The organism is Klenkia sesuvii (assembly GCF_037083825.1).
GTDB classification, from domain to species: Bacteria; Actinomycetota; Actinomycetes; order Mycobacteriales; family Geodermatophilaceae; genus Klenkia; species Klenkia sesuvii.
Map to the genome: position 1 here is coordinate 1 of NZ_JBAPLU010000009.1, position 54708 is coordinate 54708.

Genomic DNA, 54708 nt, shown 5'->3' on the forward strand with positions numbered 1-54708 from the left:
CTACCACCGCCGACGAAGGCAAGCCGGCCTGGGTCGGTTGACCCCCATCGAGTTCGAGTCCATCATCACCACACCGGCTACACAAGCCGCGTGACCCCGACTGTCACCTATCCGTGCAGCAGTCCCTTCGTCCTGACCAACCCCACGCTGCGACGGACCGCCACACGCATGACGTCAAGGTCGACGTCCCTCCACCGGAGCGCGAGCGCTTCACCGCGACGCATGCCGGTGAAACCAAGCACCCGCCATGCCATCGCCGCCTCCGGGTCGAACGACTCGCTCCACGCCAGAAACCGCGCCAGCTCGGCAGCCGTCCACGCGAGCATCTCCGGTGGCCGAGCTTGCGAGGGTGTAGGCGGGCTGCACCGGTCTGTCGGGTTGACGGCCAGGTGACCGTGCTTGACGGCGTCGCCGAGGGCGGACCGGAGAATGGTGAAGATGTAACGGACCGTCCGTGCGGACAGCCCGCCTTTGCCGTCTGCCCGGCCGGACGATTCGAGCCTCCGCATCCAGGCGTCGATCGACATCGCAGTCAAGCGGTCGAGCGGAGTCCGGCCGATGTGCTTGTCGACGTGGAGTCGGATGTTCTTCTCGTAGCTCGACTTCGTCGAAGGCGCCAACCGCTGAGCACCAATCCACTCGTCCAGGTATGCAGTGAGCGTCTCTTTCGACAGGTCGACCCACTCACCGGTCTCGACCTTCCGCACCTCGGTCCGCAGAGCGGCGGCAGCCTCGCGACGGGTGGTGAATCCTCGCTTCAGCACCACCTTGGTCGAGCCGTCCGGTCGCATGGCGTTGTACTTGATGAGGAACTTGGTGCCAGCCGACGTCTGGTACTCGCTGATCCCACCCTCACCTGCTTGCCGCCGCTTCGTCCTCGCCACGGTGCTCCTCACCCACTTTTCCTTGTCCCGACATGCCGTCGACCGCCAAGGACTCATGCAATGCCCTTGACCTCGACAGCAGGGGCGGAAGCCGCAAACTGGGGACGGCGCGGGCTATCCACAGGAAGAGGTGGCGGCCGGCGCGGGCGCGTGACAGAAACCGGCCAACCCTTCAGCCTCAGCACGGCGTGCGCCGGGGCAGCCGTCATCGCAAGGCCTTCGGCGGCACCTGAACAAGCAACCAACTCGCTTGCCTCAAAGCACTCGGATCGAGGCGGCGACTGGACGGCCCAGGTGAGAGGACGGCCATGCCGATGGACCTAAATGACTTGGTGCGTAGCAGCTCAGCAGTAGTGACCGTTGCCGAAGCCGCAGATCTCCTGGGGGTGGACGTCCGCACGGTCTCGCGAGCGATGAACAACGGCGACCTACCCGCCCTCCGAGTCGGACGTCGCTTGCTTATTCCGCGATTGCCGCTCATGGCATATCTCGGGGTCGAAACTGACGGGCCGGCCGGATCAGGAAGCGCTATCGCCTCATGATCGGCGCTGAGTGAGGGCAACCGGTCCCTGACCTCTTGACCCCCAGCTAGACGCGGGGTGGACGCCACCGTCCGGCCAGGTGCAGTTTCCGAAGGTCAGATGGCTGCGGCGTCCGCCGGCGTCTGCCGCCGCACGCTGCTGTCCGAACCGCCGCGTTGCTGTACCGGTTGCTGTAGTGGATGCCGCGGAGCTACCAGCTGGATGCCTGCCGGCGTTCGCCGGGCACTTAATCCGTCGATTCAATATTCAAGTACTTATTGCGCATGATCGTGGTTGGAAACCGGGCGGTGAGCTGCATGTTCAGCGCCGCGAACCAAAGTCCTCATTCCGCCACAACACTTCTCAACCGCTGAATTCTCGGTGCGCAGGGGCGCTTCCGGAACAGATCAGGATGCCGCGCCGTGTCGCACTGACCGCCGAGCCGCGTCACGCCGGATGCGTGGGGCTCACCACCGAGCCAGCCGTTTGCCCGTCCTTCGACGAGCTGGTCGTCGTCGAGTGGCTCGACGTCGTGGAGTCGGAATCGGGCCAGTTCATCCATCGCTCGGCGCGGTGTCCCGCCTGTCCTGATGCGATGAGGAGCCACGACCGTCCGACCGACACCCACACGGGCCCGGAATGACCCCAGTGCCCAGGGACCCGGGAATGCCTGGGGCAACCGAAGGACGGCGCCCGAGATCAGTGGTCCGACGGGGCGGTCGAACCCCGCCGGAGGCGCTCGACGGCTGCTCGCTCGAGCAGGACCGGGACGAAGTCCTGGATGGGCCGCTCCGCCAGACGCTGGCCCTCGGCGTCGACGATCGCCTCGATGTGCTGGATGGCGATGTCGGGGAACCGCAGGCTGAGCCTGCGGCTCAGGTCCTCGGTCTCGGCGTCCATGAACATGGAGTGTGCACCAGATGACCACCGCAGCGACCTGTTGGCCCGCTCGCTCGTCGGAGGGGTGACCCCGGAGCTGCGGCTGCGAGACCCGGGTGGCGGGCAGCACCCGGGCCGCACATGATCACGGCGTGAGTCGCGACGGAGGCCACGGCGGGGACGAGCCCGGTCTGGAGCACCTTGACCACGGCAGCATCGGTGTGGACGGGGCCGTGCTCACCTTGGGCGGTGAGGTCGACAGCCTGGTCGTGGGGGCATGGGCTCGACAGCACCCCACCATGCCGACCGCGGTGCGGGTCGTGGACGTCGCGGGCGTCAGCTTCTTCGGCAGCGCGGCGCTCGCCTACCTGGTTCGCCTCGCACGCGCCGCTTCGCCTGCCCGGCTGCAGCTGCACTCCCCAGGTCGTGTCGTTCGCCGACCATTGGAGATCACCGGGACCATCGGGATGTTCGACGTCATCGAGGCCCCGGGTCCGACCACCCCACCACCCGGCAGCTGACCCGTCCGCCGGGCACCTGAGGTGCGACGCACCGAGGCGGACGCCCCCTTCCCGGGGTGATCAGTCGGCCCTCGACGGCCGGCACGACCTCCATGGAGTTGTCCAGTCGAACGGAGGACGGACCAGGGCCGGCGGATCAGAGCGGTTGCCGGCTCCGGTCCCGGGCGTCCCCGTTCCGCTGCACCTCAGCACTCGCCGGCACCCGACGCGCGTCGATCACCGACCCGGCGCCCGTACGGAGCGGCACCTGCATCTCCTCGCCCTCCTCGGGTTGCACGTCGGCCGCCTTGGGCGCGGACCGCAGCGCGAGAACCAGCCCAGCGGTCAGGACGACGAGCACCACGGTCATGACGACGGCAGACAGCGGGTGCGGCAGCGCCGTGGTGAGGAAGAACGAGACCGCCGCGACCAGTGCTGCGGCTGGCATGGTGACCACCCAGGCAATGGTGAGCCGGCCGAAGACTCGCCAGTGCACGACCGCCCCGCGGTTGGTCGCCCCGACTCCGGTGATGGCGCCGGCCACGGTGTGGGTGGTCGACACCGGAGCGCCGAGAGCGGTGGATCCGAAGATGGCCACCGCAGCGGCGGTCTCGGCTGCGAAGCCGCTGACCGGCCGCAGGTGGGTGATGTTCGAGCCCATGGTGCGCACGAAGAGTCCTGGTCGACGGCGTCGGTCACCGCGATCACCGGCGGCGCCTACGGCCGGGCGTACCTGGGCAGTCTGCAGCTGTCGGCGATCACCGCAGTCCTGGGTGCGGTCCTGGGGCTCGCCCTCGCCGTCGCCGTCCTGCAGGCGCGCCGCGGGCAGCTGCTGCGCCGGCTCGTGTTGACCGCCTCGGGGGTGCTGGCCAACTTCGGCGGCATCCCGCTGGCCTTCGCGTTCATCGCCACCATCGGCAACGCCGGGGTCGTCACCGCGCTGCTGGGGCGCGTCGGCCTCGACGGGTTCAGCCTGTACTCGATGACCGGCCTGGCGCTGGTCTACCTGTACTTCCTCGTCCCCCTGATGGTGCTCATCATCGTGCCGGCGCTGGAGGGGCTGCGGCCGCAGTGGCGGGAGGCCTCCGACGTCCTGGGCGGCAGCGCCTGGCAGTACTGGCGCCGGGTCGGCGGCCCGGTGCTGGCCCCGCCGGTCATCGGCGCCACGATGCTGCTGTTCGCCTCCTCGTTCGCCGCCTACGCCACCGCGCGCCCTGGTCGGTTCCAGCATCCCGCTGGTGCCGCTGCAGATCGCCGACGCGCTGAGCTCCAACGTGCTGGTCGGGTCGGAGAACGTCGGGAAGGCCCTCGCGCTGGGCATGGTGGTGCTGGTCGGCCTGGTGCTGGTCTTCTACACCTGGGTGCAGCGGCGCACGCAGCGGTGGCTGCGGTGACCGCGACCCTGCCGACCACGCCGTCGGCGGAGATGGTCGCCGCGGCGGCGCCGCGGCGGCGCGGTGGTGGGTGGCGGTGGGCGGTGCTCGCCGTCCTGGGGCTGTACTTCCTGGTGCCGATCGCGGCGTCGGTGTGGTTCAGCATCCGCAGCAACGGCGAGCTGACGGCCCGGTTCTACACCGGGGTGCCCACCGCACCGGGCTTCGCCGAGGCGTTCGGCCGCTCGCTGCTGCTCGCCGCGCTGACCGTCGTCCTGTCCCTGCTGCTGATGATGCTGCCGTCGATCGCGCTGGTCGTCGGGGTGCGCAGCGTGCTGGCGTGGGCGCCGGACTACTTCTACGGCACCCCGCTGGCCGAGGCGTTCTTCGCCCTCCAGGAACCCGCGCTGCCCTGGATCCTCGTGCTGGTCTACGTGGTGCTGGCGATGCCGTTCGTGTACCGGGTCCTGGACGCCGGGATCCGGTCGGTCGACCTGCGCACCCTCACCGAGGCCGCCCGCAACCTCGGCGCCTCCTGGCCGCGGGTGCTGCTCGGCGTCGTCCTGCCGGTGCTGCGGACCGCGGTGCTCAACGCCGCGTTCCTGACCGTGGCCCTGGTGCTCGGGGAGTTCACCATCGCCTCGATCCTCGGCTTCCAGACGTTCCCCACCTGGATCGTCGAGATCTCCGGCTCCCAGCCGCAGCTGTCGGTCTCGGTCTCGGTGCTGTCCCTGCTGGTCACCTGGGGGCTGCTGCTGCTCATCTCCACCCTGGACCGCCGCCGGGCGGGGAAGGACACCCCATGACCGCCACCACCGACCACCCGGCCACCCCACCGGCCGCGGCGGACCCCGGCGACCGCGGCGGGGTCGGTGTCCGGCTGTCGGGGTTGACCCGTCGCTACGGTGACGTCCTGGCCCTCGACGGGCTGGACCTCGACATCGCCGGCGGGGAGTTCCTGGCCCTGCTCGGGCCCTCCGGGTGCGGGAAGACCACTGCCCTGCGGTCCATCGCGGGCTTCGAGCGGCCGGACGCCGGGCAGGTGCTCATCGGCGGCCGGGACGTCACCGGCACCCCACCGGCCAAGCGGGGCACGGGCATGGTGTTCCAGGCCTACAGCCTGTTCCCCAACCTCACCGCGGCGGAGAACGTCGCCTACGGCCTGCAGGTGCGCCGTCGTCCCGCGAAGGAGCGGCAGGCGCGGGCGGCCGAGCTGCTCGAGCTCGTCGGCCTCGCCGACCGGGGCGGCCGCTACCCCCACCAGCTCTCCGGCGGTCAGCAGCAGCGGGTCGCACTGGCCCGCGCCCTGGCCGTGGCGCCGCAGGTCCTGCTGCTCGACGAGCCGCTGTCCGCCCTGGACGCCCAGGTGCGGGTGCAGCTGCGCGAGGAGATCCGCCGGATCCAGCTGGAGCTGGGCACCACGACCGTCTTCGTCACCCACGACCAGGCCGAGGCGCTCTCGGTCGCCGACCGGGTCGCCGTGCTGCGGGCCGGCCGGCTGGAGCAGGTCGCCACCCCCGACGAGCTGTACTCCCGGCCCACCACCTCCTTCGTCGCCCGGTTCGTCGGCACCACCTCGGTCGTGCCGGCCACGGTCCGTGCCGACGGCGCGGTCGACCTGCTCGGCACCACCCGACCCGTGGAGGGACCGGTGCCACCCGGTGACGTGGTCGCACTGCTGCGCCCCGAGCAGGTCCTCGTCCGCGCCGACGACCACGGCACCGGCCGCGTCGTGACCCGCACCTTCTCCGGCGGCACCACCCGGATCACCGCCGTCCTGCCCGACGGCACCGAGGTGGCCGCGGACCTGGTCAGCACCGAGTCCACCCACCTCCTGCCCGGTACCGCCGTCGACGTCTCCCCCAGTGACCGGCCGGTCCTGCTCGTCGCGGCGGCCGACCTGTGACCGCCCCGCAGACCACGGCGGCGTTGGACCGCGCCCACCTGGCGCTGTCCGTGCCGCTCGTCGCCGCCTTGGGGCTGCAGCTGCTTGACCCGGCCCACCCCGAAGCCGGCGTGCGGCTGCCCGTGTCGGGGCTGACCGGGAACGGGGCGGGCAGCGCGCACGCCTCCGCACTCGTCGGCGCCCTCGAGCTGGCCGCCTACCTCGCGCTGGCACCGTCCCTGACCGCCGACGAGCACGCCGTCCCCTCCGTGGTGTCGCTGCAGCTGGTCGCGGCGGCCCCGGCCGGGATGTGGGTGGAGGCGACGGCGGACCTGGACCGCCGCGACCCACGGACCGCCGCCCTGTCCGCCGTGGCCCGCCTCGGCGACGACGTCGTCGCCCGGGCCCAGATCACCATGTCCGTGGTGCCCTGGTCCTGACCGCCGACGCCGGGAGCGGGTCGACGGTCCACCATCTCCTCGTGACCGCGGGAGCCGGAGGGCTGAGGCGGCTGTTGACCACCCGGGACGCCGTCGCGATCGGGCTGGGCTCGATGCTGGGTGCCGGGGTGTTCGCCGTCTGGGCACCGGCGGCCGCCGTCGCCGGGTGGTGGCTGCTGGCCGGGCTCGCGGTCGCCGCCGTCGTCGCCTGGTGCAACGCGACCAGCACCGCAGCGCTGGCGGTGCACCTCCCGGTCTCCGGCGGGGCCTACGCCTTCGGCCGCGACCGGCTCGGGCCGTGGCCGGGGTTCCTGGCCGGCTGGGCGTTCGTGGTCGGCAAGACCGCGTCGTGCGCGGCGATGGTCCTGACCGCGGGCGCCTACCTGTGGCCCGGCGACGCCCGGCCGGTCGCCCTCGGGGCGGTCCTGGTGCTGGTCGCGGTGGATGCTGCCGGGATCACCCGCACCGCCCGCGTGACCCGGGTGCTGCTGGCCCTCACCCTGACGGCGTTGGCGGTCGTCGCGGTGTCCGCCCTGCCGGCGGGCACGGCCCCGGGCACCGTGGCTGTCGGGCGTCCCGGTGGGGTGCTCACCGCGGCCGGGCTGCTGTTCTTCGCCTTCGCCGGCTACGCCCGGATCGCCACCCTCGCCGAGGAGGTGCGCGACCCCGGCCGCACGATCCCGCGTGCGGTGTCCCTCGCCCTCGGTCTCGCCGTCGCGCTGTACGCCGTCGTCGGGGTGGTCCTGCTCGTGGTGCTGGGCCCGGCCGACCTGTCCCGGTCGGTGGCCCCGCTGGCCGACGCCGTCCGGGCGGGGCCGGTACCTGCGGTGGCCTGGGTCGCCACCGCCGGCGCGGTGACCGCGGCGTGCGGGGCGCTGCTGGGCCTGGTCGCCGGGGTCGCCCGCACGGCGCTGACCATGGCCCGGGAGGGCGACCTGCCCTCCTCCCTGGCCCGCGTCGATCCCCGCCGCGGGACACCGGTCGTCGCACAGGCGGCCCTGGCGCTGGTGGTCGCCGTCCTGGTGCTGGTCGGTGACCTGACCGCCGTCATCGGGGCCTCGTCCTTCGGCGTGCTCCTCTACTACGCCGTCGCGAACGCCGCGGCCTGGACCCTGCCCCGCGCGGGCCGCCCGGCCCGGTGGGTGCCGGGTCTCGGCCTCGCCGGCTGCCTGGTGCTCGCCGTCTCGCTGCCCGCGGCCTCGGTCCTGACCGGGCTGGTGGTCGTCGGTGCGGGACTCGTGGGCCGTGCGGTCCTCAGGTCTGGCCGCCACCATCGCCGGTGACCTGGGCGTGCGGACGACGGAGGAGCTGCGCACACTCGCCGGGGCGCCGCATCCCCGGGCTGGACCGCCGCCGGGCGAGGGAGGACACCCCGTGCTGCTCACCGACCTGACCGCTGCGGGTGACCTGTGACCTCCCCGGCCCGGGACCGCGCCCGGTTCGTGCTGGCCGTGCCGCTGACCGCAGCCCTGGGGGTGCAGCTGCTCGACCCCGCCCACCCCGAGGCCGGTGTGCGACTGCCCGTCTCGGGTCTGGCGGACAACGGGGCCGGTGGCGCGCACGCATCGGCGCTGTCGGCCGCCATGGAGGTCGCCGCCTACCTCGCCCTGGCCCCGTCCCTGGCCCCCGACGAGCACGCGGTGTCCCACGCCGTCGCCCTGCAGCTGGTGTCCGCGGCCCCGACCGGGGTCTGGGTCCACGCCCACGCGCTCCTGGACCGCCGGGGCCGGCGGACCGCGTTCCTGACCGCCGTCGCCCAGGTCGACGACGTCGTCGTCGCCCGGGCCCAGATCACCAAGACCGTGGTGCCCTGGGCCTGACCGCGCCCCCTCCCTGCTCGACGTCCCTGACGACGCCGGGCCCGGGACGACGCGTGCGGGGCCCGGCGCGCGCGCCGGGCCCTGCGTGGTGGCTCCCCCCGCCTGGACTCGAACCAGGGACTCGATCGCAGGACGGGCGCCGGAGCACCGATCCGGCGCCCGTCCTGGTCCGGTGCGGGTCAGTCCTGCGGGTCGCCGGCACCCTCGGGCTGGTCGGGGGCATCGGCCGGGTCGTTGGCCTGGCCCGCCTGCTGGGCGAGGACGCTGCCGGTCCCGGCGTCCACGGTGACCTCGGTGACGGTGCCGTCGGCGCCGTTGATCTCGACGCTGTAGACGACGTAGCCGTTCTCGGCGTCCAGATCGGTCTCGGTCACCGAGCCGGGGACCGCGGCGAGCGCGGCCTGCTCGGCCTGGGCCTGGGTGACCGTCGCGAGGGCCTGCAGGGCGGCCTGCTCGGCGCCGTCGCTGCCTGCGGCTTCCTGCCCGTCGGGCACCTCGGTGGCGGCCGGTGCAGGGACGGTGCCGGTGAAGGTCGGGTCCGCGGCGTCCTGCTTGCTGCCGGGGCCGCCGTCGGGGCCGTCGGCGGTCTCCCCGTCGGCCTGACCGCTGTCGGCCTGGTCGGCGGCGACCTGGTCGGAGGTGGCGGTGGTCGACGAGGCTGCGGTGTCGGGGCCGCTGGCTGCGGCGATAGAGGCACCACCACCGATGGCGAGTGCGGTGGCGATGCCGGCGGCGGCGAGCTTGGCCTTGGTCAGACGGAGCTTCACGGTTCCTCCTCGGTGTGGCAGAGCGGGTCCAGCTCTGTGCCATCACCATCCGTCGCGGGTGCTGAGACGCAGCTGTGGTCGCTGTGGATCTCCTCAGCTGACGGCCGCAGGACGAGGGGGCCACGCACCTAACCTGCCGTTGTGCAGACCACCCCAGCCCAGGTGATGGACGGGGACCTGCCGTCGGGCCGGGTGGGCATGCGCGCCCGGGCCACGGCCGCTGCCGTCGCCGTGGTGGCCGTCGCTCTGGCGTTGGCGGCCGCGGTCCTCGTCGTGCTGGTGGGCCGCACCGTGCAGGACACCGTGACGGCATCGGCGAGCACGCGGGTGCAGGAGGTGGCCGCCGACCTCCGGCTGAACGGTTCGGGGAGCCTGCAGATCAGCGGCTCCGAGGACGGTGCGATGGTGCAGGTCCTCCGCGGGGACACGGTGGTGGCCGCCAGCACCGACCTGGCCGGGGTGCCGGCCCTGACCGGTCTGACCCCCGGCCCCGGGCAGCAGGAGTCGGGGCAGGTGGACGGCGCCGTGGTCGGCGAGCCCGGCGACACCTTCCGCCTCGTCGTGCTCGGGGTACCCAGCAGCAGCGGGGCGGACCGGGTGGTCGCCGTGCAGTCGCTGGCCGTCGCGGAGAACGCGCAGGCCCTGGTGGCCCGGCTGGCCGCGGTGGGGGTGCCGGTGCTGCTGGTCGTCGTCGCGCTGGCCACCTGGTGGTCGGTGGGCCGGGCACTGCGGCCGGTGGAGGTCATCCGGGCCCGGACCGCTCGGATCGGGGCCGCGGACCTGTCCGCTCGTGTGCCCCAGCCGCGGACCCGGGACGAGATCGCCGCGCTGGCCACGACGATGAACGCGATGCTGGCACGCCTGGAGACGTCGGTGGCCCGGCAGCGTGCGTTCGTCTCCGACGCCGGCCACGAGCTGCGCAGCCCGATCGCGACCATCCGTACCCAGACCGAGGTCGCCCGCCGGGTCGGCCCACCCGATCCGATGCACGACCTCGTCCTGGGCGAGGTCGCGCGGTTGGAACGGTTGGTGAGCGACATGCTGACCCTGGCCAGTGCCGACGAGGGGCATCACCGGGTGGGCCGGCGGCAGGACGTCGACCTCGACGACCTCCTCGCTGCCGAGCGTTCCCGGCTGCGGGCGCGACCGGACCTCGTCGTGACCGGCGACCTGGCAGCCGCTCGCGCCTGGGGCGACCCGGCGGCCCTGGCCCGGGTGGTGCGCAACGCCGTGGACAACGCGGTCCGGCACAGCCGGGGCCGGCTGCACCTGACGAGCGGGCCAGCCGTCGACGGGCCGGCCTGCGGTGCGTGGCTGGCCGTCGAGGACGACGGACCCGGGGTGGCCGCAGCGGACCGCGAACGGGTGTTCGGCCGGTTCGTCCGGCTCGACGAGGCCCGGGCCCGCGGCGACGGGGGATCAGGGCTCGGGTTGGCCATCGTCCAGGAGATCGTGCTGGCGCACGGCGGGCACGTGGAGTTCACCGACCCGGGCGCGCTCCCCGGCGCTCGGCTGCTCGTCCGGCTGCCTGCTCATCCACCGGAGGCCTCGAACAGGTAGCCCACACCGCGGACGGTGCGGATGCTGGTCCGGCCGAAAGGCACGTCGATCTTGCGGCGCAGGTAGCCCACGTAGATCTCGACGTTGTTGACGTCCCCGTCGAAGGCGTCGTCCCAGACCTCCTGCAGGATCGTCAGCTTGCTCAGCGCCGTGTCCGGCCGCTCCATCAGGTAGGCGAGGAGCGCGAACTCGCGAGGGGTGAGCGCGATCTCGGTGGTGCCTCGGCTCACCCGGTGCCGGGTGGGGTCCAGGACGAGGTCCCCGGCACGCAGGACGGGGGACGGGCCGGTGCGGGCCCGCCGGGCCAGTGCCCGCAGGCGGGCGGTGAGCAGGAGGAAGGAGAAGGGTTTGGTGAGGTAGTCGTCCGCGCCCAGGTCGAAGGCGTCGGCCTGGTCGTACTCGCCGTCCTTCGCGCTGAGCATCATCACCGGGGTGGTGACCCCGGAGTCGCGCAGCTCCTCCAGCACCCGGTAGCCGTGCAGTCCCGGCAGCATGATGTCCAACACCACCACGTCGTAGCCGCCCTCCTGTGCGGCGTCCCGCCCGCTGATCCCGTCGTGGGCGAGATCGACGGAGTGACCCTCGGCACGCAGCCCCCGGGCGATGGCGTGGGCGAGGCCGACCTCGTCGTCGACCAGCAGCACCTTCACCACTCCGCCCGGGGGCCGTCGGCGGGTCGACTCAACGCAGCGCGTCCGCCTCGACCGGGGGCAGCTGGTCGCGCTTGCTGACCGCCAGGTAGGCCACGACGGCGACGATGGTGGCCAGGAACAGCACGCTGGTCAGCGTCGTCCCCAGGCCGAGGCCGCCGTCGATCTTGTCCTGGGAGAACCCGTCACCCAGCGAGGCGCCCAGCGGGCGGGTGAGGACGTAGGCGATCCAGAACGTCAGGACCGCGTTGGCCTTGAAGACCAGGTGGCTGGCCGCGACGGCACCGATGAGCGCGGCGAACAGCAGCGCCGAGAGCCAGTAGCCCGCACCCAGCCGCTCGGCCGTCAGGTCACCAGCGGCGGTGCCCAGGGCGAAGGTGAACAGGATCGCCAGCCAGTAGAAGGCCTCCCGGCGGCGGGTGACGATGGAGTGGATCGACAGCGTCCGCTCGGCGGCGTACCAGCCGGCGAAGGTGAGGCCCAGGGCGACGGCGAACACCGCGGTGGTCGCCTCCAGCGGCACGCCCAGGTTGTCCGTCAGGTTGTCGGTGATCAGCGTGCCCACGACGCTGATCAGCACCACGGTCGCCCAGTACAGCGGGGGGATGTAGCGGCGGGCGCGGAACTGGAGGCCGAGGACGACGAGGAAGCCCGCGCCGATGACCAGGGTGGTGTTGGTGAGGCCGAACCCGAGGGTGTCGTTGAGGTAGTCCGCGGCGGTCTCCCCGACCGTCGTGGCCAAGATCTTGATGACCCAGAACCAGATGGTGACCTCGGGGACCTTGTTCAGCAGCGCGCGCCCCGTCGAGGGGGCCAGGGGTGTGGTCATGGCGGCAGCGTCGGGGAACGCGTCTGCACACGACCTGAACGGTTCACCGGTCGTGCGCTCCGGTCACGCATGATGGCCCGGTGAGCGAACTGCAGCCGCGCGTGCTGGTCGTCGAAGACGACCACGGCCTGCGCGACGTGCTGGCCCGCGGGCTGCGCGAGAACGACTTCACCGTGGTCACCGCCCGGGACGGCGCGGGCGCGCTGGGTGCGGTGCGCGACGCAGACGGGGACACCGGGGACGGCTTCGACGCCGTCGTGCTGGACATCGGGCTGCCGGATTCCGACGGCCGCGACGTCTGCCAGGCGCTGCGCGCACAGGGGCTGACCGCGCCGGTCCTGTTCCTGACCGCGCGGGACCAGCTGCACGACGTGCTGTCCGGGTTCGCGGCCGGCGGAGACGACTACCTGGCCAAGCCCTTCCACCTCAGCGAGCTGCTGGCTCGCCTACGCGTTGCCCTGCGGCGCTCCGCTGCCGCACGCCCGGTGAGTGCGGGACTGACCCTGGACCCGACCACCCATGCCCTGGCCGGCCCGGCCGGGGCCCAGCGGCTGACCCCGACGGAGTTCCGGGTGCTGGCCGCCCTGATGGCCCGGCCGGGCGAAGTGGTCCGCCGGCGGGACCTGCTGGCCGCCGGCTGGCCCGACGGCGCCCAGGTCGCCGACAACACCCTCGACCAGTACGTCGCCCGGCTGCGTCGCAAGGTCGACGCCGCCGGCGACCCGGGCCGGTCGATCGGCACCGCGCACGGCGTCGGATACACGTTCACGTGAGGGCCCGGGCGGCGCGGACCAGCCTGCGCAGCCGGCTGTCCTGGTCGGCCACCGTGGTCGTGGCCCTGTGGGTGCTGCTGCTGGCGGTGGGCGCCAACGAGCTCCTCGCCCGGGTTCTGGCGGGCCAGGCCGACGACGTCCTGCAGGCCCGCGCCGAGGCGGTGGCCCAGACCGTCGACGTGGCCGCCGACGGCACGGTCACGGTGCTCGACGGCCGCGACGACCAGGCCCTGGACGTCGGGACCTGGATCATCGACGGCGCCGGCCGGATCGTGGAGACCCCGTCCGGCAGCACCGCCGCACTGGACCGCCAGGCCGTCGACCTCGCCGCGCAGGGCGCCAGGACCGTCGACCTCGGGGACGACCTACGACTGCGGGCCCTGCCGATCACCGACGGCGGACAGCAGGTGGCCGCTGTGGTCACCAGCACCTCCCTGTCGCCCTACCGGCAGGTCGAGCGGACTGCGCTGCTGGGCAGCGTCGGGGTCGCGCTGCTGCTGGTCGTCGTCGTGCACCTGGTCCTGCGCGCCAACGTCACCCGCGCGCTGCGCCCGGTGCAGGACATGACCACCCAGGCCGGCCGGTGGAGCGCCGACGACACCGACCTACGGTTCGGCGACGACCCGCGCCCGGCCGAGCTCGCCGAGCTGGCCGGCACCCTGGACCAGCTGCTGGACCGGCAAGCGTCCGTCCTCCGTCACGAACAGCGCTTCACCGAGGAGCTCTCCCACGAGCTGCGTACACCCCTGGCCCGGGTGCAGGCCGAGATCGACCTGTTGCGCGCTCAGCCGCGGGACGCGCGCGCACTGGCTGACGCCCACGCCGCCATCGACCGGTCCACCCGCGCGATGGCGTCGATCCTGGAGACGATGCTCAGCGCGGCGCGGAGCGCCGAGGCGGTGACCCCGGGCCGGACCCGGCTGGTCGACGCGCTGGTGGTCCTGGCCGACCCCGACGCCCAGGACGTGCGGGTTCCCGTCACCATCGTGGGCGATCCCGACCTCGTCGTCGGGGTGGACGCCGACGTCCTCGTCCGGGCCTTGTCCCCGGTGGTCGACAACGCCGTCCGCTTCGCCACCAGCCACGTGCGCATTCAGGCCGGAGCCAGCTCCGGGCACCTGGTCGTCACGGTGCTCGACGACGGCCCGGGGATGACCGAGCAGTCCGCCAACCGGGCCTTCGACCCCGGGTACCGCGGCGACCCGGACGACGGGCACACCGGCGCAGGACTGGGCCTGGCACTGACCCGGCGGCTGGTGCTGGCCGCCGGTGGGTCGGTGACGGCGGTGGCCGGCGACCACGGCCGCATCGAGATCGTCCTGCCGCGCGGGTGAGACCCGGAGCACCGGCCACGTTCAGGCGTTGTACAGGCTCGGTGTCCGACGGTGGTCGGCATGGGCGGCTTCCTGGATCCGACGAACCTCATCAACACCTTCGGCCTCATCGGCATCATGGCCATCCTGTTCGCCGAGACCGGTCTGCTGGTCGGGTTCTTCCTGCCGGGTGACTCCCTGCTCTTCACCGCCGGACTACTCGCCGCCGGCGGGCTGATCGCCCCGTTGTGGGTGCTGCTGGTCCTGCTCCCGCTGGCCGCCACAGCCGGGAACCTGGTCGGCTACTGGATCGGCCGCACCGCCGGTCCTGCTGTCTTCAACCGCCCCGACAGTCGCCTGTTCAAGGCCGAGTACGTGGCGCGGTCCCAGGCCTTCTTCGACCGCAACGGCGCCCGGACGATCCTGCTCGCCCGGTTCGTGCCCATCGTCCGCACCTTCGCCACCGTCATGGCCGGGGCATCCCGGATGGACCTGCGCCGCTACGCCATCTACTCCGTCATCGGTGGCATCGCCTGGGCCGCCGGCGTCACCCTGCTGGGCTTCTGGCTCGGGCAGGTCGCCGTCGTGCGCGACCACGTCGAGCTCTTCGTCCTCGGCATCGTCGCCCTGTCCCTGGTCCCCGTCGCCGTCGAGGCCCTCCGGGCCCGTCGCTCGCGCCCGACGGCCTGAGCAACAGCGCGCCAGCCCCCCGGCCGCCCGGCCCGACCGCCGGTCAGCACCACGACAGACGTTCAGGTCGTCGTCAGGTGCCCGGGGCGACGGTGAGCCATGACCACCGCCGCTCCCCCGGTCCCGGCCGGCACAGCTGCACCCCCGGCCGCGACGAGCACGGGCCCTGCAGAGCGCTGGTTCCTTCCCGCCCTGCTCGCTCTGCTGGTCGGCTCCGGCTTCCTGTACACCGTCGGAGCCGCCCGCTCGGGCTGGGCGAACGCCTACTACGCGGCCGCCACCCAGGCAGGCGCGCTGGACTGGCACGCCTACCTCTTCGGTTCCTTGGACCCCTCGGGCGGCATCACCATCGACAAGCCTCCGGCCGCGATCTGGCTGACCGCCCTGTCGGCCCGGGTGTTCGGGCTGTCACCGGATTCGGTGCTGTGGCCCCAGGCGGCCTGCGCAGTGGCCGCGATCGCGTTGCTGGTCGCCACCGTGCGCCGTCATGCCGGGGACGTGGCGGGTCTGGTCGCCGGGGCCGTGCTCGCCGTGACCCCGGTCGTGACGCTGCTCGCCCGCTACGACAACCCCGACGCACTGATGGTGCTGCTCCTGGTCGGGGCCGCCTACGCGGTCACCAGGGCCGTGGACCGCACGCAGGGCGGTGGCGTGTGGGTGGTCGCGGCCGGCGCACTGGTCGGCCTTGCCTTCCTGACCAAACTGGGCCAAGCCCTCCTCGTGGTCCCCGCCCTGGCGGTGACCGTCCTCGTCGCCGCACCCGGCCCACTCCGTCGACGCCTCGGCCGGCTGGCCGCCGGCGGTGCAGCGATGGTGGTGAGCGCAGGCTGGTGGGTCCTCCTGGTCGAAGCGACCCCGGCCGGTGAGCGGCCCTACATCGGCGGATCGAACGACAACAGCGTCGTGGGACTGGCGCTGGGGTACGACGGGCTGGCGCGGGTCACCGGCACCGCCGGGCACGTGGGCAACGCGCACTGGGGTCGGTTGTTCGGCAGCGGTGGGGACCAGGCCGGGTGGCTGCTGCCGGCGGCGCTCCTGCTCCTCGGCGTGACCCCGGTGCTGATCCGCCGGCTCCCACGCACGGACCCCGCCAGGGCCGGTCTGCTGCTGTGGGGCAGCTGGCTGGTCGTGGTCGGCCTCGTGCTCAGCGGCCTGCGGGGCATCTCGCACAGCTACTACAGCGTGCAGATCGCCCCGGCGATCGCGGCGCTCTGCGCGGTGGCCGGGACCAGGCTCTGGCACCTGCGCACCCAGAAGTCCTGGGCTGGGCCCGTGCTGGCGACGGTGGTGGGCCTGTCGGCCGTGTGGGCGACCGGGCTGCTCCTGCGCGGCCTCGCCTGGCCCGCGGCGGTCATCCCGGTGGTCCTCGCTGGTGCCGGGCTGGGTGGCATCCACCTCGTGCGGTCGACCTCCCCCGGATCCAGCCCGCTGTCCCGGACCGCCCGGGCATGCATGGTCGCCGGCGTACTGGTCAGCATGCTGGCCGGGCCCACCGCCTGGTCCGTCGCCACCGCTCTGGCCGTCCACCAGGGTTCTGGGCCGGTAGCCGGACCAGGGACGACCAGCTTCTCGGCCAATCCAGGCTTCCGCCCAGGCAGTCCGGTGCCGCTCGAGGTCACCGAGCTGGTCCACCGGGGTGCACCCGGTCACCGGTGGGCGGCAGGCGTTCCCGGACGCCGTGCCGCCGACCTGCAGCTGGCCACGGGAGACCCCGTCCTCGAACTCGGCGGCTACACCGGTCACGACCCCTCGCCCACCCTCGAGCAGTTCCAGCGGTGGGTGCTGGACGGGGACATCCGCTACCTCGTGGTCGCATCCGGCTCCACTCCTGCCTCACCCGGGAGCACTCTGAGCTCGATCGAGGACTGGGCGGGACAGCACTTCCCCGTCCACCACTACTCCGGGTGGGACGTCCTGGACCTGTCGGTCTCGCCGTCCGGCGCCTCCGGGAACCCAGGATGAGCGGCCGGGGGCGGTCGGGCATCGGGGTGCGGTGGGTGCGTCGAGCACTGCTGGGCAGGGGACCGCTCAAGCGCAGAGTCGACCACGTGGAGACCGGGTTGCGGCTCCTGGCGGTCGTCGCCGTCATCTCAGCGGTCGCCCTGGGCACCGTGCTCGGGGCGTACGTCGCTGCCCGGGCCAGCGGGGTGCAGCAGGTGCAGGACAGGGCCACCACGTTCGTCGCCGCCCACGTCGACACCCCGCCGACATGGGTGCCGACCGGTCTCCTCTCCCGCTCCCCCTACGCGCGCGCGACCTGGTCGGACCCGGCGCACCCCCACCAGCTCAGGCACGAGCTCGTCCCGGTCCCGCCAACAGCCCACGAAGGCGCAACCGTCCCACTACGGGTCTCGACGGTCACCGGCGGCCCCCCGTCGGACACCGGAGCGAGCCCCGCCGTTCTCGGTCTCGGCGCCGGGCTGGCCACGGGATTCCTTCTCCTCATCCCCGTCGGCGCCCTGTCCTGGGCCTCTCGGTCGTGGTTGGGACGCATCCGGGCTCGAGCCTGGGACACCGAGTGTGCCCGGGTCGGACCGGAGTGGCGTGCACACAGATGAGCACGACGCAGGCGGTGACAGCGCCCCGATGCAGGTACTCGAAGACCTCGTGATGACCTCGCTCGCCTTCCTCGCCGAGGTGGGAGGTGTCGTGGCCCTCGCGCTGGTGCTCGGACGGGCATGGCGGAACGACGTCCCACGAGAGTTGGGCCGCGGGGACCTGGGAGGTCGCGACCGCGGCGAGGACCCCGTCGACGACGTCCACGAGGGCCCTACCTGAGTCAGGCAGCACGGTGGGCTGGTACGCCGCGGCCGATCTCGTCGTCGTGCCGTTTGGTGCTCACTCCGGTGCGGGATGTCCGATCAAGCGCTGCACCCAGGCGTGCCCGCTCCCGACCAGATCGTCGGTGGTGCGCAGGACAGCGAGCGCCACGTCCGGGTTGGCCTGGGCCACCGGCCCGAGAACGGCCATCACCAGACGCCACCCCCAGTCGCCCGTGACCGGCGAGTCGACCAGGACGGCCGTACCGCCCGGCGCCGACGTGGAGATGGGCGCGGCCACGTGCAGGGCTGGAGGGGCCGGTGCGGGAGGCGCAACCTGGGCGAGTGCTGCGGACATGTGCCGATCCTCTTCCCCCGCAGGTCAGCGCCCGGCCAGCGCGACACCTCCGCAGGGAAAACCTTTTGACGACCAGCCGGGTCAGGAGCGCCCGAGTGGGCGCTCAGCTGCCCTCGACCCCCGGTTGCGGCGGCAGCAGGAGGGTGAACACGGGCGGCAGCGGGCTGGAAACGCGCAGCCGGCCACCCTCCGCTTCGGCGAGGGTCCGGGCCAGCGCCACGCCGATGCCGTGGCCGCCGTCGCGGTGGGCGCTGCGGATGAACAGGCGGTCGACCTCCAGCCGCGTCGTCCCTTCGTCGGCGACGTCCACGGCCAGCACACCGCCGGCATCGCGGACGGAGACCGTGACGGTACCGGCTCCGTGCACGGTGGCGTTGTCGACCAGCACACCCACGACCTGGCGCACGGCGGCAGCCGAGGCGGCCGTACCGGGCAGGTCGTCCTCCGCGTGCATCGCCAGGTCGCGGTCGTGCCGAGCGAGCAGAGGACTCCAGGTCGCCTGCACGTCCGCGATCAACTGCATCGGGTCCAGCGGGGTTCCGTGGGCGCCGGTGTCGCGGGCGAGCGCGAGAAGGTCGGTGATCGTGGCCTCCAGTCGGTCGGCCGAGGCCAGCGCGCTCTCGATCGCTCCCCGGTGCGCCTCCGGGGGCAGTTCAAGAGCGGTCTCCAAGGACAGCCGCAACCCGGTCAACGGGGTGCGCAGCTGGTGCGAGGCGTCAGCGGAGAAGGCTCGCTCCCGTGTCACGAGGGCACCCAGGCGACCGGCGGTCGTGTCCAGCGCCGACCCGGCGGCGTCGATCTCGACGATCCCGCTGCGGGCGGTCCGGGAGCTGAAATCGCCCTCGCCCAACTGCTGTGCCGCCACCGCGAGCGATTCCAACGGCTGAGCGAGTCGGGCGGCCTGACGGCGGGCCAACAACCAGGTGATGCCGACGGCGACCGCAGCCAGGGCCAGCATGCCCACCCACGTGGCCGCGATGCGCCACCGCGCAGCGCTGTAGTCGGTGGCCGCGCGCACGACCCCGCGGGTGGTGTCCCCGTCGACCACGGGGACGGCCACGACGAGCTGGCCGTCGATGTCGTTCGCCGTCGACACCCGCCCATCGCCCAGGGCGTCCGCCGAGGCCGGGTCGAGTTGCCGGGGTCCGTCGCCGGCCACCAGCTGCCCGTCTGTGCCGTAGAACGCGACGAGGACGGCGCTGTCGCTGCCTTGGCCATCGCCCAGGCCGGTGGGGGTGCGGCCGGCGGCGACGTCGAAGGCGACGGAGACGGCGTCGACGTCGGCGATCCGCTCGAGCTCGCTCTGCTCGTCGCCGAGGAAGGACTGCGCGACCCCGTAACCCAGCGGTATGCCGAACAAGGTGGTGGCCACGACCGCAGCCAGCACGGCCTGGGCGACGATGCGGCCGCGCATGCTGACCCAGCGGCGACGCCGGACCGGTCGTTCGTCGTTCACGGTCGGTCCAGCCGGTACCCGTGCCCCCGCAGCGTGCTGATCTGCGGCTGGGGCACCCCGCGTCCATCGGCGACGACCGCGAGCTTGCGCCGGAGCGCGGCCACGTGCACATCCAGGGTCTTGGTGGACCCGAACCAGTGCGCGTCCCAGACGTCCTCCATCAGGCTCTGGCGGCTGACCGCCGCACCCGGTTGCGCGCCCAGCCGGGCGAGCAGGTCGAACTCCTTCGTCCGCAGCACCACCTCGGCTCCCCCGACCGTGACGCGGCGGGCAGCGAGGTCGACGACCAGGTCGCCGACGACGACCGTGGCCTGCGCGGCCGGGATGGCCGAGCTGCGCCGCAGGTGTGCCCGCACCCGGGCCAGCAGTTCGCCGAACCGGAAGGGTTTGGTCAGGTAGTCATCGGCGCCGGCTTCCAGGCCGACGACGACGTCCATCTCCTCGGCACGTGCGGTCAGCACCACGATGACGCAGCCCGGTTGCACCGCTCGGATGCGACGGCAGACCTCGACGCCGTCCAGGTCAGGCAGGCCCAGGTCCAGCAGCACCAGGTCGAACGACCGTCCGGCGACGGCGTCCAGGGCACTACGGGCGGTGCGCTGCCAGGACACCGAGTGCCCGTGGGCCCGCAGCCCGGAACCGAGGGCGCCCCCGATCGTCTCGTCGTCCTCCACCACCAGCAGGTCCGCCATGCCGGTGACGGTAGGGCCCGTCCACGGGTCGGGCGGGGCCTCCGGTGGTCCTGGGACAGGGATTTGCCTGGCGCTCACCTTGGGCCCACCGACCGCTGGCCCAGACCGCAGCAGCATCGGCGGTGTTCCCGACCGATGGAGGAGAGCCCCGTGGCCAGCCCAGCAGCCCGCACCGTCCTGGACCGTCCCGCAACCCCGACCGACGGCGTCCTGCCCGGCTCGGGTGCCCGGGTGCTCGTGGTGACCGGCAGCGTGGGCGCCGGTCACGACGGCGCAGCCCACGAACTGGCCGCCCGGTTGACCGCGGCCGGTGCGCAGGTCGAGGTCCGGGACCTCCTGGACGCGTTGCGGCCGACGCTGGCCCGCGCGTTGCGCAGCGGGTACACCGGCGGGGTCGGGCGGGCACCCGTGCTGGTCGAGCTGCTGTACCGGCGGCTGGAGCACCGCGGTCTGCTGTGGGCCATCGAGCGCCGCATCTGCCGTTCCGCCGAGATCGCCATGCGGGGCTGGGTGGACGCGATCGACCCCGATGTCGTGGTCACCACCTATCCGCTGGCCGCCCAGACCCTCGGTGAGCTGCGCGCCGCCGGGGACATCACCGTCCCTGTGCTGACCTACCTGACCGACCCGGCTGTGCACGTCAGCTGGCTGCACCCGGCCGTCGATGCCCACCTCACCGTCACCGCAGCCACCGCCGCCCAGGGCCGCCGCGACTACGACCTGGGCTTCACCGTCGGCGGACCGCTGGTGCCCACTCGCTTTGGGCAGCCGATGGACCTCGCCGAACTGGTCGCCCTGCGCGCGGAGGTCGGCGTGCGCACCGACCGGCCCGTCGCCCTGCTGGTCGCCGGGTCCCTCGGTCTGGGCGACGTCGCCGGTGCCGCGCTCGACGTGGCCGCCGCCGGGTTCACACCGGTCGTGCTGTGCGGACGCAACGCGGCACTGCGCGACCGGCTGGACCGGCTGCCCGGCGTCGTCGCGCTCGGCTGGCGCACCGATGTGCACCGGCTGATGCAGGCCGTCGACGTCCTGGTGCACAACGCCGGGGGCCTGACCTGCACCGAGGCCCTGGTCGCGGGGCTGCCCACCGTGACCTACAAGCCCATCCCCGGGCATGGTCGGGCCAACGCTGCGGTGCTGCACGAGTCCGGGCTGGGCCGGTGGGCCAGCAACCCGGTCGACCTGCGCGCCGCCCTGCTCGAGCAGCTGGGCCGGGACCGAACCCCACCGGCCATGCCGGACCCCACCGACACCGTCCTGTCCTGGGTGCCCGCCGCCCGCAAGCTGGCTCGTCCGGCCGCCCGGGCTGCGGCACTGGCGGTGGCGGCGTGAGCGCCCCGACCATGACCACCGCAGTGGCCGGGGCCGCAGCCGGGTTGTGGCACGCCGCGCCGGCGCTGACCTCGATCGGTCCGCTGCGCCGCCCGTTCCCACGGCTGTCCGGGCAGGGGCGGCCCAGCGGTATCGAGCTGACCTTCGACGACGGTCCCGACCCGCTGGGCACCCCGGCCGTGCTCGCCGAGCTGGACCGGTTGGGGTGGACGGCGACGTTCTTCATGCTGGGCAGCCAGGTCCGCGCCCACCCCGACGTGGCCCGCTCGGTCGTCGCCGCCGGCCACGAGATCGCGGTGCACGGTGACCTGCACCGCGTCCACCTCCTCCGCACGGCAGCCCAGGTCCGCGCCGACCTCGCCCGAGCCCTGGGCGACATCCGCGCGCTCACCGGCACCGACCCGCGCTGGTTCCGCCCTCCCTACGGCGTGTTCACCTCCGGGTCGCTCACCGCGGCCCGCACCCTCGGGCTGAACCCCGTGCTGTGGACCGCGTGGGGCCGGGACTGGCAGAAGGCCAACCCCGGCTGGGTGCTCAACAACGTGATGTCCGGCCTGGCCGACGGCGGCACCCTGCTGCTGCACGACTCCGACTGCACCAGCACCCCCCGTTCGTGGCGGACGACCGCCCGGACGCTGTCGCTGCTGGCCGAGCGCCTCGACGAGCAGGGACTGCAGGTCCGGCCGCTGCGCGACCACCTGACCGCGGCATGACCGCGGCCCTGCTGGCACTGGCCTCGGCGTCGGCCTACGCGGTGTCCACGGTCATCGGCCACCGGGCCGCCACGTCTGCACTCTCGGGTGACGGTTCGTGGTGGTCCCGGGCCGGCCGGCTGCTGCGCCGTCCCGGGTTCGTGCTGGGCCAGGCCCTGGGTGCTCTCGGGCTCGTCCTGCACGCCGCCGCGTTGGCGGTGGGTCTGGTCGTGGTGGTGCAGCCGATCCTGTGCGTCGGGCTCGTGCTGGCCCTGGCACTCGGCGCGCTCGTCGACCGTCGCCACCCTGACCGTCCACTGCCGGGACGCGGGCAGTGGTGGTCCGCGGGAATGGTCGTCGCCGGTCTGGTCGTCTTCCTGACCAGTGCAGCCCCCACGGCCGGCAGCGGGGCTGCCGTCAGCTGGGCGCTGCCCGCCGCGGTCGGGGGCCTCGCTGCCGCATCGGCCGCCGTCGGCTTCGCTGTGCACCGCGGCCGTCTACGTCGCCCCGCGGCGGCGCTGGCGGCCTGCTCCGGGCTGGCGTTCGGGCTGACCGGGGTGCTGCTCAAGGCCGTGCTGGCGCTGCCGGTGACCGCGTGGCCGCTCGCGTGGGCGGTCTACGCCCTGGTCGGTGTCGGGCTTGCGGGCACGGCGCTCGCGCAGTGGTCCTACGCCGCCGGTCCACTGGTGCAGTCGCAGCCGGTGGCCTCGGCGCTGGAGCCGGTGGTCGCGGTCGCCCTGGCCGGACCGGTGTTCGCCGAAGGCCTGGCCGGGGGGCCGGTCGCGCACCTGGTGCAGCTGGCCGGCCTGGTGCTGCTCGTCGCCGGGGTCGTCGGGGTGGGACGGTGCGCCATTGCTCGTGATGCCCGCCGGGGCAGCAGCGACCCGGCCGGGGACGAGGACCGCGTGCCGGTGCTCGCCTCGTACGGATGAAGCGTTCAGGTCTTCGTCAGGATCCCCCCTCCACCATCACCGCGGCCCTCCGGCCCAGGCACCACCTCACGGGCTCGACGCCGAGCTCCCCCCGCCTCGTCGTCCCCCTCTGGAGCAGCCGTGCCGCAGCACGCCCCGTCCACCCGCCCCCGGGTCCCGGTCACCACCGTCAAGGTCCCCGCCGTCACCGCGGTGTTCTGGCTGGTCAAGGTGCTCACCACCGGCACCGGCGAGGCCGCCGCCGACGGGGCGGCGGCCTGGAACCTGCCGGTCGTCGTCGCGGTGTCCGGCCTCGGCCTGGTCGCCGCCCTGTGGTGGCAGCTGCGCGCCGACCGGTGCCAGCCGGGCCGCTACTGGACCGCGGTCACGATGGTCGCGGTGTTCGGCACGATGGTCGCCGACGGCCCGCACGTCGTGCTCGGCCTGCCCTACCCGGTCACCGCCGGGCTCGCCGCGCTGGCGCTCGCCGTCGTGTTCGCGGTGTGGCACCGGCTCGAGGGCACCCTGGACGTGCACAGCATCACCACCCGACGGCGCGAGCTCCTGTACTGGGCGGCGGTGCTGACCACCTTCGCCCTGGGCACCGCCCTCGGTGACCTGGCCGCCGTGGTGTGGCACCTCGGGTTCGCCGGGTCGATCGTGCTCTTCGCCGTCGCCATCGCGGTCCCGTGGGTGGGCTGGGCCCGGTTCGGGCTGTCGCCGGTGGTCGCGTTCTGGGCCGCCTACGTGCTCACCCGCCCGCTGGGCGCCTCGGTGGCCGACTGGCTGGGCAAGCCCGCGCACCTGGCCGGCGGACTCGGCCTGGGCGACGACCCGGTCGCGGTGACCGGTCTGGTGCTCATCGCCGTGCTCGTTGCGACGACGACCCGCCGGGCGACCCGGTGAGCTGGTTCGAGGCCCTCGTCCTGGGCGTCGTGCAGGGGCTGACCGAGTTCCTGCCGGTCTCCTCCAGCGCACACCTGCGCATCGTCGGCGCCCTCGCCGGCTGGCCCGACCCGGGCGCGGCGTTCACCGCGATCATCCAGATCGGCACCGAGCTCGCCGTCCTCGTGTACTTCGCCCGCGACATCGCCCGCATCGTCACCGCCTGGGTGGGCTCCCTGCTGCACCGGGAACGCCGCGGTGACCCCGACGCCCGGATGGGCTGGCTGATCATCGTCGGCAGCATCCCCATCGTGGTGCTGGGCCTGCTGCTGCAGAAGACCATCGAGACCACCTTCCGCGACCTGCGCATCGTCGCCACCGCGCTGATCGTGTTCTCGCTGTTCCTGTTGGTCGCCGACCGGGTCGGCCGCAAGCGGCGCACGCTGGACGAGCTCACGGTCGGCCACGGCGTCGTCTTCGGGCTGGCCCAGGCCCTCGCGCTGGTCCCCGGGGTGTCCCGGTCCGGCGGCACGATCACCGCTGGCCTCTTCCTGGGCTACACACGGGAGGCGGCGGCGCGGTACTCCTTCCTGCTCGCCGTCCCGGCGGTGCTCGGGTCCGGCGCCTACCAGGCCTACGACGCCCTGCACGGCGCCACCGCGGGCACCGCCGTCGCCTGGGGCCCGACCGCGCTGGCCACGGTGGTGTCCTTCGGCGTGGGTCTGGCGGTCATCGCCTGGCTGCTCCGCTACCTGCAGCGCGGCAGCTTCGTGCCCTTCGTCGTCTACCGGGTCGCGCTCGGCGTCGTGGTGCTGGGCCTGGTCGCCGGTGGGGTGCTCGCGGCGTCCGCCTGAGAGCGTGCGGCGAGGATGACCGGCATGGGGTCCTCCGTCGTCCAGCTCGGCCCGGGCCTGCTCGTCGCGCTCGCCGCGCTGCTGGTGCTCGGCGTCCTGGTGGGCCGGGTGTCCGGGCTGGGGCAGCAGCGGCCGGTGCTGTGGGCCTGCCTGCGCGCCGCCCTGCAGCTGGCCGCGGTGTCCTCGGTGATCGTCCTCGTCGTCAGGTCGCTGTGGGCGTCGGCGGCCTTGGCCGTCATCATGCTGACGGTCGCCGCCGTCACCTCAGCCGGCCGGGTCACTGGCGGCCCGGCCTGGGGCCGCGGCGCGCCTGGTCGGGCGCTGCTGCTGGCTGCACCCATCGCTGCCGGCGTCCTCCCCGTGCTCGGGCTGGTGCTGGCCAGCGGCTCGGTCCCGCTGCGCGGGGAGGCCGTCGTCCCGGTCGCCGGCATCGTCATCGGCGGGGCCATGACCGCCACCTCGCTTGCCGGACGCCGGATGCTCGACGAGCTCGAGCAGCGACACGGCGAGGTCGAGGCCGCCCTCGCCCTGGGCTTCCTGCCCAGGGACGCCGCGATGCTCGTCGCCCAGCCGGTCGCCGCCACCGCCCTGGTCCCCGCACTCGACCAGACCCGCACCGTCGGCCTGGTCACGCTGCCCGGCGCCTACGTCGGTGTCCTCCTCGGCGGAGGGAGCGCGCTGCAGGCTGGCGCAGCACAGCTGCTGGTGCTGGTGGGTCTGCTCGCCGCCGAAGCCATCGCCGTGTGGGTCATCACCGAACAGGTCACCCGTTCCGCGGTCCGCCGCGCACGGCCGACGCAGTGATGACCGCCGGACCGACGCGGAGGTCACCACCAGACAACCCGTCGCCATCGACATGGAGTTGGTCTGCGACGAGAAGGTGCCTGAGTGCAGCACGAGTAGCGCCGGGGGGCTACTTGGTGAGCCTGCTCACCGGCCCGCGGGCTGTCGATCGGCGGTTGGGCGGGCCACTTGGATCGCGGCCCACCCCGCCACGCTTACTTGGTGGGCTCGGCGGTGTGCAAGGGGTTCAGGCCGCAGGCGCGGCGCTCGACGTCGGCGAGGCTGTAGCCCAGGGCCTGCAGATGGAGCAGGTACCGGCCGGTGGAGGGGCGCAGCTGGCGCCAGTCGTTGCGGTCGGTACGGGCCTCGTAGGCGGCCAGCACCAGCACAAGTGTTAGCAGCAGCGCCCGGCCGTCCCCGGCCTTGCCGATGAGCTCGGCCAGCGCGGTGGACCGGCCGTAGCTACCGGGGGTGACGTCGAGCAGGGTGGCGGCGAGGTGGTTGCCGCCGACGTCGGAGAGCAGGTCGGCGTCGATGGCAAGTGCGGTGGCCGTGGAGGTGGCGGTGCCCTTGGGGGCGGTCTTGCGCGCCGCCAAGGCGCGCAGCCAGTCCCGCCGCACGGTCTCGGCGCTCCCCCAGGCCTTGTTGGAGTCGATGACGTCACGGCGGCCGGTGCGTGCGGCCTCCCGCTCGCCCTCGCTCATCTCGGCGGCCGGGGTGCGGCCGGTGCCGTGGTCGGCCCAGGTGTCGACGTGGCCGTGGGCACCGGGGTCGGTGCACACCCAGCGGGGCGCGGCCCAAATGCACCATTCCCGGCGGACCCATCCCCCACCAACGGCGCCCTCGTCCTTGTCGTCCGAGTCGTCGTCTTGGTCCTGCTCGTCGTCGGTTTCGTCGTCCTGATCGGTAAGGTCGGGCAGAGGCTGGCCGTCGGCATTGACGAGCCTCCAGCCGTGCTCCCGCCCGACGTAGGCCGCATGCCCCCCGCAGCCCTGGTGGGTGTCGGCGGTGAGCCGAACGCCCTCGGCGTCGGTGAGGCGACACGCACAAGGTGTGGGGCCCGGGCCGGCACATGGCCGGCGACAACGTGTTCATGTACTTCCTGGACCCGCACGGCAACGGCCACGAGTACACCTACGGCGTCGAGACCGTCGACGAGGACACCTGGCACCCGACCGTCTACGACCTCGGCCAGCCGGAGAACCAGGACCAGTGGGGCACCGCGGAGCCGATGGACGAGCTGATCGCGAAGTCGCTGTTCAACACCCCTGACCCCGTCTTCTCGGCTCCTCCGGTCTGAGCCGATGCGGTTCGCCACCTGGGAGACCGGTGGTGCGGTGCAGTCCGGCGTCGTCTCCCACGCCGGGCTGCACCCGCTGCCGGACGGAACGACGGTGCTGGACCTGGTCCGCAGCGGACTGCCCGCCGCCCTGGCGGCAGGCACCGAGGCGCTGGCCGGTCCAGCGGTGCCGCTGGCCGGCGTCCGGTTGTTGCCGCCGCTGGCCGCGCCGACGGTGCGCGACTTCGTCGCGTTCGAGGAGCACGTCGAGGGCGTGGTCAAGAGCGTTGCCGGCGGCGGCGGGGTGGCGCCGGAGTGGTACCAGGCGCCGACGTTCTACTTCACGAACCCCTACGCCCTGGTCGGCGCGTTCGACGACGTGCCGGTACCGCCGGGCAGCGAGCGGTTCGACTTCGAGCTCGAGGTCGCGGTCGTCGTCGGCCGCGACGGCGCCTCGCTGACCCCGGAGCAGGCCCACGAGGCGATCTTCGGCTACACGGTGCTCAACGACTGGTCGGCCCGCGATCTGCAGGCCCGGGAGATGAAGGTGCAGCTCGGCCCAGCGAAGGGCAAGGACTCCGCGAGCACGCTGGGGCCGTGGCTGGTCACCGCCGACGAGCTTGAGCCCTACCGCGACGCCGACGGCTTCCTGGCCCTGGACATGCGGGTGTCGGTGAACGGCGTCGAGGTCGGCCAGGACCTGCTGAGCAACATGGGCTGGCCGGTCGAGGAGCTCATCTCCTACGCCTCCCGCGGCACGCAGGTCCGCGCCGGGGACGTGCTCGGCTCGGGCACCTGCGGCAACGGCGGCTGCCTGGGCGAGCTGTGGGGTCGCCGCGGCGAGCTGGACCCGCCCCCGCTGCGGCCCGGTGACGTGGTGGAGATGACCGTCGAGGGCATCGGCACCATCCGGAACCGCGTCGTCGACGGCCTGCAGCTGCCCCCGGTGCGCCCGGCGCGGCCGCGGCCCCGCAACCGGAAGCGGCCGCAGTGACCGTGGCCGGCAAGGTCGTCGTCGTCACCGGCGCCGGCCAGGGGCAGGGCGCCGCCGAGGCCCGGCTGCTCGCCGCCCGCGGTGCGACCGTCCACGCTCTCGACCTCGGGGAGGCGCCCGCCGAGGACCTCCCCGGGGTCGAGTACCACCGGCTCGACGTCACCGACGCCACGGGCTGGACGGCACTCGCCGCCGACCTGGCCGACCGCCACGGCCGGGTCGACGGGCTCGTCGCGAACGCCGGCATCACCTGGCGCGCCCGGCTGGCCGACCTCGACCCGGCCGACCTGGCCCGGGTCACCGACGTCAACGTGACCGGCACGCTGCTGGGCATCCAGGGGCTCACCGCGCTGATGCCCGCCGGCGGGTCGATCGTGCTCGTCGGCTCGGTCGCCGCGCTGACCGGGCACTTCCCGGCCGCCTACACGGCCAGCAAGTGGGCGCTGCGCGGACTGGCGAAGGTCGCCTGCGTGGAGCTGGGCCCGCGCGGGATCCGGGTCAACACGATCCATCCCGGCTACATCCAGACGCCGATGACCGCCTCGGCGGCACCGGCGTTCCGGGACGCCAACGTCGCCGAGACCCCGCTGGGCCGCGTCGGCACCGTCGACGAGGTCGCCCCGCTGGTCGCGTTCCTGCTCAGCGACGAGGCCTCGTTCATCTCCGGCGCGGAGATCCCCGTCGACGGCGGGATGACCGCCCACGGCGGGGTCAAGTCCATCCGCGACGCCCTGTTCACAGACACCGTGTTGGAAAGAGAAGGATGAACCGGCTGGCCGGCACGGTCGCCCTGATCACCGGCACCGCCAGCGGTCAGGGGCGCGCCACCGCCCTGCTGTTCGCCGCCGAAGGCGCCACCGTCGTCGGCACCGACATCGACCCCGACGGCGCCGCCGAGACCGTCGAGCTGGTCCGCGCCGCCGGCGGCGTCATGGACAGCACCCACCCGCTCGACCTCGGCGACGAGGCAGGCGTCCAGGCCTGGATCGACGCCGCCGCGGCCGCACACGGCGGCACCAACCTCGTCGTCGACGGCGGCTGGTCCGCCGTGCTGTCCGGCGCCAACTGAAATCCCGCGAGAGGAACCCCCGTGTTCGAGTACTTCCCCGGCAACTACGTGTGGAACCTGGGCGTCGTCGCCGCCCTGAACTCCGGCGGCCTCATCGACGAGATCGACCGCGCCTGCCGGCCGATCAAGGAGGCCGCCGCCGGTGAGGACGCCGGAACGCCGGAGTTCCTGCGCGCCTGGACCGCGCTGACCGACCAGCTCGTCGCCCAGGCCGAGGACGCGGAGAAGGCCGGACATCCCCGCACCGCCGGGCAGCTGTACTTCCGGGCCACCAACTACCTGTGCAACGCCGAGCGGATGCTCGCCAACTCCGACCCGAACCGAGTCCCCACCTATCGGCGGGTACTGGAGTTGGCGCAGAAGGCCTTCGACCTCCAGGACCCCCGTGTCTCCCGGGTCGCCATCCCCTACGAGGGCACCACCCTGCCCGGCTACTTCTCCCAGGCCCCCGCCGCCGACGACGGCCCCGCTCCGGTGATCGTCCTGGTCAACGGCCTGGACTCGACGAAGGAGCACATGTACACCTCCTCCCACTGGGCCGAGCTCGCCGCCCGCGGCATCTCCTGCCTGATGCTCGACCAGCCCGGCACCGGAGAGGCGCTGCGCCTGCAGGGCCTCAGCGCCCGCATCGACACCGAGGCCTGGGCCGGCGCCGCCGTCGACTGGCTCGAGAGCCGCGACGACATCGACGCCTCGAAGATCGGCATCGTCGGCTGGTCGCTGGGCGGCTACTACGCACCGCGAGCGGCCGCCTTCGAGAAGCGCTTCGCCCTCGTCGTCGCGTGGGGCGCCAACCACAACTGGGGCGCGGTGCAGCGCCGACGCAAGGAGCGCGAGGGCGAGCGGCCGGTACCGCACTACTGGGAGCACGTCCTGTGGGTGTGGGGCAAGGACGGCGACGAGCACCACCTCGACGCCTTCCTCGACTTCGCCGACCAGATTCACCTCGACGGCGTCGTCGAGCAGATCACCGTGCCCTTCCTCATCGCGCACGGCGCCAACGACCGGCAGATCCCACTCGAGTACGCGCACCGCTCCTACGAGCAGGCGGTCAACTCCCCGAAGCGGGAGCTGCGGGTGTTCACGGCCGAGGAGGGCGCCACCGAGCACATCGGCCTGGACCACCTGCCGCACGTGAGCACCTTCATCGCGGACTGGGTTGCCGACACCTTCGCCGAGCCGAGCGCCGCCGAGATCCGACACATCGCCTGACCTCATGGGCGGCTGGAGCCGCCTCGGCCAGCGTGCCGACCTTCGCCGCGACGACGGCGCTGTCCTATCCGCGCCGCGACCGTGCCACCGCGGGGCTTCCGGCGGCGCTGCGGGAGCAGGCCGGACCCCGCCATCAGCTCGACTGGGCCACGCTGGCCGTGACCGGTCCCGACGTCTCCCGCGACGCCCGCGGCCGCGACTGGTTCGAGTACCGCGCCGAGGTCAGCACCACCGGCCACCCCGAGCCGTGACCCAGCCGCGCTGATCTCGTCGGTCAGCGCGGCTGGGTCGGAGTGCGACCTGCTTGCGGGTCAGTGACCTGGTCCAGCAGCACTCGGATGTGCCCCCACGGCAGGTGCTCCAGCGGTGGCGCGACGGCGACGACCACCCCGACCCCCTCGTGGCTGGGGACGGACGGTGGACTGGGCTGCACGGGCCGATCACCGCGCGGCTGGATGTCGGTGTGGCACAGCCCGTTGGCCTCGATCTGCACCAGCACCTCGCCCGGCCCGGGGTCGGGCACGGCCCGGTCCTCGATCTGCAGGGCCGCACCCAGGGCGGGAACGACAGCAGCCTTGATGACGTCCTCCTCGTCGGTGGACGACGTCTCCGCAGTCCTCCTGGGCACCACGCTCCGCCGTGGTGGCATCACCCGCCCAGGGCCCAAGGTCACCCCGCGCGGGGACGAGCGAACCCGGCGCCACCTCAGCCCACGTCACGCCGCCGGAACGCCATGGCGCCGACGACCAGGAGGACGAGGGCCTCGGCCACAGCCACGGCGGCGTGCGCCCACGACAGGCCGGAGACCAGGGCGTGGGGTGCGGTGAGGTCGTGGAACGGGCTCAGCGCTCATGCGCACGACGCCCAGGCAGGACACCGGGGCCAGCAGGGACAGCACCATCGCCGCCCAGCGGGCCGTGACGAGCTCGGTGCGGTGCACCGGTGTGACGAGTGTCGCCACCAGCAGCCCGTCGCATTCTGCCCGACGCACCACCCCAGCAGTGCGCGACGGACATCGGCCAGCTGCTGACCCAGCACCTCCATCCAGGTGGCCGTCCGGCGGCCCGTCCCCGCACCGGCACGCACCGCAGCAGTCGTCACCGGTGCTCCCGGTACCACGCGAGCACGCTCTGCTCCAGGTCGTCCTGACCGCACTCCAGGTCCAGCACACCGTGCTCGGCCAAGCGTGCGCACAGGGCCGGAAGAGCGGCTGGCGGGACCGCGCACTGCACCCAGTCCCCCTCCACCCGTACGTCCGCAGCACCCGGCAGGTCACGCAGCAGCTCGTACGGCATCGAGGTGCCGAGCCGCGCCCGGACCCGGAACGGCGAGCGGGCCCGGAGCTGGGCGGGAGTGCCCTCGGCCACCACCTGACCGGCCCGCAGCACCACGACCCGGTCGGCGGTCTGCTCCACCTCGGACAGCACGTGCGAGCACAGCAGGGCGGAACCCCCGGCCGCGGTTTGCTCGCCCACCAGCCGGTGGAACTCCCGTTGGCTGACGGGGTCGAGCCCCGTGGTGGGCTCGTCGAGCAGCAGGACAGCGGGTCGGTGGGCCAACGCCAGGACGACGGCGAGCTTCTGCCGGGTCCCCCGGGATGCGTCCCCGACCCGGACCCCCAGGTCCAGATCCAGCCGACGGGCCACCTCCTCGGCCCGTCCGTCGTCGGTGCCACCACGCAGCCGCCGGGACCGCCTCATCACCTGCCACCCGGTGAGCCGGGGATCCAGACCGGGTTCGGCCGGTACGTACCCCACCAGGTGGTGCACCTGCTGGGACTGCTGCCAGCAATCCCACCCGCGGACGGTCGCCCGCCCGCTGGTGGGCCGCAGCAGCCCCAGCAGCACCCGGACGGTCGTGGTCTTCCCGGATCCGTTGGGCCCGACGAACCCGACCACCTCCCCGGGCCCCAGGGTGAGGTCCACGCCGTCCAGGGCGACCACGTCACCGAAGCGTCGTGCCACGCCGCGCAGGGAGACGTCGGGCGTCCGCGGTGCCGGTCTCGACGTCGAGACCCGGGACTGGTCCATGGTGGTCATCCCGCGAGCGTCGTGAGGACGGGGCGACCTGCCCAGGGCCCGAGGTCCCTGGGCCGCGGTCCACGCGTCCGGACCAGTGCGGGCGTGCGCCGGCAGGCCGGGGACGGGCACCCCGGGGTTGCGGTTCGGAGCAGGGCCGCCGACGCGGTCACCTGCTCGACGAAGCCCCGCGGCGGGGGGATGGCTTCCCCCAGCGGGGCGCGGGTGCGCGCTCGTGGTACCGGGCGCAGCACCGGGTGCACGGCGGTCCCGTCCCGTCACCGGGGCGAGGCCGCGCCGCGCAGCTCGGTGGCCAGGATCGCGACCTGCGTACGCCGTTCGAGACCGAGCTTCGCCAACAGGTGCGAGACGTAGTTCTTGATCGTCTTCTCGGCCAGGAACATGCGCTGGCCGATCTGCCGGTTGGTCAATCCTTCGCCGATCAGTTCCAGCACGGTCCGCTCCTGGTCGCTGAGCAGTGCCACCGGACCGACGGGTTCGGCCGCCCGGCGCATCCGGTTGAGGACCGCCGCGGTCGCCGAAGGGTCCAGCAGGGACCCGCCGGCGGCCACCGTGCGGACCGCGGCGACGAGGTCCTGACCGAGGATCTGCTTGAGCAGGTACCCCGAAGCACCAGCCATGATGGCGTCGAAGAGCGCTTCGTCGTCGCCGTAGCTGGTCAGCATGACCACCTTGAGGTCGGGCATGCGCGACCGCAGCTCGCGGCAGACGGAGACCCCGTCGCCGTCGGGGAGCCGGACGTCCAGCACGGCGACGTCCGGCCGGAGGGCGGGGACCCGTGCCAGCGCCTCAGCCGCGGACCTGCCTTCCCCGACCACCTCCAGGGCCGGGTCCGCCTCGAGCACGTCGGCCACGCCGCGCCGCACGATCTCGTGGTCGTCGAGCAGGAAGACCCGGATCGTCGGTTGCTGCCGAGCGTCCTCGTCCACGTTCACCCTCCCGTCCCGGCCCCCCGGAATCCCTGACCGCGACCCTAGGCACCCAGGCTCCCCTGCACCCGAGACCAAGGTCCCTCGCCGGTCCGGGCACGTCGACCTGGGCGGATCGTTGCACCGGCCTGGTGGCCCTGCTGGCGGTCGAGCTGGGTGCCCTGGCCGTTCGGACTGCAGGCGTCGCACTCCTGGACCGCGGCCGACACCGGCAGTGGGCCCGGGAGTGGGTCGCCGTCGAACCCACCTGGCGTCACCTCGTGCGGTGGACGACACCGGGCCGTCCGCCGGGAGATGCGGGCTGTTGGTCCCTCCCGGGCGACCGCGCCCACGCGCACCGTCGGTCGCGGGGAGCGCCACCACGTCGGCTCGACGGAGGAGACGAGATGCGGCAACGCGACGAGCACCGCCCAGAGGGTGCAGGAGAGCAGGCACCCGTTCTCACCCGTGCGGGGCTGCTGCAGGCCCTCGGAGCAGCGCAGCGCGCGCCGTCGGTGCACAACACCCAGCCCTGGCGGTGGCGGCTCGCCCCGGATCAGGTCCGGCTGATCGCCGACCGCTCCCGATCCCTGCCGGCGACCGACCCGACGGGCCGCGAGCTGCGGATCAGCTGCGGCGCCGTGCTGCACCACCTCGTCACCGTGCTCCGCGCCGTCGGCCAGGCGGCCGTGGTCCAGCGCTTCCCCGATCCGGCTGACCCCTGGTTGCTGGCCGCCCTGCACATGTCCCCCACGGCACCGGGCCCCGATGACCTCGCGCTCGCTGCGGCGGTCCCGACCCGACGCACCGACCGGCGTCCCTACGCCGACTGGCCGGTCCCGCAGGGCTGGTGGCACGTGTTGACCACCACCGCGGCGGTGCACGGGGCACAGCTGCTGGCAGTCGAGCCCGACGCCCGCTGGGCAGTGGGACAGCTCGCCGAGGCTGCGGCAGCGCAGCTCGCCTCGGTGCCCGGCGTGGCAGCCGAGACCCGGGCGTGGTCAGGTCGACCCACTGGCACATCCGACGGCGTCCCGGCCGCCCTCGTACCCACCGGCCCGGACTCCGCGTCCGTCCCGCGCCGGAGCTTCGCCGCAGCCCAGCTGCCGCAGCCGGTGGGCCCCCTCCCGGAGGGGGACGGCGCGCTCCTGGCCGTCCTGGCCACCGACGTCGACGACGAGGTGCACCAACTGCGGGCTGGTGAGGCGCTGAGCGCGATCTTGCTGCACGCCACCGCGGCCGGGTTCGCCAGCCACACGATCAGCGAGGTGGTCGAGGTGTCCGAGACCCGACGCAGGCTGGCCGAGGAGGTGTCCGCCGGGCACCTGGCACCGCAGGTCCTGCTGCGGATCGGGTGGTCGCCAGCGGGCAACGCCCGGCTGCCGGCGACCGGGCGCCGGGCGGTCACCGACACCGTCGACCCGGGGGAACTCCCGTGCTGACCCTCCGGCCCGCCCGAGCGAGCGCTAGGGCCGGAGGTCCCGCCCGGGTGCTCCGTTCGCCCCCTGCCCGGGTGCGACGACCACACCAGGCTCGAGGTGACCGCCGCAGCACCGGAGGAACCGTGACCTCTGCCCCCGTCGCCAGCACCGCACCCCGGCCGATGACCCGTGCGGCACTCCGGGCGCTGCGCGACTCCGTGGACCGGGCGCGGTGCTCACCCTCGGTGGAGGACAGCCAACCGTGGCGGTGGCTGCTGCTGCCCGACCGCCTCGAGCTCCACGCCGACCGCAGCCAGGGCGTCGCCCGGCTGGACCCCGTCGGACGCGAGCTGGTGCTCAGCCTCGGATCGGTGCTGCTGGGCCTCCAGGTCGCCGCGGCGGGACGGGGCACGTCGCTCGAGGTCGACCGCACCGCGGTGGACTGGCAGCGCGGGCCGACCGCCGTCCTCCGCCCGGCCGACGGCCCCCCGGACCGCCGACTGTCCGCGTTGTCGCCCGTGCTGGAACTCCGGCGCACGACCCGCACCCCGTTGGTCGCCGACGACTGGCCCTCCCTGCTCGCCGACGACCTCCGGTCGGCCGCTGCGGACTCCGGAGCCGCCTTGACCGTCCTCGCCCCGCGGACGGCAGCTGCGGTGGCCGGGTGGACCGCCGAGGCCGCCGCCGGCGCGGTGGGGCCGGGACGGCTCAGGGTCGGCCCGAACCTGTTGTCCCGCGTCCCGTTGGCCGCCGTGAGCACAGCGGGGGACGGTCCCGAGGACTGGTTGCGGGCCGGCGAAGCCGTTCACCGGGTGCTGCTGGAGATCACCCGCCACGGCTTCCAGGGCGGCCCGTCCACGCGGGTGACCGAGGAGCCGGACGTGCGTGCGCTGGCCGGCCGCCTGGCGTGCCCGGGCAGGCACCTGCAGGCCCTGGTCCGGATCGGCAGGGGTCTGCCCGCCCCCGGTCGCCCGCCACGACGCGGGTTCGACGACGTGCTGACCGACCGCAGCGGTTCGAGATCGGCTTGACCGGATGCTGAGGAGGACGACGTGCAGGTGCGCCAGCTGATGAGCACCCCGGCAGTCACCGTCGGGCCCGCCACCCCGGCCACGTACGCGGCAGAGCTGCTCGCGGTCCACGGGTTCGCGGTGCTGCCGGTGGTGGATGCCGCGGACCACCTGCTGGGCGTGGTGTCCGAGGCCGACCTGGTGCGCGACCGGATCAGGCCCGACCCGCGACTGCACGCCCGCCGCGACACGGTGGGCCGCGGTGCGTCCGGTGACCGCGCTCCGGCGAGCCTGGTGGCGGGCATCATGACCGCACCGGCCACGGCGGTGGACGGGTCCGCCGACGCAGCGGACGCGGCGCGTCTGCTGCTGGACGGCGGCCACCGCAGCGTCCCCGTCCTGGAGCACGACCGGGTGGTCGGCGTGCTCGCCCGCCGGGACCTGCTGTCCACCCTGCTGCGGTCCGACGAGGACGTCCGGGCCGAGCTCCTCGCTCTGGTGGAGCACTACACCGGCCAGCTCGGCGCCGTCGACGTCACCGTCCGCGACGGCTGCGCCGAGCTCGTCCGCGTGCACGGTGCACCGGACCCGGACGAGGAGCGTGAGTCCGCCGCGTTGACCACACTGGCCCACACCGTCCCCGGGGTCGTCGACGTCGTGGTGCGCGACGGGGCCGTCGACGAGGGACGGGCCGGCGGGGATGCTGGATGACCGAGGGTCTGCGACGGGTGGACGACGTCATGACCTACCCCGTTGCCACCGTCACCACCGCCGCCCCGCTGGCGACGGCGGCGCCACCACCGGGCCCGCTCGCGCCTGAGCACCACCGACGGGATGGGGTCGACCCCCGTCGCGGGCACGTGCTCGGGTGCGGTCGAGGACGTCGTGGTCGAGGACGTCGTGGTCGAGGACGTCGTGGTCGAGGACGTCGTGGTCGAGGTGGCGGTCAGGGCGGTTGGGCTCCGTGCCGGGGGGACCTTGGCCCCGCCGCCCGGACGCCCCGCGCCACCACGATCGAGGCGACACCACCGGAGGAGACCCGTGACCGCGACCGAGCTCGACCGCCCCTCCCACCATGACCGGGCCGCCTTCGACGAGGCCGACCTGGACCTGGACCTGCGCTGGTGGGCAGCGGCCAACCTGCTGACCGCCGCGCAGATCTACCTGATGGACAACCCCCTGCTGCACGAGCCCCTACGACCCGCGCACATCAAGCCGCGACTGCTCGGGCACTGGGGCACCAGCCCGGGGCTGACCCTGGTGCACACCCAGCTCAACCGCTTGATCCGACGGACCGGTCACGAGGTCCTCGTGGTCACCGGGCCAGGTCACGGCGGTGCCGCGCTGCTGGCCTGCTCGTGGCTGGACGGTCACTACAGCGAGGTCCACCCCGAGGTCACGCCGGACCTGGCCGGACTCCGGCGGTTGGTGCGGCAGTTCTCGACCCCGGGCGGGGTGGGCAGCCACGCCGGCGTGCACGTGCCCGGGAGCATCCACGAGGGCGGTGAACTGGGCTACGCGCTGCTGCACGCTGCGGGCGCGGCCTTCGACGACCCCGACCTGCTGACCGTCTGCGTGGTCGGCGACGGCGAGGCCGAGACCGGTCCGCTGGCCGGGTCCTGGCGGTTGCCGGCGTTCCTGGACCCGGCACGGGACGGGGCCGTGCTCCCGGTGCTGCACCTCAACGGGTACAAGATCTCCGGCCCCACGGTGCTGGGTCGCACCTCGGACGCCGACGTGTGCGACTACCTGGCCAGCCAGGGGTGGGCACCGGTGGTCGTGTCCGGTGATGACCCGCGCCGGGTGATGCGGGAGCTGCACGACGCGTTCGCCGACGCGTACGCCGCGATCGTCGACCTGCAGCAGCGCGCCCGGGCCGGCGAGGACGTCCGACCGGCCCGGTGGCCGGCCGTCGTGCTGCGCACCCCCAAGGGCTGGACGGGACCCCGCGTCGTCGACGACGTCCGCGTCGAGGGGAGCTGGCGGGCCCACCAGATCCCCCTCACCGGGGTGCGCGAGAACTCCGCGCACCTGGCTCAGCTGCAGTCGTGGCTGCGGTCCTACCGGCCCGACCAGGCCTTCGACCACGACGGCCGGTTGGTCCCCGAGCTCGCCGCCCTGAGTCCGACCGGTGACCTGCGGATCTCGGCGTCGACCCGGGCGGGCGGGCCCCGTTACCGGGTGCGACCGCTGCCGGTGCCCGACCTGGCCCGCTACGCAGTGGACGTCCCCGCCCCGGGCACGCAGCACCAGGAGTCGACCCGTCCGCTCGGTCGCCTCCTGCGCGACCTGGTCACCGCGACCACACGACCCGACGGCGGCGGGGACTTCCGGCTCTTCTCCCCCGACGAGACCACCAGCAACCGGCTCGGCGACGTCCTGCAGGTCACCGACCGCTGCACCCAGTTGCCCGTGCACCCCGACGACGTGCACCTGGGACCGCAGGGACGGGTGATGGAGGTGCTCAGCGAGCACACCTGCGAGGGGTGGCTCGAGGGCTACACGCTCACCGGCCGGCACGGCCTGTTCGCCACCTACGAGGCCTTCGCCATGGTCGCTGCCTCGATGGTCGTCCAGCACGCCAAGTGGCTGCAGCAGGCCGCCGTCGAGCCGGGCCGCAGCGCCACCCCGTCGCTGAACGTCCTGCTGACCAGCACCTGCTGGCGCAACGACCACAACGGGTTCTCCCACCAGGGCCCCGGCTTGATCGACACCGTCGCCCCGCTGGCGCCGGAGGTCACCCGCATCTGGTTCCCCCCGGACGCCAACACCGCCCTGGTGGTGGCCGAGGAGTGCCTGCGCAGCCGGGGCCGGGTCAACCTGGTCGTCGTCGACAAGCAGGAGCACCTCCAGTACCTGGACCTGGCCCGAGCCCGCGACCTCGTGACCGCCGGTGCCGACGTGTGGGACTGGGACGGGACCGAGGAACCGGCCCGCTGGCGCATCCACCCGCCCGACGTCGTGCTGGCCGCCGCCGGGGACGTCCCCACCCTGGAGGTGCTGGCCGCCGCCCAGCTGCTGCGCCAGCACGTCCCGCACCTGCGCATCCGGGTGGTGGCGGTGGTGGACCTGCTCGCCCTGTTGCCCCCCGGTGACCACCCGGCCGCGCTGGACACCGAGCGGTTCGCCGACCTCTTCGGCACCGACACCCCGGTCGTCTTCGCCTTCCACGGCCACCCGCGGATTGTGCACCCGCTGCTGCACGGGCGACCCGACCCCGACCGCTTCCACGTCCGCGGCTTCACCGAGCACGGCAGCACCACGACGCCGTTCGACATGGTGGTGCTCAACCGGATGAGCCGCTACCACCTGGTGCTCGACGTCCTGCGCCGGAGCCGGCGGGCACCGGAGGGCGCGGACCGGCTGATCCGGTTGTGCCACCAGCAGCTGGACCGGCACCGGGAGCACGTGCTGACCGAGCTCGACGACCTGCCCGAGATCCGCAGCTGGGTCTGGGACCCCGCCCCCCTGCTGGAGGAGCACGCATGACCGCCACCGAACCCTCCGTCGTCGTCGGCGTCGACGGCTCCGACCAGGCCGTCGCTGCTGCTCGGGCCGCAGCCGCCGAGGCGGCACGGCGGAACTGGCCGCTGCGGCTGGTGCGCGCCTTCAACTGGGGAGGCATCCCGCTCCCCGGCTTCCCCGACACCTGGGCGGCTCGGGAATGCTCGCGACGCAGTGCCAACACCGACCTCGACCGACTGCTGCGCGACCTGTCCGACTGCGTTCCGCGGTGGATGACGAGCAGCTGTCTCGTCGAGGGCCAGGCAGCGAGCGCCCTGTGCCGCGCAGCCGGTCGCGACGACCTCCTCGTCGTCGGCGCCAGTGGTCAGGGCTGGGGTGCCAGTGGCGTGCTGGGATCGGTCGCGGAGGCGGTCGCTGCGCAGAGCGGGTGCCCGGTGCTGGTCCACCGGCCGCACAGGTCCGGCATGCCGATCGCCCGTCGCGTGCTGGTCGGCGTCGACGGCGGAGCCGGCTCGGCGGCCGTCCTCGACGCGGCAGCCGACGAGGCGTCCGCGCGGGGGCTACCGCTGGTGGTCCTGCACGCCTGGCGCCAGCTGACCGACGACGATCCGCACACGCTGCGGTGGCGGTTGGCCGGTGACCAGACGGCGGCGGTGGAGACCGCAGCCGTCCAGCCGGCCGTCGACCGGCTCCGTCGCCAGCGCCCCGGCCTGCAGGTGGACCTGGAGATCCGCCAGGGCCGCGCCGGCCGGGTGCTCACCCATGCGGCCGACGACACCGACCTCGTCGTCGTGGGCCGTCGAGACATGCTCTCCGGCGGCCCGGGTTCGACCGTGCACGCTGTCCTGCACCGCGCCCACGCCTCCGTCCTGCTGGTGCCCGTCGCGAGCCCCGTCGCCCCGCGCACCCACGTGCCGTCCACGGTCGCTGCCCGATGAACGAGGGGCGTGGACCACGGGTGCTCGTCGCCGTCGCCAGCCGCCACGGCGCCACGGCGGAGATGGCCGGCCATCTCGCTGTGGACCTCGAGCGCACGGCGGCGGGACAGCGCCTGGGACTGACCGCTGCGGTGCGTCTGGTGGAGCACGACCCCGACCCGGCCGGCTTCGCCGCCGTCGTGCTCGGCAGCAGCGTCTACGCCGGGCGGTGGGACCAGTCGGCCCGGCAGTGGGCCAACCGGCACCTGACCCTGCTGCGGGACCGACCGGTGTGGTTGCTCAGCAGCGGCCCCGTAGGTTCGGCGCCGTTCCCCACCGACGAGGCGCACGACGTGGACCCGATCGCCCGTCAGATCGGGGCATGCGGGCGGCGGACGTTCCCGGGACGGCTGGACCCGGACCGCCTCGGCCACGGCGAACGTGCACTGGTCCGAGCCATGCGTGCACCGATCGGCGACTTCCGCGACCGGGCCGCTCTGCGCAGCTGGGCCGACGAGATCGCCGAGCACCTCGCGGCCACCCGCGTGGACGGCACTCGGGGGGCACGTGCGTGAGCGTCAGGACCGGTGACCGCGAGATGGAGGACCTCGTGCGCGCGACCTGCCTGGACCTGCTCCGCACCGGTCAGCTGGGTCGGCTGGCCTTCACCCAAGGCGCCCTCCCGGCCGTCCACCCGGTTGCCTACGCCGTGGTGGGCGACGAGGTGGTCATCCCGACGCGGCGAGGGGGCAAGGTCGCCGCAGCCAACCGGCACGCCGTCGTCGCCTTCGAGGTCGACGAGATCGACGTCGTCGCGCGGACCGGGTGGAACGTCACCGTGGTCGGACCCTCCCGCGTGGTCGAGGACCCCCGAGAGGTCGAGATCCTCGACCGGACCGGCATCGCCCCGTGGGTCCCCGACCGCGATGCGCACTGCTACGTGGCCATCCAGGCGGTCCTGGTGCAGGGCCGCCGATTGCTCCGACCGCCGGGCGCCGATGGCTAGCCCGGACGGTGGGAGCACTGCCATGCTCGCGGCCGTGACGGCTGCCGCGCACCCCGCCGAGGGCTACCCACCCCTGGCCGGCATGCGGTTGACCGAGCTGCTGGGCGAGGTGCAGGAGCGCCTGTCCACGGTCGCGCGGACCCAGGAGAGGGTCCAGGACCTGCTCGACGCATTCCTGAGCGTGACGCGCGGGCTGGACCTGGACAGCACCCTGCTTCGCGTCACCGAGGCCGCCGCGGACCTGGTGGACGCAGAGTTCGGGGCACTGGGCGTGCTCGACCGGGGCGGCGGACTGGGTTCGTTCGTGACCACCGGGATCAGCGCCGAGCAGCGGGCCGCGATGGACCACCCGCCGCGGGGCGAGGGCGTGCTCGGGCGGCTGATCACCGACCCCCGCCCCTTGCGCCTCGACGACCTGCGCCAACACCCCGCCAGCGTCGGCGTCCCGGCCGGCCACCCACCGATGCGCAGCTTCCTCGGGGTGCCGATCACTGTTCGGGGAGCGGTGTTCGGCAACCTCTACATGACCGAGAAGCGTGGCGGAGGACCCTTCACCGCCGAGGACGAGGCCGTGCTGACCGCCCTCGCGGGAGCCGCAGGCATCGCGGTGGAGAACGCCCGGCTCTACCAGGAGGGCGAGCTCCGCCGACGATGGCTGACCGCGGTCGGCGAGGTGCGCAGCATCCTGCTCGCGGGCCAAGCACCAGAACTGGCCCTGCGGCTGGTCGTGGAGCACGTGGCGACCTTGACCGGCGCGGACGGCGCCTGGCTCGTGTCGGGGCCGGGCGCGCTCGGCGCCTACGAGGTCCGGGCCCAGACAGGAGAAGGCCTGGACGACATCATCGGCCAGCAGGTGCTGCCGGCGGACTCACCGCCGCTGCAAGCCGTCGTGGACAGCGGCTCGGTGGCCATCGTGGACATGACGGCCGCGCCCTACTCGGGACCCAATGCGCACGTGGACTGGGGCCCGGCCGTCGGTGTCCCGCTCCGCCCGGTCCAGGGACTCCAGGCGGTGGTCATCGCCGCACGCGGCGCCGGTCGTCCCGACTTCGACCCCGGCACCGGTGAGCTGGTCGGCACGTTCGTCGACCAGGTCAACCTGGCCCTGGACCTCGCGGCCCGGCAGCGCGATGCCCGCCGCCTGGACGTCTACGCCGACCGGGACCGGATCGCCCGGGACCTGCACGACCACGTCATCCAACGGCTGTTCGCCGCGGGGCTCGGTCTGCAGGCGATCCTCCCCCGCGTCGGGGACGACGACGTCCGGGCCCGGGTGGCCCGGGTCATGGACCAGCTGGACGAGACCGTGCGCGACATCCGCACCACCATCTTCGACCTGCACACCGCCGACGACACCGACCCTGCCGCCAGCGTGCGGCGTCGGGTTCTCGACGTGGCCACGGAGACGGCAGGCACCCTCATCCGACCCACCGTGCGCACGTCTGGGCCGGTGGACGCGCTGGTGACCGGCGAGCTCGCCGCCGACGTCGTGGCGGTGGTCCGGGAGGGGGTCTCCAACGCCGCCCGGCATGCCGGTGCCGAGAACGTCACCGTCACCCTCGACGTCAGTGACGAGGTGGTCGTCGAGGTCCGCGACGACGGCCGTGGCATCGACCCGGGTGCTGCGCGCAGCGGCCTGCGCAACATCGACGCGCGGGCCCGACGATGGGGTGGCGACTGCCAGGTCGCTCCCCTCCCGGACGGCGGGACCGCGGTGCGGTGGCGGGCCTCTGTGCCCTCGCCGGAGTAGGCCCGCCGACCTGGGACGGCGGGTCCGAGGGCCCTGTCGGTGCCCAGGCCGACGGCGGGACGGTGGGGGCGCAACCTCGACCGCACCCCGGAGGAACGATGTCCGACCAGCCCGTCCCGAAGATCGTCGTCGCCGTCGACGGATCCGCCCCATCGCGCGAAGCGCTTCGGTGGGGCGTGCGCCAGGCACACCTCGTCGGGGGCGTCGTGCAGGCCGTCACCGCCTGGACCTACCCCGACCTGTACGGCTGGGGCGCGGTGGGCGCCCCGGACTGGGCCGCGAACGCCCGCGAGCAGCAGGACGCCGCGGTGTCCGCCGCCCTGGACCCGGCGGACGCGACAGCCGTCGTCCGGCAGGTGCTCGAGGGCCTCACGGCCCGGGTGCTGCTGGACGCCGCCGCCGGCGCCGACCTGCTGGTCGTGGGCAGTCGCGGGCACGGCGCGTTCGCCGGGATGGTGCTGGGCTCGGTCAGCCTTCACCTGGTGACCCACGCGCCGTGCCCCGTCGTCGTCGTCCGGGCAGCGGACGAGCACCGGTCGGAGCACGACCGGGGTGCTGGGGCGACCACCTCGCACGCGGCCCCGGAGCACGCCTCGGCCCAGGCCTGATGGGCTCGGGACCGTGCACGCAGGACCGTTCCTCTGCCTCGGTCATGCCGTTCGGCGCTTCACCCTGGGGTGCGGCCCCCTCAAGCGGCGCTCCGATCGCGTCCACCTCCTGTTCAGGGTCCTGCTCGTGCTGGCCGTCGTCGTCGCGCCGGCTGTGGGCTTCTCGGCGGGTGCTGCTGCGCGCACCTGGCTCGCCGCCGCGGCCGAGGCCGACCGCACCCAGCTCACCCAGGTCGATGCCGTCCTGCAGAGCGATCCCCCGCCGATCGACGGATCCGGCGAGGGGGTGGCCTGGACCGGTGCCCGCTGGTTCTCCCCCGCAGGCGTCGTCGTCGAGGGCCGGGTGCCGGTGCCGGCCGACCGGGGCGCTGTGCACGGTGACCACGTGCCCATCTGGGTGACACCGACGGGTGAGCGCCACCGCGCACCGCAGACGGGGTCCCAGATCCGGCAACAGGCCGCTTCGATCGGGCTGGTCTCGGCCTTCGGGACTGTCCTGGGCGCCGTGTTCGCGTACGTCGGTGGCGTTGCCCTCCTGGACCGGTCTCGCCACCGCGCCTGGGCCCGGGGCTGGTCGGAGGTGGAGCCCTCGTGGCGGCGCCGGATGATGAGGTGACCGGGGCCCGCGTCGTCGCCGCCCTCGACCGGGCCGCAGGGAGCGATCTGGTCGCCGTGCGAGCCGCCGAGCAGGCGCGACGGATGCACGCGGGTTTGCTGCTGCTGCACGTCTCACCGTGGGTGGTCGAGGACGACCGGGGTCCGGTGCTGCGCGACCTGGCTGCGGCCACGGAGCTGGCGATGCGCGTGGTGGCCGACCAGCTCGTCGCGGCCGGGGCCGGGCGGGACGAGCTCGAGGTGGCCTGGCGGGTCTGCTCCGGTGAGCCGGCGGAGATGCTGGTGGCAGCGGCCGGCGGCGCCCGGATGGTGGTCGCCGGCAGACGCTCCGGTCGGGCCCCGGGGATGCTCCTGCTCGGATCCGTCGGCGCCGCCCTGCGGGAGCGCTGCCCGGTGCCGTTGCTCCTCGTGCCGACCTCCCCCGAGGTCGTGCCCGTGGGTGCACCCGGTCCGGTGGTGCTCGGCCTGGACGGGCGGCCCGACTCCGCCGGCGTCGTGGACGCCGCCTTCGCCGAAGCGGACCGACGGGGCGCCCCGTTGCTCGCCGTGCACGTCTGGGAGCAGCCCGCCCCCAGCTCGGCATGGCTGCACCCCGACGGCCCGTTGCACTTGTCCACCGCGGCGGAGGACGAGACCCGGTTGACCGCCGAGATCCTGGCCGGCCACCGCGCGCGCCACCCCGACGTCGATGTCCGTGCCGTCGTGCGGCACGGATCCGTCGCCGACTCCCTGCTGGGCGCAGCTACCTCGGCCCAGCTCCTGGTGGTCGGTCGCCGACCGCGCCGCGACCGGGGGCACCGGGGAACCGGGGCCGTGCTGGGCCGGCGAACCCCGTGCCCCTTGCTCGTGCAGCCGGTGGGCTGAGACAGGAGGTCCGAGGTCCCTGGTCACCCCGACCCGACCGTCCGAGGATGATCACCACCGCACCGAGGGAGCCGCGATGCCACCACCGGTCGACGCCGGACGGTCCGCACTGGAGACCGCCCTGGCCCAGCTGGCGCTCGACGCCCGACGACGACGGTTGCTCGCCCACGACGTCACCACTCCGCACCCCGCACGGCTGCTGGCCGCTCGTCGAGGTGCCCGCGCCCAGCACCACCCGAGGACCGGCCACGGGCGCCCTTCCCCCATCAGCCTCGCACCACGGTGACCGGGCAGGGGGCGTGCCGGACGCACTGATCGCTGACCGAACCCAGCATCAAGCCGGCGAAGCCACCGAGTCCACGCTGACCGACGTCGTCCTGGAGAGCGTCAGGCGCGGGTCGGTCACCGTGCTCGTCCATGTGCTCGCTCCTGATCTGGTCGTCCGGCCGACTGCCGACCGTGGTCCCAGGCTCATCGACGTCACGCCCGCCCGGCGGGGTCGGAGGACCTGCGCCGGGGGTCGAAGGTCCGTGGTCGGGGACGCGAACGGGATGGGGGTCAGCCCTCCGCGGGCGTCCGGTGCGCTCCCAGGACCAGCAGGTCGGCCTCCTCCGAGAGTGCCGCAAGCACGAGGTGGGGGTCGCCGTCGACCAGCCGGACCCAGGTGCGGCCACGCACGCCGGTGTCGTGCACCGCCGCCGACACCGTGGCCACCAGGTCCCGCTCGCACGCAGACCGCGCCGCTGAGCTGCCCCCGGTCCAGACCCGCACGGCCACCAACCGGGCATCCCGACGGTCGGCCTCCAGCAGTGCCCACCGCAGAGCGGCACGACTCGCTGCCGACCGCGAGACACCGCAGGCCAACCACGGACCGGGGTGCGACCACGCCGTCCCGTCCACATGCCCCTCCTCGTCCCGTCCCCGCAGGCTTCGCCGCCGCACGCGCCCGGGACCAGGGACCCAGGTCCCGCACGCGACGGTCTCGGGACCCTGCCGTCCCCGGCGCCACCGGCGGAACGTCGGCGTGGACCGACTCGAGGAGAACCCGTGATCACCGAACCCGAGCTGCCCGAGCCCGAGCTGCCCGGACCCGTCGAACTGGCGCGACTGGCCGACGTGGAGGCCGCGGCCGACGCGGCCCTGCTGGCCCCGTCGGTGCACAACACCCAACCGTGGCTGCTGGTCCTCAACCGGGACCGGATCGACGTCCGTGCCGACCGCAGCCGCCAGCTCCACGTCCTGGACCCGGCTGGCCGCGACCTGCTCATCAGCGTCGGCGCTGCCGTGCTGAACGCTCGCGCCGAGCTGGCCGCCCGCGGCCACGGAGTCCGGGTCGAACGCTTCCCCCACGCTGGCGACCCGGACCTGGCGGCCGTGCTCACGCTGGTCGACGCCCTCCCGGACCCGACGCTGGCACGTCTGGCTGCGCACGTGCGGTCCAGACGGACCAACCGCCGGGGGTACACCGCTGACCCCGTTCCCCCGACCGTGCTCGACCGGGCGATCGCGGCCGCGGCCGACGAGGACACCCTCGTCGTGCCCGTGCTGACCGAGGACCAGCACCGGACGGTGGCCCGACTCGCCCAGACCGCCGATGCGGAGCAGAACGCCGATCCCGCCTACCGTCACGAGATCCGGACCTGGACCAACCGGGACGCCCACCTCGGGGACGGCGTCCCACCGACGGCGGTGCCGAGGGTCGACGGCGGCGCGGAGGACGACGTCCCCCTGCGCGACTTCGACACCCGGGGGCAGGGAGCCTTGCCGTCGGCCACCCACGCGGGGCGCACCGGAGCGCTCCTGGTGCTCGCCAGCCACGCCGACGACGAACGGGCGTGGCTGCGCACCGGGGAGGCGATGGAACGGGTGCTGCTCGAGCTCGCCGCGGACGGGTGGGCGGCCGGACCGCTCAGCCAGATCACCGAGGTGGCCCACACCCGCGCCGCGCTGCGCCGCGAGCTGTGCTGGGACGCGCACCCCCAGCTGCTGCTCCGGGTGGGTCGCGCCGTGCCGACCACCGGGAGCCCGCGGCGCGGACGGGACGAGGTGGTCCACGGCAGCACGCGACCGGGTCCCGGCCCGGCCCAGCGACTGCCCGCCAGCCCGACGGGATGGCCGGCCGCCGGCGCCGCCCGCGCGGCCCAGGAAGTGCCCGGGCACCGCGTCCCGGTCCCCGACGGCCGCGGAGGGACGACGTGGGTGTGACCGCTGGCCCGTCGACCACGTGAGGTCCGGATGCCGACCGGCTGGGCGCTGACCTGGACCAAGCGGCACCCCGCGACGGCCTTCACCGTGCTCGCGCTGCTGCTCTCGTGGGCGGCGTGGCTGCCGCTGCTCGCGCAGACGCAGGGCTGGGTGGAGGGTTCGCCCGCGTCCGCACTCCATCTGCTGGGCAGCCTCGGGCCTGCTGGTGCCGCGATCCTGGTGACCGGGGCGACCCGCGGGAGGCACGGCCTTGCCGAGCTGGCCCGCCGGCTGACTGCCTGGCGGGCGCGCGGCCGGGCGTGGGCATTCGCCCTGGTCGTGCCGCCGGGGCTGCTCGTGGTCGCCGCGATCGCGTCGACGCTGGCGGGCGGCGGGGCTCCCAGCGATGTCGACTGGTCGGCGTTCGGCCGCTCGGAGGAGTTCGCCAGCCTCCCCCTGGTTGTCTTCTGGCTGGCCAACCTAACCTTCTTCGGCTTCGGCGAGGAGATCGGCTGGCGCGGCTTCCTCCAGCCCGAGTTGGAGCGGCGCCGCCCACGGGTGCTCGCCGCCAACCTGGTGGCGGTCGTCTGGGCGCTGTGGCACCTCCCCCTGTTCGGCATCACCCCGAGCTACCGAGCGATGCCCGCACTCGGCTTCGTCGGTTTCGCCGCCAGCATCTGGGTGGCGTCCTGGATCTTCGCCTGGCTGCTGCAGATCGGCCGGGGCAGCCTGCTGGTCGTCGCGGTCTTCCATGCCTGGTTCGACATCTCGACCACGTCGCCCCTCGGACCGGGCCTGCTGCCGACGGCGATGGGGGCAGGAACCACGCTCATCGGCTTGCTCGTGCTCCGGCACCTGCTGAACGCCGACCAGGTGGGGCACCCGGGTCCGGCGACCGAGCGGACCGGCTCCTGACGGCCCTCCGGGCCGGCGACCCCGACTGGACCGCCGGCGTCCGCGTCGATCCCCTCAGGCCTGCCACACGACCAGGACGACGATCGTCCCGACCAGGGTCAGGGCCGACAGCACCATCCCCACCGTGGCCTGGCCACGGCCGCCGTCGGTCGCCGGGGTCCTCGTCGCGCCCCGCAGCGCTGCCCATCCCAGTGCGAGACCCACCACTGCAGCCACGATGCTCACCGGCGTGAGGACGGGCGCCAGGGGCGCAGAGACCACGGACACGATGCCCAGCACCATGGCCGCGATCGCTTTCCCCTTGCCCGGCGCCGAGGACGACCGGACGTCTGCTCCGCCTTGCCTCGATGTGTTCATGCACCCCGACGGTAGGCGTCGTCCGGGATCGTGTCGAAGCCGGCAGTGCGCCGTCCGGCGCGGTCGAGCGGAGCCGGGTGATCGGGCGCCCGAGGTCAGGGGGCGCGTCGGTCACCCTGCCCCGCGCAGGTGGACGTCGAAGAACGCCAGGATCCGCTGCTTGGCGTCGGCCGCCGATGCGTGGTCGTAGCCGACCCCGGCCACCTTCATCATCGGCGTCAGCGGCGACGCGGCCGCCAGCCGGTTGATGAAGCCGTGCCGGGCCCGCGGGTACTCGTGGACGTCGGCGGTCACCCCTGCGGCGTCGGCGGCCGCGCGGAGCTTCGTCGCCGCACCCGGCAGGCTGGTGTCCCGCCCACCGAAGCTGGCCACCACCGCGCAGGCGCCGGCGAGGACGTCGGCGACGTCGTCGGGGACCTGCCCGTAGTTCACTCCCGCCGCCGACCAACCGGGCCGGCCGGCCAGCAGGAGGGCGAACCCGCCCCCCATGCAGTAGCCGATGACCCCGACCACCCCGGTGCAGCGGTCGTCGGCGGCCAGCGCCGAGCGGGCGGCCTCCAGCTGGTCGAAGACCGGGCCCTGCCGTCGGGCCAGCTGGGCGAACGTGCCCTTGAGGCACCGCACCGCCGACCTACCGCCGTAGAGGTCGGGCATGACGACGACGTAGCCGGCGGCGGCCAGCCAGTCGGCCTGCTCGTGCATGTCGTCCCCCGGTCCGAAGGCGTCGTGCACCAGCACGACACCCGGCCAGGGACCGGGCCGGTCGGAGGTGGGCACGGGGACGGCGAGGTAACAGGCTCGGTCTGCGGTGGTCATGGGCCGATCGTGCTCCTGGGCGGTGGAAGGCGCCGGTCAGCGGTCATCGGTCAGTGGTCGTCGGTGGCGCGGGAGTCGGTCAGGGACAGGGCGCCGTAGGTGGCCACCACCCCGACGACACCGGCCAGCAGCAGGTAGGTGGCCCGCTCACCGCTGAAGAACGAGTGCACGAGGTCGGAGGTCCAGACCCCGGCGGGCAGCGTCGAGGTGACCAGCGCGGCGATCATCGTGCCGACGACGGCGGTGCCCAGGCTGCTGCCGACCTCCTGGGCGGTGTCGTTGAGCGCGGCGCCGATCGAGGTGCGGTTGGCCGGCATCGCCTCGACCAGGGCCACGGCGCAGATGGTCATGATCGTGCGCAGCCCGACGGTGAGCACGACCATCGAGACCGCGATGGCGGCGTATCCGTGCTCGACGCCCCAGGCCATGCCCAGCAGCGACACCGTCAGCAGGCCGGCGCCGACCAGGCAGGCGGTGCGGTGCCCGAACCGGCCGGCCAGCCACTCGGCGACCGGGGTCGCGGCGAGCATCGTGACGATCACCGGCAGGTTGGCCAGCCCGGCCTTGACCGGGCTCCAGCCGTAGGCGTACTGGAAGTGCAGGATCAGCCCGAACAGGACGCTGGCCATCGTGATCGACGCGGCCATCTGGGTGATCGCGGCGCCGCGGGCGGGGCCGGCGGCGAACAGGCCCAGGTCGAGTATGGGGAACTCCGTGGCGCGCTCGTGCCGCACGAACCAGGTGCCGGCGACCACGGCGCCCAGCGCAGCGGCGAAGGTGATCGGGGACAGCCAGCCGTGCTCGACGCCGCTGGTGAGGGCGTAGCAGCCCAGCCCGACGGCGGTGATGGTGAGCACGGCCCCGGGTAGGTCGAGCGGGTCGCTCGTGAGGTCCTCGCGCCGGTCGGCGGGCACGCCGAACCGGACGCCGACCCAGGCGACGAGCGCGACCGGGGCGTTGACCAGCAGCAGCCAGGTCCAGTGGACGTGGGCCAGGGCGGTGCCGCCGAGCAGCGGGCCGAGCACGAAGCCGGACATGCCGACGACCATCACCACGGTGATGGCCCGCATGCGCAGCTTCTCCTCGGCGAAGAGCCGGAAGACCAGCGACATGGTCACCGGGGCCATCGCGGCGGCGGCCAGCCCGAGGGCGGCGCGCAGGGCGATCAGCTCCCCCGTCGTCCCGACGAGCACGGCGGCGAGGCTGACGACGCCGAAGGCGCCGAGGCCGGTGAGCAGCACGCGCCGTCGTCCGAGACGGTCGGCGGCCGACCCGGCGGTGAGCAGCATCCCGCCGAAGGTGAGGGAGTAGGCCCCGGTGACCCACTGCAGGGCGGTGGTGCCGCTGCCGAGGTCCCGGCCGATGGTGGGCAACGCGATGGTGAGCAGCGTGTTGTCGACCATCTCGACGAAGAAGGCCAGGCAGAGGGCGGCCAGTGGCAGCGCCGCGGCGCGCAGCGACGGGTACGTCGACGCGGCGGCGGTGCGGCCGGGTGCGCTCGTGGTGGGCAAGGAGACCTCCCAGAGGATCGAACAGCGTTCGATCGTCGAACGCCGTTCGAAAGATAGAACGCCGTTCGATAGAGTGCAAGCATGAGTGACCGACCCGCTGCACCCGCCCGGCGCGGGGCGCAGCGCCGACGGATGGCCCACTCCCTGGAGACCGTGCTCACCGAGGCGGTCGCCCTGCTGGACGAGGGGGGTGAACCGGCCCTCACGTTCCGGGCCCTCGCCACCCGGCTCGGCGGCGGCGCCGCGAGCATCTACTGGTACGTGGCCAACCGTGACGAGCTGCTCGACCGGGCCACCGACGAGGTCATGCGCCAGCTGCTCGAGCACACCGCCGACCTGGTCGACGGCCCCGACCCGGTGGCCGACCTGCGCGCGCTGTCGCTGGCCCTGTTCGACGAGATGCGGCGACGGCCGTGGTTCGGCTCCTACATGCTGCGCAACACCGGTCTGCAACCCCACTCGATGCTGATGTTCGACCGCATCGGCCAGCAGCTGATGCGCCTGGACCTCACCCCGCGCCAGCGGTTCCACGCGGCGTCCTCGCTGGTGAGCTACATCGTGGGCGTCGCCGCCGACCTGGCGCAGCCGCCGCCGAAGGAGTTCCTGGACAGCGGCCTGGAGCCTGCCGAGTTCCTGGCGCTCTACGCCGACCGGTGGCGGGCATTGGACCCCGAGGACCACCCGTTCGCCCACCACGTGGCCGACGAGTTCGCCGGCCACGACGACGAGGACGTCTTCCGCTCCGGGCTGGACCTGCTGCTGGCGGGCATCCAGGTGCAGGCCGGCGAGCGCGGCCGAGGATGACCTCCCCCCGCTGGGACGTCGTCGTCGCCGGAGCCGGTCCGGCCGGTCTGGCGGTCGCCGCGGCCTGCGCCGACCGGGGCCTGTCGGTGGCCGTCGTCGCGCCGTCGACCCGACCCTGGACGCACACCTACGGCCTGTGGGCCGACGAGCTCGCCACCGCCGAGACCACCCTGCTCGGCGGGGCGGCCGCAGGCGCGCGGTACCCCACGACGCTGGTGCGCACCGGCGCCGGCGACCACGACCTGCGCCGGCCCTACGCCCGGCTGGACAACGAGCTGGTGCACGCCACCCTGCTGGAGCGGGTGCGCGCCGCCGGCGGTGAGCTGGTCACCGGCCGGGTCGGGCAGGTCCGCGACGGCCGGGTCGCCGTCCTCGACGACGGTGCCGAGCTGACCGGCACGGTCGTCGTCGACGCCCGCGGCGGAGGCCCGGGCACCGCCCAGCAACGGGCCTGGGGCGAGCGGGTCGCGGGCCCCGTGCCCGACGTCGTCCCGGTGGGCGGCGCCCTGCTCATGGACTGGACGGCGCTGCGCGACCCGGCCGACCCGCGGCCGCCTGCCTTCCTCTACGGCATGGGCCTGGACGACGGCACGGTGCTGCTGGAGGCCACCTCCCTGGCCGGGCGACCACCGGTCCCGCTGCCCGCCCTGCGCGACCGTCTGCACGCCCACCTCGCCCGGCACGGACTGCGCAGCGTGGGCGAACCCGAGAAGGTGGCCATCCCGCTCGACGCCCGCGCCACCGGCACCGGCGGGGTGCCCGTGGGCGCGGCGGCCGGGCGGGTGCACCCCGCGACCGGCTACAGCGTCGCGAGCTCGCTGCGGCTGGGTCCGGTGGTCGCCGACGCGGTCGTGGGCGGGGCGGGACCGGCCGAGGTGGCGGCCCTGGTCCGCTCCCGCCGACGCCGGGCGACCCTCGGCCTGCTCGGCATCGGCCGCGAGGTGCTCCTGGGGCTGGACGAGGCCGCCACCGACAGGTTCTTCCAGGCCTTCTTCACGCTGCCGTCGCGGGCGTGGGCGGCCTACCTCGACGTCGACAGCTCCCCCGCCGCGGTGGCGGCGGCGATGCTGCGCGTGGCGGCGGCCCTGCCCGCCGCGGGCAGGCGCACCCTCCTGACCGGGGTGGTCCGCGCGCTGCGCAGCTGACGTCACGACGTCCGGGCGAGGCCCTCCCGCAGCTCGGCGAGCGCCTCGGCCAGGCCGACCTGCGGGCGCCACCCCCACCGCCGGGCGCGGTCGGGGCTCAACCGGCCGGTCCACACCGGCTCGTCGGTCCACTCCGGCGCGGCGCCGACCGCCTCGCCGACGGCTCCCAGGTAGTCGCCCCAGGTGGCCGGCTCCCCCGCCAGCAGCACGGGTGTCGCGGCACCCGGGACCGGCCCGTGCTCGGGGTCGGACGACTCGGCGACGGCACCGACCGCGACGTCGGCGATGAACGTGGCCAGGTCCTGCACGTGCACCCACGGCCAGCTCTTGGCCGGGTTCACGCTGCGGTCGCCGTCGACGAAGGCCTGCGGGCGCAGCGTGTTCCACACCGACGTCGGGCCGGCCCCGGCGATGGCCGGCGGCCGGACCAGCACCGTGGTCAGGCCGACCTCGGCCAGCGCGAGGTCGGCGGCGTTCTTGGTGTCGGGGTAGTCCCCGCTGCCGTCGGGCAGCAGCGCGGCGTCCTCGGCCAGGTCGCCCTGCTCGGGTGAGCGGTCGTAGACCCCGGCCGTGGAGACGTGCACCAGCCGGGCCACCCCGGCCTCCCGCGCTGCCCGGGCCTGCCGCGCGGTGCCCTCGACGCCGACCTCGTGCTGCGCCTCCCGGGAGGAGCCCATCGGGTGCACGGTGGTGACCAGCGCGTCGGCGCCGGCCAGCACGTCGGCGGCGTCCCCGACGTGCTCGGCGACGCCGTCCAGCTCGGGGGCGGTGCCGGGACGCCGGACGACGGCCCGCACCTGCGCACCCCGGTCGGCCAGCGCGCGGCAGACCGCGGCACCGACCAGACCGTTCGCACCGGTGACCACGACGACGGCTGCGGGGTTGCTCATGCCCCCACCCTGCGTCGGGACCGCCGGTCGCGCAGCCCGGCGGAGTGGCCGCCGGCCTGGTTCACTCCCCGCATGGTCGCCCCGATGCCTGGTCCGCTGGACCCCAGCCAGCCCGTGCCCGACGACCCGGGCGAGCTGCTGCCCGACACGCCGGACACCCTCCCCCCGGCGCCGGTCGAGCCCACCCCCGACGACCCGGGCGGCGACCCCGGCGGGGTGCCCGAGCCGGCGTGAGCGCCCGGGGCCGGCGAGGTGACCGGCCCCGGGGAGCCACGCCCGGCGCCGGTCACCCTCAGCCCGGCGCCAGCGACCGGACCAACGCGGCGATCCGCGTCTGCCGAGTGGTGTCGCGGACGGCGTCCTCGACCGGCTGCAGGGCGCGGCGCCGCTCGGACGGGCGGCGGCCCTCGAACACCGCCAGCCGACCCGCCACCTCCAGCGCCCGCCGCACGTCGTCGGGCAGCGGCACGTGGTCGGGGTCGGCCGGGCGCAGCCGGCACCGGAGGACGTCGCCGGCCTCGGCCCGCACCCGGCGCTGCAGGGCCGGACCGACGTAGCAGAACGCCCGAGCGGCCACGTCGGCCCGGTTGACGCCCAGGTTCACCGGGACGTCGTCCAGGAACCCCTCGACCCGGCGGGTGCCGGCCGCCCGCACGGCGTCCTCCACCAGGTCGTCCAGGTAGAGCACGGTGTAGGTGTTCCTGCCCCACGCGAGCAGCTCCAGCCGCGCAGCCACGTCGACGTACTCCCGGGGCTCCACGGTCACGGAGCGATCATCGGGTCACAGCAGCGAGACCACCAGGGCGAACCCGGCGGCGCCGAGTACCAGCGCGGGGGCCAGCCAGCGCAACGCCGCACCCCACTGCCGGTCGTGCAGGCCCAGGCCGGCGAGCAGACCCAGCCCGACCACTCCGGACACCACGGCGTAGTCCCAGTACCGCAGGACCGCACCGAACACGACCACGGCCTCGGTCAGCCAGACGGCGACCAGCAGCGCCGCACCGGCTCCCCGCCAGCGGTCGGTGCGGGTCCACCAGGCCCACCCGGCCAGCCCCAGCACGGCGCCGCCGACCAGCCCGCCGCCGGTCCACACCAGCACCCACGGCGTGCTCGCGGCGAACCCCCGTGCCGCGGCGACCAGGTAGTAGCCGGGCACCTGGGCCGTGCAGGCCAGCACCCCGGCGAGCGCAGCCGTCCGCGGCGAGCCGGCCCGGGCGCCGACGACGAACGGTGCCAGCAGCCAGGGCCCCACGGCGTTCGCCAGCCCAGCCAGCACCGTGCCGCCGAGCAGCGTCTGCGCGGGTGAGGTCAGCGCGCCGACGA

General features: G+C 74.1%; 63 protein-coding genes (1 of these 63 only partly in view). 42 read left to right on the plus strand and 21 right to left on the minus strand.

The window, feature by feature from the left end; all coding sequences use genetic code 11:
* Nucleotides 1–107: 107 nt before the first annotated feature.
* Nucleotides 108–896, minus strand: coding sequence for a tyrosine-type recombinase/integrase (locus tag TEK04_RS10370; protein ID WP_336404265.1), 789 nt, complete (start codon nt 894–896; stop codon nt 108–110).
* Nucleotides 897–1198: 302 nt separating this feature from the next.
* Between TEK04_RS10370 and TEK04_RS21360 the strand changes: the two genes are divergently transcribed.
* Nucleotides 1199–1426 (plus strand): helix-turn-helix domain-containing protein, encoded by a 228-nt coding sequence (locus tag TEK04_RS21360; protein WP_432277331.1) that lies wholly within the window; start codon nt 1199–1201, stop codon nt 1424–1426.
* A 678-nt stretch (nt 1427–2104) separates the two neighbouring features.
* Here TEK04_RS21360 and TEK04_RS10375 read toward each other — a convergent pair.
* A complete protein-coding gene (locus TEK04_RS10375; RefSeq protein WP_253014146.1) occupies nt 2105–2305 on the minus strand; it encodes a three-helix bundle dimerization domain-containing protein in 201 nt (66 codons plus the stop codon).
* 131 nt (nt 2306–2436) lie between these two features.
* Here TEK04_RS10375 and TEK04_RS10380 point away from each other — a divergent pair, with 131 nt between their 5' ends.
* Complete coding sequence (locus TEK04_RS10380; RefSeq protein ID WP_336404266.1) at nt 2437–2805, plus strand: STAS domain-containing protein; 369 nt, start codon at nt 2437–2439, stop codon at nt 2803–2805.
* A 136-nt stretch (nt 2806–2941) separates the two neighbouring features.
* Here the strand turns inward: TEK04_RS10380 and TEK04_RS10385 are convergent, their stop codons facing one another.
* On the minus strand, nt 2942–3445 hold the full coding sequence (locus TEK04_RS10385) for an inorganic phosphate transporter (RefSeq protein WP_336404433.1): 504 nt from the start codon (nt 3443–3445) through the stop codon (nt 2942–2944).
* Between TEK04_RS10385 and TEK04_RS10390 the strand changes: the two genes are divergently transcribed.
* The 5 genes from TEK04_RS10390 to TEK04_RS10410 all read left to right on the plus strand — a co-directional run bounded on the left by TEK04_RS10390 (nt 3425) and on the right by TEK04_RS10410 (nt 8302).
* Nucleotides 3425–4963, plus strand: coding sequence for an ABC transporter permease subunit (locus TEK04_RS10390; RefSeq protein ID WP_336404267.1), 1539 nt, complete (start codon nt 3425–3427; stop codon nt 4961–4963). The two genes, TEK04_RS10385 and TEK04_RS10390, sit on opposite strands and share 21 nt — an antisense overlap.
* Nucleotides 4960–6063, plus strand: coding sequence for an ABC transporter ATP-binding protein (locus tag TEK04_RS10395; RefSeq protein WP_336404268.1), 1104 nt, complete (start codon nt 4960–4962; stop codon nt 6061–6063). Before TEK04_RS10390 ends, TEK04_RS10395 begins: the two co-directional genes overlap by 4 nt.
* Nucleotides 6060–6482, plus strand: coding sequence for a PaaI family thioesterase (locus TEK04_RS10400; protein ID WP_336404269.1), 423 nt, complete (start codon nt 6060–6062; stop codon nt 6480–6482). The genes TEK04_RS10395 and TEK04_RS10400 overlap by 4 nt, the downstream gene beginning before the upstream one ends.
* A 41-nt stretch (nt 6483–6523) precedes the next feature.
* Complete coding sequence (locus TEK04_RS10405; protein WP_336404270.1) at nt 6524–7765, plus strand: APC family permease; 1242 nt, start codon at nt 6524–6526, stop codon at nt 7763–7765.
* A 126-nt stretch (nt 7766–7891) separates the two neighbouring features.
* Nucleotides 7892–8302, plus strand: a complete 411-nt coding sequence (locus TEK04_RS10410) for a PaaI family thioesterase (RefSeq protein WP_336404271.1) — start codon at nt 7892–7894, stop codon at nt 8300–8302.
* A gap of 179 nt (nt 8303–8481) precedes the next feature.
* On the opposite strand, the gene TEK04_RS10415 is transcribed toward TEK04_RS10410, so the two are convergent.
* Nucleotides 8482–9069, minus strand: a complete 588-nt coding sequence (locus TEK04_RS10415) for a PepSY domain-containing protein (RefSeq protein ID WP_336404272.1) — start codon at nt 9067–9069, stop codon at nt 8482–8484.
* Between the two features lie 141 nt (nt 9070–9210).
* On the opposite strand from TEK04_RS10415, the gene TEK04_RS10420 reads away from it, so the two are divergent.
* Nucleotides 9211–10629 carry a sensor histidine kinase gene (locus tag TEK04_RS10420; RefSeq protein ID WP_336404273.1) on the plus strand — a complete coding sequence of 473 codons (1419 nt, stop codon included), beginning with the start codon at nt 9211–9213 and terminating at the stop codon, nt 10627–10629.
* Here TEK04_RS10420 and TEK04_RS10425 read toward each other — a convergent pair.
* Both TEK04_RS10425 and TEK04_RS10430 read right to left on the minus strand, forming a co-directional pair.
* A complete protein-coding gene (locus TEK04_RS10425; protein WP_336404274.1) occupies nt 10602–11279 on the minus strand; it encodes a response regulator transcription factor in 678 nt (225 codons plus the stop codon). The two genes, TEK04_RS10420 and TEK04_RS10425, sit on opposite strands and share 28 nt — an antisense overlap.
* A gap of 31 nt (nt 11280–11310) precedes the next feature.
* Nucleotides 11311–12108 (minus strand): COG4705 family protein, encoded by a 798-nt coding sequence (locus TEK04_RS10430; protein ID WP_336404275.1) that lies wholly within the window; start codon nt 12106–12108, stop codon nt 11311–11313.
* Nucleotides 12109–12188: 80 nt separating this feature from the next.
* On the opposite strand from TEK04_RS10430, the gene TEK04_RS10435 reads away from it, so the two are divergent.
* The 5 genes from TEK04_RS10435 (at nt 12189) to TEK04_RS10455 (ending at nt 17662) form a co-directional block, all read left to right on the plus strand.
* A complete protein-coding gene (locus tag TEK04_RS10435; RefSeq protein ID WP_336404276.1) occupies nt 12189–12881 on the plus strand; it encodes a response regulator transcription factor in 693 nt (230 codons plus the stop codon).
* Nucleotides 12878–14215, plus strand: coding sequence for a sensor histidine kinase (locus tag TEK04_RS10440; RefSeq protein ID WP_336404277.1), 1338 nt, complete (start codon nt 12878–12880; stop codon nt 14213–14215). The genes TEK04_RS10435 and TEK04_RS10440 overlap by 4 nt, the downstream gene beginning before the upstream one ends.
* 60 nt (nt 14216–14275) lie before the next feature.
* Nucleotides 14276–14884 carry a DedA family protein gene (locus TEK04_RS10445; protein ID WP_336404278.1) on the plus strand — a complete coding sequence of 203 codons (609 nt, stop codon included), beginning with the start codon at nt 14276–14278 and terminating at the stop codon, nt 14882–14884.
* 99 nt (nt 14885–14983) lie between these two features.
* Nucleotides 14984–16846: an ArnT family glycosyltransferase gene (locus TEK04_RS10450; protein WP_336404279.1), complete on the plus strand. Its 1863-nt coding sequence runs from the start codon at nt 14984–14986 to the stop codon at nt 16844–16846.
* A 624-nt stretch (nt 16847–17470) separates the two neighbouring features.
* The gene (locus TEK04_RS10455) at nt 17471–17662 is read left to right on the plus strand and encodes a hypothetical protein (RefSeq protein ID WP_336404280.1); all 192 of its coding nucleotides are present in this window, start codon (nt 17471–17473) and stop codon (nt 17660–17662) included.
* Nucleotides 17663–17722: 60 nt separating this feature from the next.
* Here TEK04_RS10455 and TEK04_RS10460 read toward each other — a convergent pair whose 3' ends face one another.
* From TEK04_RS10460 to TEK04_RS10470, 3 genes are all read right to left on the minus strand, one after another.
* Nucleotides 17723–18001, minus strand: a complete 279-nt coding sequence (locus TEK04_RS10460; protein ID WP_336404281.1) for a hypothetical protein — start codon at nt 17999–18001, stop codon at nt 17723–17725.
* A gap of 103 nt (nt 18002–18104) precedes the next feature.
* The gene (locus TEK04_RS10465) at nt 18105–19457 is read right to left on the minus strand and encodes a sensor histidine kinase (protein ID WP_336404282.1); all 1353 of its coding nucleotides are present in this window, start codon (nt 19455–19457) and stop codon (nt 18105–18107) included.
* Nucleotides 19454–20149, minus strand: coding sequence for a response regulator transcription factor (locus TEK04_RS10470; protein WP_336404283.1), 696 nt, complete (start codon nt 20147–20149; stop codon nt 19454–19456). The genes TEK04_RS10465 and TEK04_RS10470 overlap by 4 nt, the downstream gene beginning before the upstream one ends.
* A gap of 150 nt (nt 20150–20299) precedes the next feature.
* Between TEK04_RS10470 and TEK04_RS10475 the strand changes: the two genes are divergently transcribed.
* From TEK04_RS10475 to TEK04_RS10500, 6 genes are all read left to right on the plus strand, one after another.
* Nucleotides 20300–21481 (plus strand): MGDG synthase family glycosyltransferase, encoded by a 1182-nt coding sequence (locus TEK04_RS10475; RefSeq protein WP_336404284.1) that lies wholly within the window; start codon nt 20300–20302, stop codon nt 21479–21481.
* Nucleotides 21478–22194 carry a polysaccharide deacetylase family protein gene (locus tag TEK04_RS10480; RefSeq protein ID WP_336404285.1) on the plus strand — a complete coding sequence of 239 codons (717 nt, stop codon included), beginning with the start codon at nt 21478–21480 and terminating at the stop codon, nt 22192–22194. The genes TEK04_RS10475 and TEK04_RS10480 overlap by 4 nt, the downstream gene beginning before the upstream one ends.
* Nucleotides 22191–23105 carry a DMT family transporter gene (locus TEK04_RS10485; RefSeq protein WP_336404286.1) on the plus strand — a complete coding sequence of 305 codons (915 nt, stop codon included), beginning with the start codon at nt 22191–22193 and terminating at the stop codon, nt 23103–23105. Before TEK04_RS10480 ends, TEK04_RS10485 begins: the two co-directional genes overlap by 4 nt.
* 120 nt (nt 23106–23225) lie before the next feature.
* Nucleotides 23226–23990, plus strand: a complete 765-nt coding sequence (locus tag TEK04_RS10490; RefSeq protein ID WP_336404287.1) for a COG4705 family protein — start codon at nt 23226–23228, stop codon at nt 23988–23990.
* On the plus strand, nt 23987–24823 hold the full coding sequence (locus TEK04_RS10495) for an undecaprenyl-diphosphate phosphatase (protein WP_336404288.1): 837 nt from the start codon (nt 23987–23989) through the stop codon (nt 24821–24823). Before TEK04_RS10490 ends, TEK04_RS10495 begins: the two co-directional genes overlap by 4 nt.
* A gap of 24 nt (nt 24824–24847) precedes the next feature.
* A complete protein-coding gene (locus tag TEK04_RS10500) occupies nt 24848–25627 on the plus strand; it encodes an ABC transporter permease (RefSeq protein ID WP_336404289.1) in 780 nt (259 codons plus the stop codon).
* Between the two features lie 194 nt (nt 25628–25821).
* Here TEK04_RS10500 and TEK04_RS10505 read toward each other — a convergent pair whose 3' ends face one another.
* On the minus strand, nt 25822–26388 hold the full coding sequence (locus tag TEK04_RS10505) for a hypothetical protein (RefSeq protein WP_336404290.1): 567 nt from the start codon (nt 26386–26388) through the stop codon (nt 25822–25824).
* Between the two features lie 290 nt (nt 26389–26678).
* Between TEK04_RS10505 and TEK04_RS10510 the strand changes: the two genes are divergently transcribed.
* The 6 genes from TEK04_RS10510 to TEK04_RS10535 are packed head-to-tail and all read left to right on the plus strand — an operon-like array spanning nt 26679 to nt 30411.
* Entirely contained in the window at nt 26679–26906 is a 228-nt protein-coding gene (locus tag TEK04_RS10510) for a VOC family protein (protein ID WP_336404291.1), read from the plus strand.
* Nucleotides 26907–26910: 4 nt separating this feature from the next.
* The gene (locus TEK04_RS10515) at nt 26911–27879 is read left to right on the plus strand and encodes a fumarylacetoacetate hydrolase family protein (RefSeq protein ID WP_336404292.1); all 969 of its coding nucleotides are present in this window, start codon (nt 26911–26913) and stop codon (nt 27877–27879) included.
* Nucleotides 27876–28646 (plus strand): SDR family NAD(P)-dependent oxidoreductase, encoded by a 771-nt coding sequence (locus tag TEK04_RS10520; RefSeq protein ID WP_336404293.1) that lies wholly within the window; start codon nt 27876–27878, stop codon nt 28644–28646. Before TEK04_RS10515 ends, TEK04_RS10520 begins: the two co-directional genes overlap by 4 nt.
* Nucleotides 28643–28948, plus strand: a complete 306-nt coding sequence (locus TEK04_RS10525; RefSeq protein ID WP_336404294.1) for an SDR family NAD(P)-dependent oxidoreductase — start codon at nt 28643–28645, stop codon at nt 28946–28948. The genes TEK04_RS10520 and TEK04_RS10525 overlap by 4 nt, the downstream gene beginning before the upstream one ends.
* Before the next feature lie 21 nt (nt 28949–28969).
* Nucleotides 28970–30160: an alpha/beta hydrolase family protein gene (locus tag TEK04_RS10530; protein WP_336404295.1), complete on the plus strand. Its 1191-nt coding sequence runs from the start codon at nt 28970–28972 to the stop codon at nt 30158–30160.
* 32 nt (nt 30161–30192) lie between these two features.
* The gene (locus TEK04_RS10535; RefSeq protein WP_336404296.1) at nt 30193–30411 is read left to right on the plus strand and encodes a hypothetical protein; all 219 of its coding nucleotides are present in this window, start codon (nt 30193–30195) and stop codon (nt 30409–30411) included.
* Nucleotides 30412–30434: 23 nt separating this feature from the next.
* On the opposite strand, the gene TEK04_RS10540 is transcribed toward TEK04_RS10535, so the two are convergent.
* The 3 genes from TEK04_RS10540 to TEK04_RS10550 form a co-directional block, all read right to left on the minus strand.
* Complete coding sequence (locus TEK04_RS10540; protein ID WP_336404297.1) at nt 30435–30788, minus strand: alcohol dehydrogenase catalytic domain-containing protein; 354 nt, start codon at nt 30786–30788, stop codon at nt 30435–30437.
* Nucleotides 30789–31257: 469 nt separating this feature from the next.
* Nucleotides 31258–32199 (minus strand): ABC transporter ATP-binding protein, encoded by a 942-nt coding sequence (locus TEK04_RS10545; RefSeq protein ID WP_336404298.1) that lies wholly within the window; start codon nt 32197–32199, stop codon nt 31258–31260.
* Between the two features lie 257 nt (nt 32200–32456).
* Nucleotides 32457–33128 (minus strand): response regulator, encoded by a 672-nt coding sequence (locus tag TEK04_RS10550; RefSeq protein WP_336404299.1) that lies wholly within the window; start codon nt 33126–33128, stop codon nt 32457–32459.
* 386 nt (nt 33129–33514) lie between these two features.
* On the opposite strand from TEK04_RS10550, the gene TEK04_RS10555 reads away from it, so the two are divergent.
* The 12 genes from TEK04_RS10555 (at nt 33515) to TEK04_RS10610 (ending at nt 45049) form a co-directional block, all read left to right on the plus strand.
* Entirely contained in the window at nt 33515–34549 is a 1035-nt protein-coding gene (locus tag TEK04_RS10555) for an Acg family FMN-binding oxidoreductase (protein ID WP_336404300.1), read from the plus strand.
* A gap of 122 nt (nt 34550–34671) precedes the next feature.
* A complete protein-coding gene (locus TEK04_RS10560) occupies nt 34672–35559 on the plus strand; it encodes a nitroreductase family protein (RefSeq protein WP_336404301.1) in 888 nt (295 codons plus the stop codon).
* Nucleotides 35560–35598: 39 nt separating this feature from the next.
* Entirely contained in the window at nt 35599–36249 is a 651-nt protein-coding gene (locus TEK04_RS10565; protein ID WP_336404302.1) for a CBS domain-containing protein, read from the plus strand.
* 330 nt (nt 36250–36579) lie between these two features.
* On the plus strand, nt 36580–39027 hold the full coding sequence (locus TEK04_RS10570) for a phosphoketolase family protein (protein WP_336404303.1): 2448 nt from the start codon (nt 36580–36582) through the stop codon (nt 39025–39027).
* On the plus strand, nt 39024–39941 hold the full coding sequence (locus tag TEK04_RS10575; RefSeq protein WP_336404304.1) for a universal stress protein: 918 nt from the start codon (nt 39024–39026) through the stop codon (nt 39939–39941). Before TEK04_RS10570 ends, TEK04_RS10575 begins: the two co-directional genes overlap by 4 nt.
* Nucleotides 39938–40495 (plus strand): flavodoxin domain-containing protein, encoded by a 558-nt coding sequence (locus tag TEK04_RS10580; RefSeq protein WP_336404305.1) that lies wholly within the window; start codon nt 39938–39940, stop codon nt 40493–40495. Before TEK04_RS10575 ends, TEK04_RS10580 begins: the two co-directional genes overlap by 4 nt.
* Nucleotides 40492–40926, plus strand: coding sequence for a pyridoxamine 5'-phosphate oxidase family protein (locus TEK04_RS10585; protein WP_336404306.1), 435 nt, complete (start codon nt 40492–40494; stop codon nt 40924–40926). The genes TEK04_RS10580 and TEK04_RS10585 overlap by 4 nt, the downstream gene beginning before the upstream one ends.
* 34 nt (nt 40927–40960) lie before the next feature.
* A complete protein-coding gene (locus TEK04_RS10590; RefSeq protein ID WP_336404307.1) occupies nt 40961–42676 on the plus strand; it encodes a GAF domain-containing sensor histidine kinase in 1716 nt (571 codons plus the stop codon).
* Between the two features lie 98 nt (nt 42677–42774).
* Nucleotides 42775–43284, plus strand: a complete 510-nt coding sequence (locus tag TEK04_RS10595) for a universal stress protein (RefSeq protein ID WP_336404308.1) — start codon at nt 42775–42777, stop codon at nt 43282–43284.
* Between the two features lie 13 nt (nt 43285–43297).
* Complete coding sequence (locus TEK04_RS10600; protein WP_432277329.1) at nt 43298–43900, plus strand: Rv1733c family protein; 603 nt, start codon at nt 43298–43300, stop codon at nt 43898–43900.
* Complete coding sequence (locus TEK04_RS10605) at nt 43897–44763, plus strand: universal stress protein (RefSeq protein ID WP_336404310.1); 867 nt, start codon at nt 43897–43899, stop codon at nt 44761–44763. Before TEK04_RS10600 ends, TEK04_RS10605 begins: the two co-directional genes overlap by 4 nt.
* A 76-nt stretch (nt 44764–44839) precedes the next feature.
* Entirely contained in the window at nt 44840–45049 is a 210-nt protein-coding gene (locus tag TEK04_RS10610) for a hypothetical protein (RefSeq protein ID WP_336404311.1), read from the plus strand.
* Here the strand turns inward: TEK04_RS10610 and TEK04_RS21300 are convergent.
* Together TEK04_RS21300 and TEK04_RS10615 are read right to left on the minus strand one after the other, a co-directional pair.
* Nucleotides 45030–45182: a universal stress protein gene (locus tag TEK04_RS21300; protein ID WP_349257746.1), complete on the minus strand. Its 153-nt coding sequence runs from the start codon at nt 45180–45182 to the stop codon at nt 45030–45032. The two genes, TEK04_RS10610 and TEK04_RS21300, sit on opposite strands and share 20 nt — an antisense overlap.
* 139 nt (nt 45183–45321) lie before the next feature.
* The gene (locus TEK04_RS10615) at nt 45322–45924 is read right to left on the minus strand and encodes a universal stress protein (RefSeq protein ID WP_336404312.1); all 603 of its coding nucleotides are present in this window, start codon (nt 45922–45924) and stop codon (nt 45322–45324) included.
* Between TEK04_RS10615 and TEK04_RS10620 the strand changes: the two genes are divergently transcribed.
* Both TEK04_RS10620 and TEK04_RS10625 read left to right on the plus strand, forming a co-directional pair.
* The gene (locus TEK04_RS10620) at nt 45811–46968 is read left to right on the plus strand and encodes an Acg family FMN-binding oxidoreductase (RefSeq protein WP_336404313.1); all 1158 of its coding nucleotides are present in this window, start codon (nt 45811–45813) and stop codon (nt 46966–46968) included. The genes TEK04_RS10615 and TEK04_RS10620 overlap by 114 nt on opposite strands.
* Nucleotides 46969–46998: 30 nt before the next feature.
* Nucleotides 46999–47862: a CPBP family intramembrane glutamic endopeptidase gene (locus TEK04_RS10625; RefSeq protein ID WP_336404314.1), complete on the plus strand. Its 864-nt coding sequence runs from the start codon at nt 46999–47001 to the stop codon at nt 47860–47862.
* A 54-nt stretch (nt 47863–47916) separates the two neighbouring features.
* On the opposite strand, the gene TEK04_RS10630 is transcribed toward TEK04_RS10625, so the two are convergent.
* The 3 genes from TEK04_RS10630 to TEK04_RS10640 all read right to left on the minus strand — a co-directional run bounded on the left by TEK04_RS10630 (nt 47917) and on the right by TEK04_RS10640 (nt 50546).
* Entirely contained in the window at nt 47917–48219 is a 303-nt protein-coding gene (locus TEK04_RS10630; protein ID WP_336404315.1) for a DUF4190 domain-containing protein, read from the minus strand.
* A gap of 111 nt (nt 48220–48330) precedes the next feature.
* Nucleotides 48331–49035 carry a dienelactone hydrolase family protein gene (locus tag TEK04_RS10635; RefSeq protein ID WP_336404316.1) on the minus strand — a complete coding sequence of 235 codons (705 nt, stop codon included), beginning with the start codon at nt 49033–49035 and terminating at the stop codon, nt 48331–48333.
* A gap of 50 nt (nt 49036–49085) precedes the next feature.
* Entirely contained in the window at nt 49086–50546 is a 1461-nt protein-coding gene (locus TEK04_RS10640; protein ID WP_336404317.1) for an MFS transporter, read from the minus strand.
* A gap of 81 nt (nt 50547–50627) precedes the next feature.
* Between TEK04_RS10640 and TEK04_RS10645 the strand changes: the two genes are divergently transcribed.
* Together TEK04_RS10645 and TEK04_RS10650 are read left to right on the plus strand one after the other, a co-directional pair.
* Nucleotides 50628–51350, plus strand: coding sequence for a TetR/AcrR family transcriptional regulator (locus TEK04_RS10645; RefSeq protein ID WP_336404318.1), 723 nt, complete (start codon nt 50628–50630; stop codon nt 51348–51350).
* Nucleotides 51347–52495, plus strand: coding sequence for a lycopene cyclase family protein (locus TEK04_RS10650; protein ID WP_336404319.1), 1149 nt, complete (start codon nt 51347–51349; stop codon nt 52493–52495). The genes TEK04_RS10645 and TEK04_RS10650 overlap by 4 nt, the downstream gene beginning before the upstream one ends.
* Nucleotides 52496–52497: 2 nt before the next feature.
* Here the strand turns inward: TEK04_RS10650 and TEK04_RS10655 are convergent, their stop codons facing one another.
* Nucleotides 52498–53385: an NAD-dependent epimerase/dehydratase family protein gene (locus TEK04_RS10655; protein WP_336404320.1), complete on the minus strand. Its 888-nt coding sequence runs from the start codon at nt 53383–53385 to the stop codon at nt 52498–52500.
* Between the two features lie 84 nt (nt 53386–53469).
* On the opposite strand from TEK04_RS10655, the gene TEK04_RS10660 reads away from it, so the two are divergent.
* Nucleotides 53470–53619, plus strand: a complete 150-nt coding sequence (locus TEK04_RS10660; RefSeq protein WP_336404321.1) for a hypothetical protein — start codon at nt 53470–53472, stop codon at nt 53617–53619.
* A 58-nt stretch (nt 53620–53677) separates the two neighbouring features.
* On the opposite strand, the gene TEK04_RS10665 is transcribed toward TEK04_RS10660, so the two are convergent.
* Nucleotides 53678–54151, minus strand: a complete 474-nt coding sequence (locus TEK04_RS10665; protein ID WP_336404322.1) for a YdeI/OmpD-associated family protein — start codon at nt 54149–54151, stop codon at nt 53678–53680.
* Between the two features lie 15 nt (nt 54152–54166).
* A protein-coding gene (locus TEK04_RS10670) for a DUF6518 family protein (RefSeq protein WP_336404323.1) crosses the window boundary here: on the minus strand, nt 54167–54708 show its 3' portion. Its footprint extends 115 nt past the window's final position; only the last 542 of its 657 coding nucleotides appear in the window; the start codon falls outside the window, past its right edge; the stop codon is at nt 54167–54169.

What these genes read in the sequence shown, in the direction of transcription:
- TEK04_RS10510 (WP_336404291.1), top strand. Translation starts at nt 26,679, where the DNA reads ATGGCCGGCGACAACGTGTTCATGTACTTCCTGGACCCGCACGGCAAC.
- TEK04_RS10430 (WP_336404275.1), bottom strand. Translation starts at nt 12,108, where the DNA reads ATGACCACACCCCTGGCCCCCTCGACGGGGCGCGCGCTGCTGAACAAG.
- TEK04_RS10660 (WP_336404321.1), top strand. Translation starts at nt 53,470, where the DNA reads ATGCCTGGTCCGCTGGACCCCAGCCAGCCCGTGCCCGACGACCCGGGC.
- TEK04_RS10610 (WP_336404311.1), top strand. Translation starts at nt 44,840, where the DNA reads ATGCCACCACCGGTCGACGCCGGACGGTCCGCACTGGAGACCGCCCTG.
- TEK04_RS10525 (WP_336404294.1), top strand. Translation starts at nt 28,643, where the DNA reads ATGAACCGGCTGGCCGGCACGGTCGCCCTGATCACCGGCACCGCCAGC.
- TEK04_RS10485 (WP_336404286.1), top strand. Translation starts at nt 22,191, where the DNA reads ATGACCGCGGCCCTGCTGGCACTGGCCTCGGCGTCGGCCTACGCGGTG.
- TEK04_RS10515 (WP_336404292.1), top strand. Translation starts at nt 26,911, where the DNA reads ATGCGGTTCGCCACCTGGGAGACCGGTGGTGCGGTGCAGTCCGGCGTC.
- TEK04_RS10645 (WP_336404318.1), top strand. Translation starts at nt 50,628, where the DNA reads ATGAGTGACCGACCCGCTGCACCCGCCCGGCGCGGGGCGCAGCGCCGA.
- TEK04_RS10545 (WP_336404298.1), bottom strand. Translation starts at nt 32,199, where the DNA reads ATGACCACCATGGACCAGTCCCGGGTCTCGACGTCGAGACCGGCACCG.
- TEK04_RS21360 (WP_432277331.1), top strand. Translation starts at nt 1,199, where the DNA reads ATGGACCTAAATGACTTGGTGCGTAGCAGCTCAGCAGTAGTGACCGTT.
- TEK04_RS10650 (WP_336404319.1), top strand. Translation starts at nt 51,347, where the DNA reads ATGACCTCCCCCCGCTGGGACGTCGTCGTCGCCGGAGCCGGTCCGGCC.
- TEK04_RS10450 (WP_336404279.1), top strand. Translation starts at nt 14,984, where the DNA reads ATGACCACCGCCGCTCCCCCGGTCCCGGCCGGCACAGCTGCACCCCCG.
- TEK04_RS10625 (WP_336404314.1), top strand. Translation starts at nt 46,999, where the DNA reads ATGCCGACCGGCTGGGCGCTGACCTGGACCAAGCGGCACCCCGCGACG.
- TEK04_RS10635 (WP_336404316.1), bottom strand. Translation starts at nt 49,035, where the DNA reads ATGACCACCGCAGACCGAGCCTGTTACCTCGCCGTCCCCGTGCCCACC.
- TEK04_RS10575 (WP_336404304.1), top strand. Translation starts at nt 39,024, where the DNA reads ATGACCGCCACCGAACCCTCCGTCGTCGTCGGCGTCGACGGCTCCGAC.
- TEK04_RS10455 (WP_336404280.1), top strand. Translation starts at nt 17,471, where the DNA reads ATGCAGGTACTCGAAGACCTCGTGATGACCTCGCTCGCCTTCCTCGCC.
- TEK04_RS10580 (WP_336404305.1), top strand. Translation starts at nt 39,938, where the DNA reads ATGAACGAGGGGCGTGGACCACGGGTGCTCGTCGCCGTCGCCAGCCGC.
- TEK04_RS10445 (WP_336404278.1), top strand. Translation starts at nt 14,276, where the DNA reads ATGGGCGGCTTCCTGGATCCGACGAACCTCATCAACACCTTCGGCCTC.
- TEK04_RS10555 (WP_336404300.1), top strand. Translation starts at nt 33,515, where the DNA reads ATGCGGCAACGCGACGAGCACCGCCCAGAGGGTGCAGGAGAGCAGGCA.
- TEK04_RS10595 (WP_336404308.1), top strand. Translation starts at nt 42,775, where the DNA reads ATGTCCGACCAGCCCGTCCCGAAGATCGTCGTCGCCGTCGACGGATCC.
- TEK04_RS10375 (WP_253014146.1), bottom strand. Translation starts at nt 2,305, where the DNA reads ATGGACGCCGAGACCGAGGACCTGAGCCGCAGGCTCAGCCTGCGGTTC.
- TEK04_RS21300 (WP_349257746.1), bottom strand. Translation starts at nt 45,182, where the DNA reads ATGGACGAGCACGGTGACCGACCCGCGCCTGACGCTCTCCAGGACGAC.
- TEK04_RS10460 (WP_336404281.1), bottom strand. Translation starts at nt 18,001, where the DNA reads ATGTCCGCAGCACTCGCCCAGGTTGCGCCTCCCGCACCGGCCCCTCCA.
- TEK04_RS10500 (WP_336404289.1), top strand. Translation starts at nt 24,848, where the DNA reads ATGGGGTCCTCCGTCGTCCAGCTCGGCCCGGGCCTGCTCGTCGCGCTC.
- TEK04_RS10630 (WP_336404315.1), bottom strand. Translation starts at nt 48,219, where the DNA reads ATGAACACATCGAGGCAAGGCGGAGCAGACGTCCGGTCGTCCTCGGCG.
- TEK04_RS10470 (WP_336404283.1), bottom strand. Translation starts at nt 20,149, where the DNA reads ATGGCGGACCTGCTGGTGGTGGAGGACGACGAGACGATCGGGGGCGCC.
- TEK04_RS10565 (WP_336404302.1), top strand. Translation starts at nt 35,599, where the DNA reads ATGAGCACCCCGGCAGTCACCGTCGGGCCCGCCACCCCGGCCACGTAC.
- TEK04_RS10655 (WP_336404320.1), bottom strand. Translation starts at nt 53,385, where the DNA reads ATGAGCAACCCCGCAGCCGTCGTCGTGGTCACCGGTGCGAACGGTCTG.
- TEK04_RS10395 (WP_336404268.1), top strand. Translation starts at nt 4,960, where the DNA reads ATGACCGCCACCACCGACCACCCGGCCACCCCACCGGCCGCGGCGGAC.
- TEK04_RS10385 (WP_336404433.1), bottom strand. Translation starts at nt 3,445, where the DNA reads ATGGGCTCGAACATCACCCACCTGCGGCCGGTCAGCGGCTTCGCAGCC.